The sequence below is a fragment of the Alcanivorax sp. HI0007 genome (assembly GCF_001635525.1).
Lineage (GTDB): Bacteria > Pseudomonadota > Gammaproteobacteria > Pseudomonadales > Alcanivoracaceae > Alcanivorax.
Map to the genome: position 1 here is coordinate 1 of NZ_LWEJ01000013.1, position 49,043 is coordinate 49,043.

Consider the following 49,043-nt stretch of genomic DNA (forward strand, 5'->3'; position numbering starts at 1 on the left):
AGCTCACGTCCGAAGGGGTCATATCGTGCGGCGCCTGCGTGCGGAAGCCCCGCACGTGGTGCTGGACTTCCTGACCCCTTCGGACGTGAGCTACCAGGACATGGAGCAGGGTCGGGTGGACATGGCGGTGAACCGGTTTAACGAGATTCCCGGTTCCTTTCACCAGGTGAGTCTGTGGAAGGATTCCTTTTCCTGTCTGCTGAACCGGGATAACCCCATTGCCGGTGATTTCAATCTGGACAGTTACCTGTCTGCGCAACATATCTGGGTCTCGAAGACCGGTTTCGGGGTGGGGTTCGGCATGAATCCGGAAAAACTCGGTGGCCTGGGCTGGATTGATCATGCCCTGGAGCAGTTGGGCAAGAGCCGCAAGATCAGCATCTTTACCCGTCACTACCAGATGCCCGCCTTGCTGGCCATGAACAACGACCTGGTCGCCACTCTCCCCAGCCGGGTGGCGCGGATGCAGGCTCAGAACGAACGCTTGCTGATCAAGGAGCCGCCTTTTGATATTCCCCAGTTCGAACTGAAGATGGCCTGGTCATCGTTACTGCACCACAACGTGGCCCATCGCTGGTTGAGACGGCTGATTCAGGAAGAGGCGGAAAGTATTCTGGCGGAGGAGTAGCTACGAGCGACGCTCCCGGGATAGGGCAAGCCTGAAAAGCTCCTCATGCGCTGAGATATCTACGAAGCCGCTTGTAGGAGCAGCTATGATTGCATAGCGAACCGCGCTTGCGCGGAAATCGCCCGTAGGGCGATCAGGCATTTCAGCGCGCGTCAGATTGCAGAAAGAACGGCTGACGACAATCCTCTGTTGCCTCGCTACGCTCGGTTCGCACCTGCAAGAGGTGCTCCTACATTCAATCGCGCCGCCAGCGACGCTCCTACAGCCTCTGGGGCGCGGGTACGGGTGCAGTCTTTCCCGCGTTACAGCTTGAAGCCCATACCTAGCCGTTGCTTCTCAAATCACCGCCGCCCCACTTAGCCAACCACTGTGGGCCTTGCCGGGCAGGTTTTCCCCGGCTTCGGCGATGGCGCCTTTGCCCACGCCCTCAAAGGCCCGCACGCGAAAGTGTTTGCCGGGGGCTTCAGTGGCGAGTTGCTCGGCAATGTGGGCGGCCAGCTGTTCCACGGTGGTGTCGGTGTCCACCAGATAGCAGTGGTCCTCAGGGATGACCAGCTCGAAATGCCCCTGGGGCGCATCGTAGCGAAAGCGGTGGTGGGGGATTTCGTCGATGTAGTAGGTGCCTTCCAGGTCCTCTTCGGTACCCAGGTAGATATCTTCCCAGCGGTCCGCCCAGAGTTTTTCCCAGTAGCGGCTGCGGCGGCCATTTTCGAAAATGTGGATGCCGGAGCGATGGCCATGGGCAATACGCTGGCAGTTGCCGTCGTGTTTCTTCAGGCCATGGGAATAGTGATAGAAGGGGGCCGTGCCGGTATCTTCCTCGCGCAACACGATGTGCACTTCCGCCACATTTTCCGGTACCACCTGCTGCACCAGGTCCATCAGGAACAGGGTCAGGTTGGCCTTGGAAATTTCCGGGCCGTTCATCAGCAGCAGGCTTTCGCTGGGCGCCACCATGCGGATGGTGCCACCCCGGTAAAGCCACTCCAGGCTGGTGTTGTTGTCCCGTTCACTCACGGTAGCGTGTTCACTATCCACCGGCACCAGTAGGCGATGATCCACGCTGTCGTCGATGATCTGCTTGATGCGTTTTTTGATATGGCCGAAGTCGAACACCATGCCCTGATGATCCAGGTCGCCGGTGAGTTCCAGATCGACCAGCCAGGATTCACCGACCATGCCGCGTTTGGGATGCAGATAGGAGAAATCGGCGACGGTTAAATTTTCGACAAAAAGTGTGGCCATGCGGTTCCGGTGGAATCAGGTTGGGTTTCGACAGACTGTCTCCTGAGTCCATGACGTCATCATGGCGCGTCATGCGACCCTGACGTCATGGATTCAGGTGCTATAATGCCATTATTCTGGTCTGCCGCTAAGGTGCACGTCACTCGCAGCGAGCATTTTACGAGCAGTTAGCGTGCGAGCTGTGAACCGGGGCACACCTTGTGCCGGAGAAACCGTTCATTCCTGCCTATCCGGAGCGTTACCCACCATGGCTGAAACCCTCTTTTCCAAGATCATCGACCGGGAGATTCCCGCCGATATCATTTTCGAAGACGACCAGTGTCTGGCTTTCCGGGATATCAATCCCCAGGCGCCCACCCACTTCCTGGTGATCCCCAAGAAACCGATTGCCAAGCTGTCCGATGCAGAAGCAGAGGATCAGGCGTTGCTGGGCCACCTGCTGCTGGTGGCCAGCCAGGTAGCCGGGCAGGAGGGGCTGGAAGATTTTCGCCTGAACGTGAACAACGGGGCCGGTGCCAGCCAGACCGTATTTCACCTGCATGTGCATGTGTTGGGGGGGCGTCCGTTCAGCTGGCCTCCCGGTTGAGGGGCGCCTGGACGGGTTGCTGATGGTGCAAGGATTTCAGGACAGATCATGAACTACCTGGCGCATCTCTCCCTGGCCCAGCCCTCGGTGCCCTCCAAAGTCGGCAATGTGCTGGGGGATTTCATGCATGGCGTGGAACGCTCCCGGCTCAGTGCGCCGGTGCGTCGGGGCCTGGACAACCATCGTCTGGTGGACCGGTTTACTGATCACCATCCCTGGGTGCAGGCCCAGCGTCGCACTTTTTCACCGGACCGTCGCCGCTTTGCCGGCGTGGCCCTGGATGTGCTGTTTGATCATTTTCTCTGGCAGCACTGGGCGGCGTTTTATCGCCATGATCGGGAGGCCGCCATTCGCCGTCACTATGCGCATCTGCAATCCGGCTTGCCGCTGATGCATGCGGCCATGCGTGAAAGGGTGGAGCGGCTGATCGAACACGATCTGCTTAATCAATACCGGGATCTGGCGCGGGTGGGGCAGGCACTGGATGTGATTGCCGGGCGCATCCGTTTTGCCAACCGCTTCGCTGGCATCATTGAGGAAATCGCGCCCCGCTATGCGGCGCTGGAGCAGGGATTCCTGGATTTCTACCCCGAGCTTCAGGAAGAGGTCAAGGCCGCACGGGTGGAGGAATCGCTCTCTTTGTAGGAGCTATGCTTGCATGGCGAAAAGGATCCTCTGCTTGCAAGGTTCTTCCTGCGAACCTGAAGCCCCTTCCGCCATGCCGGCATGGCTCCTGCGGGAAAGGCGTTATCTCAGTGGTGGGATTCTCACAGCGTCGGCAGGTCCAGCTCGGCCATGGTGTCGAAATACAACTCTTCCGCCAGCTTCTGGTTGCGTGCCCGTGGCGAACGCAGGGCCGGTTTGTGGTTGGCGAAGTATTCCCCGGTGATGTCAGCGTACTGCGGGTCCAGCGCCAGGCTCACCGGCAGGGTCGCCGCCTTTTCCGGAGTGGTAAGGGTGGGGCGGATCAGGGCCATGGCCGCTTTGGGCACATGACGGAAGATCGGCGTGTCCACGCCGCCGGGGTGCAGCGCATTACTGGTAATGCCGATATCCCGCAGGCGCTCGGCAAGCACATTGCTGAACAGGATGTTGCCCAGCTTGGACTGGCCATAGGCATCCATCACCAGATAGGGCTTGCGGCCGCGCCAGGTGTTCTTGTTGATCCGTCCCAGCCAATGCGCCACGGAGGCGACGTGCAGGATGCGTGGCTGATTTCCTTTCTTCAGCAGCGGCAACATCAGGTGGGTGAACAGCACCGGCGCCAGATAATTGACCCCGAACTGCATTTCATAACCCTCGCGGGTGAATTCCTGCTGAGTGGGCACGACGCCGGCGTTATTGATCAGCACGTCCAGCTCGCCCAGCTCGCGGTAGATCATCGCGGCATTGTCGCGGACATTCTCCAGATCGGAAAGATCCAGCGGGAACAGCCGGACCTTGGCGTCAGGATGGCGATTCTTGATGCGAGCAATAGCAGCCTGGCCCTTGGTCTGGTCCCGACAGGCCAGTGACACTTCTGCGCCATGGCCGACCAGTTGCTCGGCGGTACAGTAGCCGATGCCGGAATTGCCGCCAGTAATCAGGACACGCTTGCTCATGATTTGCTCCGCTGTGGTTTGCGCCAGCTTACCAGTATGAGTGCGTCCTGTGAGGCCAATCTAATGCGGGGTGCGATCAATCCAGTCGAGGATGTCATCAGCCACCTGCTGCCACCGGGGACCCTGGAGCAGCAGGTGAGGCCCTTCGGGATAGAAGCGGTATTCGCCCTGGTCTGCCAGGTGGTCGTGAAGATGGCTGATCCCGGCCGCAGGCACGGAGTTGTCCTTGCCGCCGTAGAGCAACAGTGACGGTGTCTGGATCGAGGGCGCCCGGTCGCTGGCGCTGTCAGCCAGCTTGATCAGACCCCAATAGGCATCCATGCGCACATTACGGATCACCCGGGGATCCGTTGCCAGCCGCTGGGCACTATGGTCTGCCAGGTGCGGATCATCGGGGCGGCGGTCCACGGTCAGACGATATCCCGGGGCCAGGAAGGCGGCGCTGGCGATGGCCGCATTCCAGCCATAACGCAGGCGAATGCCTTCACGTACGGCGGGCCCGGCCAGCACCATGCCGGCGACTTTGTCTGGCACCTCCAGGGCTGCCAGGATCGCCACGGCGCCCCCCAGGCTTTCCCCGACAAGGAACACCGGACGTTGATAGCGTTCATAGAGTTGCTCGATCTGGAAGATGGCTTCCGAGACCAGTTGTTCCTCCCCGGCCCATTGGCCCTGCTGGATTCGGTCGCCGAATCCGGCCTGGTCATAGCTGACCAGCAGGTGTCCATGATCCGCAAGGTAAGGGCCCAGCGCCTCGAAGGCGGCGCCGTAGTCACCGAAGCTGTGCAACCCCAGTATCACCGCATCGGGCTCCCCGGCGGGTTGCCATTGGCGCAGGGTATCGGTGAGGGGCGCAGGGGCAGCCGTATCCTCCGCCCTTTTGTCGGAAACCAGGTTGCAGGCCGACAGCAGACCGTGAAGCATAACAAGTGTGACCAGACGGAGAATCATCGAATGAGTCTAGCAATCCGCCCGCAACGGCGAGTGAATGCCTGCGCCTTTACCCTGGCATTGCTGGCGGTGACCTGGCTGGTGGCGCGTTGCGAGGCGGATACTGCAACCCCCGCTGCAGCGGACACGGTGACCATGACAGTGACTGCCACGGCGTACAATTCCCTTCACGGTCAGGGCGCCGGTGCGGACCATGCCCTGGCCGCCTGGGGCGATCGCCTCACGCCGGGCATGAAGGCCATTGCGGTGTCACGGGATCTGATCCCCCTGGGGCTGGACTACAATGCCGAGGTGCAGATTGAGGGCTTGCCCGGGACCTGGCAGGTGAAGGACAAGATGCACTGGCGCTGGAAAAAGAAGATCGATATTTACATGGGTGAGGACATACAGGCGGCCAGGCAGTGGGGGCGCAGAAAGGTGACGATTACCTTCCTGGCACCTCAGGACGAGCCCTAGCTTGACCCCCCCCCCGGCTGTAGGAGCGTCGCTGGCGGCGCGATTCTGACTTCCTTTATCGCGCCGCCAGCGACGCTCCTACGGAGAAGCTGCGTCAATCCCGGCTCAGGAACTGCAGCAACAGACGTGTCGAGCCGCTGGGCAACGCCTTGTCCAACAGCTTCAGCAGCTTGAAGCTGAGCCCCACCGGGTTGTGCACCGGGACTTTTTCGTTGGCGGCCTGCCAGACCTTTGCCACCACGTCGTCGGCACTCAGATTGACGCCCATGCGGTCCAGTATCGGCGGACGGAAGCTGGCTTGCTCCACCATGGGGGTTTTCACGAACGGGGGCATGATGTCCACCACACGAATACCCTGTCGACCCCATTCGATGTTCAGCGCTTCGGTGAGTGAGCGCACGGCGAACTTGCTGGCGGAGTAAGAGGCGAAATGTGGCACACCATAAAGGGCTGAGGCGGAACTCATATTGATGATCGCCGCCGCCCGGCTTTCCTGAAGGAAAGGGTGGGCGGCCAGGCTCATGTTGATCAGCCCGGTCACGTTGATATCGATGATCTGCTTGTGCTGCTCTGCGCTGATGGACTCGAAGGGTCCCATGCGCAGGATGCCGGCACAGTTGAACAGCACATCGATGCAGCCGTCTTCGGCAAAGTCCCTGCAGGCGTGTTGACAGGCAATGCTGTCGGTCACATCCAGTCGCCGGTACCAGCTGTCGTTCAATGTGGCCGCCAGCTCGGCCAGCGCAGTGTCGTTCACATCCGTGAGGCCCACCCGCCAACCGCTGTCATGGAAATGTCTGGCGGTGGCCAGGCCGATGCCGCTGGCGGCACCGGTGATCAGGATACGTTTCATGCGCTGACATCCTTCCAGTGTTTATGGATAAAGCGGGCGCAGGTCATCAGCGCCTGATCCGCATCGGCCAGGACGCCAGCGTGGAGCTGGAAATCATGCCAGCGTTGTGGGTGGACCTGAAGACGAGCCGGGGTGCCGGCGTCGTTCAGGGCGGCGCACAGGCGATGGCTGTCGTTGAGAAGGATCTCGTCGCTGCCGGCCTGGATCAGTACCGGGGGCAGCCCGGTCAGGTCGCCATTGAGGGGGGAGCAGGCCGGCCGAGTGGGATCTTCGCCGCCGTAGGCGTCAGCGGCGCTGGCCAGCCAGGCTGGGCTGAGCATGATGTCCCGGTCGGTGTCGAACAGGTCGTTGAGGCTCAGGTCCACCCAGGGTGAAATCAGGATGGTGCTGCAGGGCAAGGCGGTTTTTTTCGCCTTCAGTGCTTGCAGGGTTGCCAGAGCGAGGCCGCCGCCGGCGGAATCACCGGCAATCACCAGAGTGGCAGGGTCCACCCCTTCTGCCAGCAGGGCATCGTACACGGCCACGGCATCCTCGATGGCGGCGGGGCAGGCATGCTCCGGTGCCAGCCGGTAGTCCGGAACCACCACTCGGGCATTGGCGAATTTCGCCAGGTGTGAGGTAACGGACCGGTGACTTTCCGGGCTGCCGGCCACATAGCCACCGCCGTGCAGGTAGAGCACGGTCCCCTGGGCATTCAATGGCGCATAGTGGCGACAAGGCACGTCGCCCAGCGGCGCGTCATGGCTGGGCACATCTCGGGCGACCAGGGTGGTCTTGGCCATGATGTCCATCCAGCGGCGCTGAGTCTTGACGCTGAAGCGCGGGTTGGCCACTGGTTTGAACAGCATGGCCAGGGACTGGCGCAGGGCGCCGGCCAGCAATTGCTGGGTGCCGGACTGGGCCCGGCTGATTCGATCAACGAAGGAGGTCATAGTCACTCAGGTCCAGGGTCCGTGTCTGGCGGCGGTAGTCGAAGGTAAAGCCGGGCCAGTTGTTGGTGTTCTTGCCGCTTTCGGTCTTGTACCAGCTGTGGCAGCCCTTGTCCCAGACGGTATTGCTGATCTTGTCCTGCACCGTCTTGTTGAATTCGTCCTGTACCCGGTCACGCACTTCCAGTGCCTTGATGTCCTGTTCGTCCATCTGCGCCACACATTGCAGGATGTAATGAATCTGGCTTTCCAGCATGTAGATGATGGAGTTGTGGCCCAGGTTGGTGTTGGGGCCATAGAGCATGAACAGGTTGGGAAAGCCGCGCACGGTGATCCCCAGGTAGGCCTCGGCGCCGTCTTTCCATACTGCATTCAGGTCGGCCCCGTCACGGCCGGTAATGGTCATGGGGGTGAGGAAGTCGGTGGCCTTGAAGCCGGTACCGTAGATGATCACATCGGCGTCGTGGTGGGTGCCGGTGCTGTCGGTCAGGCCGCTCTGGTCCACCGAGCTGATTCCGTGGTTGATCACTTCCACATGCTCCTGGGCCAGGGCCGGGTAATAATCGTTGGACATGAGGATGCGCTTGCAGCCCATGGGGTAATCCGGGGTCAGCTTCTCGCGCAGGGCGGGATCCTTGATCTGTTGCTTCAGGTGGCGGCGGAATAGCCACTCATACACCTTCATGGCTTTCTGGAAGGTGGTGAAGCCCAGAGCGCGGGATTCATTGGTGGCATAGATGCGCAGCCGGTCCAGGGTCTGGGTAATGGGGGCCTTGCTCAGCACCTGGTGTTCCAGTTTGCTGTAGGCGCGATCCGGTTTGGCAATCACATGGGCAGCGGAGCGCTGGAACAGCTTTACCTTGCCGGCCACCTTGGCCACTTCCGGCACGAACTGGATGGCGCTGGCACCGGTACCCACCACGGCCACGGTCTTGCCGGTCAGGTCCACGTTGTGGTCCCAGCGGGCGCTGTGGAAGTGCGCCCCAGCAAAATCCTCGATACCGGATAGTGGCGGGTAAGCGGGCTGGTTGAGCTGGCCGGTGGCGGTGATCAGCACCCGGGTGGTCAGGGTGTCGCCGTTGGTGAGCGTCAGTTCCCAGGTGCCGTTGTCATCCTGGTAGCGTGCTTCGGCCACTTCGGTGTTGAAGCGGATGTGCCGATACAAGTCGTACTTGCGCGCGCAGTATTGCTGGTAGGAAAAGATTTCCTGCTGCGGCGCGAAGCGGCGGCTCCAGGGGTAATGGCGCTCGAAGGAAAAGGAATACAGGTGCGAAGGTACATCGCAGGCGGCGCCCGGGTAGGTATTGTCACGCCAGCAGCCACCCACATCGTGGCCCTTCTCAATCATCAAAATATTCTCTTCGCCCTGGGCTTTCAGGCGAATGGCCATACCGAGTCCGCCGAAGCCGGCACCGATAATCACCACGTTGTGGGTTACTTGCATGGTAAACATCCCAGTAATCTTTTATTGATGGTTACTCTAACGGGGCGGATACGTCTTGTTTATGGCATTCTGGGACAGAAAATTGTGGGAAACGGACATTTCATGGATGTACGTCGAGCTATCACCAGTGTGCGTTTGCAAATGGCCTACGCCGCCGAACAGGGGCTGGACGCGGGGGCCTGTCTGGCCGGCAGCGATATTGACCCGGCCATGCTGCACCGGCCGGAAGCGACCATCGAGCGGGCCCAGGAGCGCCGGGTGGTGGAGAACCTCTGTGCGCAGCTGGACGATCCGGTCAGACATGGCCTGGCCATGGGGCAGCGTTACCACCTGAGCAGTTACGGGGTGTGGGGCTTTGCCCTGCTCAGCAGCCCTACCTTCCGGCAGGCGGTGGAGCTGGGGGTGCGCTATCTGGATCTGACTTTTGCCTTTCTGGATATCCGTCTTGAGGAGGAGCGGGGGGAGGCGGTGTTGATGCTGGACGACAGCGGGCTGCCGGAAACCATTCGCCCCTACCTGCTGGCTCGGGATGCCAGCGCGGTGATGATGGTCCAGGAAGAATTGTTCGCCAGCCGTATTCCGCTGTCCTCCCTGGTGCTGCGCCTGCCCGAGCAGGACCCGGGGCCGTTTACCGCTATCTTCGGGTTGCCGCCCCGTTTCGATCAGTCGCACAACCAGGCCCGGTTTGTGGCAGGTCTGCTGGATATGCCTTTGCCGCAAGCTAACCCGGTCACCGCCCGACTCTGCGAAGAGCAGTGTCAGCAACTACTGGTGCAGCGCTATCGACAGGGTGGGGTGGCGTTGCAGGTTCGTCGGCGCCTGCTCAGCCAACCGGGCAGCTTTCCTGATATGGAGGCCATGGCCTCAGAGCTGGGTGTGACCAGTCGCACACTGCGTCGGCAGCTGCGCACTGAGGGCACCGGTTACCGGGAGCTGTTGGATGAAGTGCGACGGATGCTGGCGGAACAGTGGTTACTCCTGGGGGGGCTGGGCATGGAAGAGATCAGCGATCGGCTGGGATTTTCCGAGCTGTCCAACTTCAATCACGCTTTCCGCCGCTGGACCGGCCAGACCCCGGCCCGGTTTCGGCGCGAGCGGCAGAGGAAGTGACGTGTTATCACAGAGGTTTCTTGAATAGGCTGTAGGAGCGTCGCTGGCGGCGCGATTCTGGCCTCCTTCATCGCGCCGCGAGCGACGCTCCTACAGCAAGGGTTGTTAACGAAATCAGGCTGCTATGCGCTCAGGCACTTCAAGGCATCGCTGGCAGCGTCATTTCGCCTTCCTTGTCGAAAGACAGCGGCAGCGGTACGCCGGCAACGCGGGCCTTGCCCACCAGCCGATACTGCAGGGGCTTGTCCTGTTGCTGCTGGATGTTCTGTAACTGCTTCAGGCTACTCAGCAGGCTGGTGGTAATGGTGGTGTTGACCTTGGCATCGCCCATGGCGGGCAGGGTCACGCTCTCACCGGTGAGGCCGCGGGCAAACTTTTCCCCGTTGATGAAGATCTCGTAGTCGAGACTCTTGAGGGTCAGCTCCCGATCATTGGGGTTGCGGGCCCGCAGGGTCAATCCCCATTCCTGCTCGAACAGGCTGATGCTATTGAGCGCAATGCCCGTAACGCTGACTTCCGGGGCTTCCAGTGATCCCAGTGTCTGGCAGCCGCTTGTGATCATGGCAGCCATGATCAGCCAGATGGCAGCAATCTTTCTCATTCCCTAACTCCTTTGCATGGGCCCGGTTAGAGGCAAGCATAGCGGGAAAGTTGCATCAATGAAGCAGGCGGATGAGTTGTCGCGGAGAGACAGGATAGGTGCATGCCGAACGGCCCGGTCTCCCGCCACGCCACCGCGCCCCTGGCGGGGCGCGCATGGCGCGGCATCCTGATCGGGCCGCCGGCATGGATGCCAATACACGAGGTGTATCGACCTTTTGATAGTGGCGCGGATCGGCGGGGTGTGGCAAGCGATAAGTGTGACAATTTTGTATCTGTTACCAGGGGAGCGTGTCCCCCTGCCAATTGATAAAGCGGCCACTCTGTTCCGGGGTCGCCCTGTCCAGCTGCTGGGTCAGTTGTTCGGCTACCCATGGTGGCGAGAACAGCTTTCCTTCCGGTACCCGGGATTGAAAAGGCGCCGACAGGGGGGTATCCGTTGTTCCGGGGTGCAGGGCAAGCACCGTCAGTTTAGGGGCCCGACGGCGGGCTTCCACCGCGAAGGTGCGCAATAGCTGGTTCAGTGCCGCTTTGCTGCTGCGATAGCTGTACCATCCGCCCAGATGATTATCGGTGATGCTGCCCACCCGGGCGGAAATGGCGGCAAAGACTGCCGGTTGCTGACGAAGCAGTGGCAGCAGCCCCTGGGCCAGCAATATGGGGGCCCAGGCGTTCAGACGGAAGCTGTATTCCAGGTTTTCTGCGCAAAGATCTTCCAGGCGCTTTTCCGGGGAACGATTGTGACCGGAGTCGTGCAAGACACCGGCGCAGTGGATGACACGGGACAGATGGTCGGTGTATCCGGCGGTGGCCGCAGCCAGTGAGGCCGGCCCCTGGGCGGTTGCCAGATCTGACGGGATCAACCTCAGGCGGTCATTGTGGTCGTTCAATGTTGCCAGTGGAGAGTGGTCAGGGTGTCGGCTGCTGGCAATGACGTGATCTCCCCGCGACAGATGCAGGTGAGTGAGCGCCAGACCGATACCGGAACTGGCGCCGGTAATCAGTACCGGGTAGGGAAGGGATTCGCTGGTCATGGCGGAAGAATCGCCGTTAGTCGGACAAGCTGACGTGAAGAGGGGATCAGTTGTGACAATCACAACAGTCAAAGGGACATGGCTATGGTAGATTCACAAAAAACCATCAGGATTGGGGGAGCGCAATGCGCCGTGTAGTAGTGTTGCTGTTGATGTTGTTTGCCAGCCAGCTTCATGCCGCCGAGCTGGACAAGGAACTGGCGGATTTCAAACGCGACGTGCTGGAAGTCAATAAACGCCTGTTGCTTCTGGAAGAGGAGTTGCTGTTCCCGGCGGATACCCAGGTGGGCATTTATGTGTCGCTGGATGTGGGCCATTACTTCCAGCCGGACAGTGTGACCCTGGAGCTGGATGGTGAAGTGCTGGCCAGCCACCTTTATACCGAGCGGGAATTGCGTGCCCTGAAAAACGGGGCGGTGCAGCGGCTGGCACTGGCCAACGTAAAGAACGGCGAGCATGAGATCGTTGCTTTCGTGACCGGTATGGGGCCAGAGGGCCGCGAGATCCGCCGGGGTGTGACCGGTCGATTCGACAAGCGCCATGGTCGCCATTTCGTGCAGCTGCATATCGAGGACGATAAGGCCAAACAGCAGCCCCGTCTCCTGTTCCGTGACTGGCGCTGAGGCGAGCATGCTGAAGTGGTCTGCCATGGTGTTGATGCTGGTCAGCTCACTGGCCTGGGGACGGCTGGATAAGCCGCATCAGGTACAGGAACTGGCCTATGGGGAAGTGGCCTATCTCTACCTGCAAGGCGACTATTTTGCCGCCTTGACCCGGGCGCAAATGGCCCTGGAGCGAGGTGAGGTGGATGTGCACCGGGCCGACCTGGAGGTGCTGCTGGGAGCCATGTACAGCGCCTACGGTATGCCGGAGGATGCTGAGCGTGTCTTCAGTGCCCTGCTGGATCAGCAGGTCAGTGGCGAGGTGGCCCAGCGAGCCTGGATTCATCTGGCCGGTCTTTTCTACCGCCAGCAAAAATACCAGCGAGCCCTGGAGACCCTGGAACAGCAGGTGGGTACCCCTCCTGAAGGCTTGCAAGAGGTCTACCTCAGTCTGCGGGCACGGGTCTTGATGCGCCTGGGTCGCTATGAGAAGGCGGCGGAATCCCTGGATGCCTTTGCTGAAAATCACCCGCTCAATGCCTATCTGCGATACAACCTGGCGATCAGCTGGATCAATGGCAAGCACCCGGGGCTGGGCCAGGAATGGTTGTGGGAGCTGGCCAATCTGCCGCCCGGCGCACCGGAAGTGAATGCCATCAAGGACAAGGCCATGCTGGCCCTGGCCATTTACATGCTGCGCAGCGACCAGGAAGACCGTGCCCTGCAACTGCTTCGTGACGCGCGCCTGGAAGGGCCCTTTGCCGATGTATCCCTGTTGCTTTATGCCCGTGCCCTGCTGATCGAGAACCAGCCGGCCCGGGCCCTGCCGGTGCTGCAGAAACTGGACCGGCAATCAATTCAGCGCTCCACGGTGCAGGAAGCGCAGCTGGCCATCCCTTACCTTTACGAGCAGATGGGCGATCAGCGCTCCGCGCGTCAGGCTTTCCAGACCGCATTGGAACGTTTTGACGGGCTGGAGCAATACCTGCTGGAGGTGGAGGCACGCATTGCCAGCGGCGCCTGGTTTGAGGAAATGGTGGGTGAGCCCCGCTGGTCCACCGCCATGGACCCGGTGCCGCCGTTTCTGCCGAAACGGGTAAAGAGCTTCCCCACGTTTTATGAATGGTTTGCCACCACGGAATTCCAGCATGGTTGGCACAATTATCACGAGCTGATGCGTCAGCGGAATCTGCTCACCCAATGGCAGAATACCCTGCCTGCCATGCAGACCATGCTCGCCGCCCATGAGCGAAAGCATCAGCAGGTCAGACCCCAGGCGAAGGCCCTGCTTCGGGAGTTGTCCCAGCAGGATTTTCAGGAGCGCCTGACCCGATTGCAGCGAGACTATGACACGGCGGTATCCGAGCAGGACCCCCTGCCGTTTGCCACCGACAAGGAGCAACGCCTTTGGGAGGCCCAGCAGGAAGCGGAGCGCAAGACCCGTGGCTGGGGCAAGCGCAAACGGCCGGATATGACCGCCAAGCTGGATTTCTACAAAGGCATTCTGCTTTGGGAAATGCAGGAGGATATCGTACCGCGGCAATGGCAACGAAAGCAGGAGCTCAGTGAGATCAGCACCCTGCTGGATCAGACCCGGGTGTTACGCAGCCGGGTCATGGTGGCCAGCAACCGGGTACAGCGGCTGGAATACTTCCGCCAGGAACTGCCCGCCCTGGAGCGGGAGCTGGCCAGCTTGCAACAGCGTGGTGAGCGACTCATGCGCCGTCAGCAGTACTCGCTGCAAGCCTCGGCGTTTGAACAGGTCACGGTAACCCGCAAAAGACTGAAACGGTTCAGTGCGGCGGCCCATGAGGGGCTGGCGGATCTGTATAACAAGGCGTTGCGCAATCGCCGGGAGCCGGCGGCGGCTGCCAGTGGTGTCGAGGCGCCGGTAGAGTAGGCGCTGACACTCTTGTCGCCTGGCGCTCAGGGTGCCGAGGACAACCGGGGTAGCGGCTTTATGGCTGCCTTGCTGATGGACAACAGATTGATGGCAGGGCATGGCCATGGATGGATACGGGGTACTGTTACTGATACCGGTAATGATGCTGCTGGCGGCGCTGCCCAGTACCAGTGTGGCGCTGGTGGTGGTGCGTTCTGCCCGACTGGGCGTGGGGCACGGCCTCTGGGTCGCTGCCGGTATTGTGGTGGCAGATCTGCTGTTTGCCGGCCTTGCCCTGTGGGGCATGACCGAATTGGCGCGGCAGCTGGGTGGTTTTTTTTCGCTGGTCCGAATTCTCGCCGGGCTCTGGCTGGTGTGGTTCGGCATCACGCTTATCCGCAGTCGTGACACAACCGTCAGCGGCGCGTCCATCAGGGGGAGTAGCAAGGTGGCCAGCTTTCTGGCCGGGCTGGCGGTCACCCTGGGCGATATCAAGGCGATGGTGTTCTACGCGAGCCTGTTTCCCCTGTTTGTGGATATGCACACCCCGGCTGTCGGGTATCTTGTTACGGTATTGCTGATTACGGTTTTCAGTGTGGGTGGAGTTAAGGCCATCTATGCGTTGCTGGCCGAGCGGATTGCCCGTCACCGTCATCCCCAATGGCGAAAGCCCCTGAACATGGTCGCCGGCTGCACCATGATTGGCGCCGGCACCTGGCTGGTAGTCCGCCCCTAGGAGCGAAACGGGAATAGCGGGGAGGGGGAGTGCCGCCTATTCCGGTGCGGTGAGATCATTGGAATAAACCACGTTACCGCGGCGATCGATGATGATGGCGGAGGTGTTCGCCAGCTGATTGATCAGCGCCAGACCTTTTTCCACTCCCAGCACAAAGACACTGGTCGAGAGAGCATCTGCGTCCAGGCTGTTGCCGGCCAGTACGGTAACGCTGGCCAGGCCATCAACGCTCTTGCCGGTTTGCGGCGACAGGATATGGTGGATGCGGCGGCCATCACGGATAAAGTAGCGCTGGTAGTCGCCGGAGGTGGACATGGCCAGGTCGGCGATGGGCAGTCGCATGGCCACCTTTTCCCGATTACGGGGATGCTGGATGCCGACTTCCCAGGGTCGCCCCCGGTGGTCGCCAAGCACATAGCTGTCGCCGCCCAGTGACAACCAGGCATGGGCAATGCCTGCTTCTTTCAAAAGCGCGATGCCCCGATCAATCGCATACCCCTTGGCGATGCCGCCCAGGTCGATGCGGGTGCCGGGAGAACGAAAATGCACGCGATGATCCGGTAGCAAGGCAATACGCTCGGCGCCGATGTGACGTGTGGCATCGGCCAGCGCTGTCTCATCCGGTGCCTTGCCTTGCCGATAGTCATAGAGATGACCGGCACTGGCAAAGGTGATATCGAAGGCGCCGTCGGTGAGCTGATAGAAATAGAGAGACCGTTCCAGTAGCTGGTAAAACTCCGGGCTGATGGTTTGCGGTGCCTTGTGCCCCAGCCGGTTGAGCCGGGCAAGCTCGCTATCGTCCACCCAGGGAGAGAGCAACTGGTTGAGCCGTTCCATCTCCGTTTCCAGTTGCTGGAACAGGTCGGTGGCATCGTCTTCGGACCACAGGGAGACGCTTGCGCGGGTGCCCATCACATCCCAGTGGTGCTGTTGCCAGTTGGCGTACACGGGGAGTGACAATAGCAGCACAAGGCAGGCAAACAGTGCGCGCAGCGGGTGGGGGCGAAGCATCAGCGTATCCGGGACCAGTGTGTGGATGTTGGCGCTTTGCCAGCAAAGCGCCAACGGTGACGGTCAGGTAATGGTACCACTGACGATGGGCTCGAAGGCGGTGAGCCGGTCCATGGAAGCGCTGTTGCCCAGACTGTGATTGGGGAACTTCTCCGAGAACAAGCCCTGCTCACCATGAAGCGCCATGTAGTTAAGCCACACGGTCTCTGCCAGCAAGTTCACGTTGTTGGCGGCCGGGGTGCCGGCGGTCTCCACCGAGGCATCCGGGCGCATCCAGCCCAGCTGCTGATGCTGTTCGGCGGTGCCGCCTACGGTATTCAGGGTGGGACGTCCGTTGGGGTTGTAGACTAGGAAGAAGGATGCCGCGGTGGAAGAATTATCGCCGGTCCATTCGCCCTTGCCACGGCCCTCCGCGGAATCATCAATGCGCCCGTTGCTGGCCACGGAGCCATCACTGAACACATAAATCATCAGTGGCACCCCTTTGCGGCGGGCGTATTCCAGACAGGCGCCCATGCAGCGTCCGGCACGGCGGTCACGGATTTCGCCTGTGCCCCGTTCGCCGGTGTGATAGTCAAAGCCGCCCATGCTGATACAGCCGGCACCGGCGTAACCGTTGACGACCAGTTTCATTACCGAAGCGGTTTTTTCAAATTCCCGATCGTTGAGTTCGGCGTCCGAGAAGATGCTGAGGATGTCCATGTCCTCACGGATATCCAGGGTGGAAGGATCACCGTAGCGGTCGGTGATATCGGCCGCTTCCACATAACCACAGCGCAGCAGGTTGCGCAGGTTGTCGCGGCGGTTGGCATCGGTCAGGCCGCTGTCGATACGGTCGATGCGCTTGTGGCTGATGCGGGCGATGGATTCCATCACCGACACCGCATCCGCCTGATCAAGCAGGCCGACCAGTTTGCCGGTGTCTACCAGGCCGGTCACATCCGAGCGGCGATCGATTTTGGTGGGGCGGGCCGAGGCAATGATGGAGCGGTCCGGCGCCATGGAGTTGCCGCCGGAGACCGAGCTGCGCGAACCAATCAACGACAGCAGTTCGCCGTCGGCGCCCGCGTTGAAGATACCGTACATGGGGTTGTGAGGATTGTTGGCGGTATCGTTTTCCGAGCGCGCCGGAATCACGCAACCATTCACGTTGCCGACGGCATTCTGTGCCTTGTCCAGGATGCCCAGCAGGAAAGGCGAATCGCTGTGAAAAGCCAGCCCAAGATCCGTGTTGATGGTGGTCGGATCATTGTTGGGTGCCATGTTGCCGGGCAGGCCCAGCTTGGAGTAGCCAGCACTGCTGAGAAAATCCTGTTGTCCGCCCTGGCCCCCCACCAGCACGTTGGAGCCGGCGATGTTGGCGCCGCCAGCCAGATCGAAACAGATAAAGGGAATCTTGCCGGCGCCGGCGGCAGCGATACCGCAATCGGTTTTCATCCCTTCCAGGTCGCCGGACAGGGCGGCCATGGCCTCGCGGGGATCACTGAACAGCCCGAACAGGCCCACGCTGCCGAAGGCGGCCCCGGTGATCAGGCCGCGCCCCAGCATGTCCCGGCGGCTGACCGGCTTGCCATGTCCCAGGTTCAACAGCGGTGCATCCGGGTGCAGGGGCTGTCGACGTTTTCTGAAAAAGTTACGTTTCATGATTCTGTCCCCAAACAGGCTCTATTGCATCAGCATGGTGGCGCTGCCCAGCATGGCCGCACAGGCCGCCTTGGCGGCAGTGGCGGTGCGTTCCACGCAGTCGCTGCTGCACTGGGTCAGGTTGGTATCAAACAGCAGCTGTTCCAGTTCTCCTTCCACATCGGCGCGGGCCGGCTGGTCGGCCTGACCATTGCCGACCATGCGTTCGAATAGCGGTGAAATCACCCAGTCACGCCATTGCTGAGGGGTGATGGTGTTGGCGCCGGCGTTGTAGTTGAGCCCCACGAACAGGGGGGGAATGGCGGCATCATTGGTGCGTTCGGCCTCCACCAGCGCGTTGCAGTATTCGATGGCTAACTGGGCGACGCCCACCTGGTGAGCAGTGAGGAACGCCTCGATGTTTTCCTCGCTGGGCAGTTGGGTGCGCAGGCGCTGGTAGGTGTCGGGCACATCGCCGTAGCCTTCCGGGACCCGGGTAAGGGTGCTCATGGTGGCGTTGATTTCCGCAAAATTGCGGAGCCCGGCAAGAGGTTGCTCGCCGTATTCATTGGGTGTCAGCGGCAGGGGCTGTGGCTCGGTGTGAACATGAGTATGGCTGCCCAGGCGTTCGAAAGTCAGGAAGAATTCGTCATTGTCCTGACCCTGTTCCACCGGTAGCAGGGTGCCCAGGCGTGACAGGGTTTCCCCCTGTTCGCTGTAGCCGTCACCACCGATCTGCGTATCCAGGGTGGCGAAGGCTTGCGCCACGTCCGGCACCTGGCCGTTGATGCCCAGCCGCAGGCCGGCCAGGGGAACTTCATCACTGACAATGTCCTGTTCCAGGTTGATGAAGTAGGGGGCGGCGAACAGATAGCTGAAGTTATCAAAGCGGGACACTTCAAACACCACATAGGCACCGGGTTGATCGATCAGGTGGCCAATATAGAACGGCAGGAAGTAACGCTCGCCCACGCCGGCGTCAAAGTTGGTGCGAATCTGTGCTTCGGTGAGGGCGCGGTTGTGGATGGCAGCAAAGCGGATCACGCCTTCCCAGGGCCGGTCACTGGAGGCTTCATTACCCAGCACCAGGGCAAAGGTGTCATCCCAGGTGTTGAGCAGGGCAGGAGTGACCGGGTCAGTGGCGCCATTACGCACGCCATTGATGTAGATCTGCCGGCCGTTTACCGGATCAAAGGTCACTGCCACATGCTGCAGGCTGGCCTGCAGCGGGTCATCGGCGGTGTCCAGTGCCGGTTCGCCGTTGCCGTCGGTGGCTTCGCCGATTCGCTGAAGTACCTGGTAGTTGCTGCCGCTTTGCGCCAGAGTCAGGTTGCGGGCGTCCGGGCCGGCGGAGTAGCTGATGATGTGCGCATCATCCTGGCCGGTGCTGGCGGGTACCAGCCAGGCTTCCAGTGTCAGCTCGCCGGTGGCACGGATCATGTCGCTGAGTTTCTTGCTGGTGGCCGTGCTGCCCTGGGCCTTGCCGTTGTTGAGGCGGATGCCCCAGCCGCCTTCCCAGGTCACGTCGCCGCTGAACTGGAGGTGAATGGCCGGGTCCACGCCGGAGCTGTCAAAGGCGGTCAGGCCTTCGCCGGTCTTGAATTCATAGCGGGCGATGATGTTGCTTTCGTAGCGGCCGCCACCGGCAGCCAGGGTGCCGTCGTCCACATTCAGTGACTTGCTCAGCACCAGGTCGCTGTCCGGCGCGGTGGGGATGATGGCATCCGCCATGGCACGAATGGCATTTTCCATGGCCTGGGCATCACTGTCGCAGTCGTCGCTCCAGCAGTTGTGGCTGTCTTCGCCCAGGCGCTCGACCAGTCGGCTTAACTCCGGGCTGTTCAGGTCTATTTTGCTGCGCGCGGCAATGTAGGCCTCGTTCACGTCATCCGCGGCCAGGTAGGGGCCCTGCGGAGTGTTGGCGTCACTCTGGTGGCAGTCGCTGCAATGGTCATCCAGAAGCGGGTAGACATGGGTCTGGAAGAGACTGGGATCCTGGGGGAAGTTCTTGCTGTTTCCCGGGTCCTTGATTGGCGGTTCTTCCAATTCCGTGGTGCCGCCGCCCAGTCCCAGGCTTTCGCCTGCCCAGGCGCTGATCCAGGTGCTGATCTGGTCGGCACAGAACTGCGGGTCGGATTCCCAGCAGTTATGCCCGCCGGCCACTTTCTGAACCATCTGCGAGGACGCAGGCTGGTTGAGGTTGATCAACGGGTTTGCCGCTGAATAGGCCTGGTTGATATCGCCGGTCTGCAGGAAAGCCGGTTGCTGGTCACGGTGACAGGCGCCGCAACGCTGTTCACTGACCAGGTTATTCCAGATGTAGATCTTGAACGCGGAGACGTCGGCGTTGCGCGGCGCCGGGCCATCATAATTGACGTTGTTGTTGCCGCCACCATTGTTGCGATTCGGGGTGGTGTCGGAGCCGCTGCCGCTGCCGCCGCAGCCGCTGATCAGTGCGGCACAAAGTACGCTGACAAGTGGAAGATATCGCATCGCCTCAGTCCCCCATGCAGTAGGTGGCCGCATCGGCAAACAGCGTCTTCATGCGGTAGTTATCATTCTTGAACTGACTGGTCATGCTGGCCAGTTGGGCGGTGTCGTTCCCGTCTGCGGGCTTGCGCAGGCAGACGGCCTCAAACACTTTTTCTGCCTGGCAGGTAGCAAATACCTCGCTGTGGGCCAGCTCCCGCCCCAGGCTGGCGGCGCCACTGCCACTGCCGTTCAGGTTCGGGTCCCAGCCCAGGTTGGCATTGGGGCCTTCACGCCAGTAATTGTCCCAGCTGTCGTCGGGGGTGATGTAGCCCCAGGGAAAGTTGTTGCTGTTGATCAGATATTTGCCTTGCACCCGGGTGCCGGTGTCCGGGTCGGCACTGGTGTTGTAGACCATGCGGCCACCATCCCCTTCCTGGGGGCCTTCCCAGTCGTAGTAGGCAAATCCCTGGGCCAGTGGGTCCATGCCACTGTGACAGCTGATGCAGTTGTTACGGAAAATTCGGCTGTCGCCGCCCGGGCTGCGGCTCACATCCTGGCGGATGCGGTCGGAGGGGCGGGTGGTGTCCTGGACCTGTTCCAGGTCTCGGCAGAGATGGTTCATCAGGGTAAAGCGCAGCATGGCCCGATTGGTGCCGGCATAGAAAAAGGCATTGGCGGCGGCACGGGTGGTCAACACACCGGCCACAGCCTGGGAGGGGGTGCCGTACTGGCTGGCCTGGCTGCTGGCAGAAAGCACCTGGGCCAGGTTGGCGTGCTGGCTCTCCAGGTTGCGGTAATGGGCATTGCTGTCCGCAGAGGCTGCCGGACTGACGTTGCCCACATAAAGCAGGTCATCGTAGAGAATGCGGCGAAAGTCCAGATCGTCGCGAATCGCGCCAATCACCGTGGCGGTGTAATCATTCAGGGGAGCGAACACATCCTGGGCTTCATTGGTCCAGGGTGTGGCGAATTGCTTGAGTGTGACGTTATAGAACGCCGGGTGTTCCATGGCCAATTCGGCGGCATCACGGGGGCCGCTGGAGGCATTGCCCTCGATCAGGTTCACCATGGTGTTCAATGTGGCGGCATCCGCCGGCACGCCGGCAAGACGGTTGTGTATGCGTTGCGCCTGGTCGCGACTGTTGGCCATGCCTGTTACAGGCAGGCTCAAAGCCAGCGCCACCAGAAAGATCCCCCGATAGCCTTTCATGGCTGTATCCTTTTTCTTTGTTACGGTGTCGGTTGGTTGCCATTGGTTGGCAGCCCAAAGCGACCGTTTAACAGATTTCCCGTTTCCCGCAGTTATTGTCCATGACATTCTGCATCAGGCTCTGTGAATTGGGGCCCAGAAAATCAAGATCGGATTCGCGATACTGACACAAACCAGAAAAAAACGGACGAACGGTGGAAATAATGAGGGTACCTGTCCTGCTGGGCTTGCTCATGGGGATGAGTGGCTGTGGTGGCATGGACGGGGGGGATCAGCAAAAAGACCCCACGGTAACCGATATCCCGGTGGCGTATGTGCAGCGAGATCTGCCCAGGGATGAAGACGGTGGCATCGTGATGGAGTCTCTGGAGGAGCCGGTTTCATTCCAGGCCGGTGCCAGGCTGATGGTGCGCGATAGCGCTTCCTCCCGTGCTGTGGCTCGCGATATCACCACGGCGATTCTGGGCGATGGCCATGATATTCGTGACCTCACTGTCAGCTACGACGGAAGCCGCCTGCTGTTTTCTGCCCGGGCGCCGGAGATTGAGGACGCGGATGAGGACGAACAACCGACCTGGAATCTCTGGGAGTACGACTTTCAATCAGGCGCGGCCCGGCGGCTGATCAGCAGCGACCTGCGTGCCGAAGAAGGGCAGGATCGCTATCCGGCCTATTTGCCGGATGGCCGTATCGTGTTTGCATCTACCCGTCAGCGCCAGGCCCGGGCCCGCTTGCTGGACGAGGGAAAACCCCAGTTCACCCCGTTGGAGGAGGGTCGCGATAACGCCGCCTTTGCCTTGCACCTAATGAGTGCCGATGGCGTGGAGATCGAGCAGATCACCTTCAACATGAGCCATGATGTGGCGCCACTGGTAGGGCGTGATGGCCGAATCCTGTTTCTGCGCTGGGACAACAAGGACAACGAAAATCGCTTTGATCTGTACCGGGTGAATCCGGATGGCAGTGGTTTGTCGCCGCTCTATGGCGCTGATAGTCATGACGCCGGCGATGATCGCACCCGGGAATTCCTGCCCCTGTCCCTGATGGGGGATGGGCGCCTGCTGACCGCCGCCCGTTTGCGTGAAGCCGGAGCCGGGCAAATGCAGCCGCTGGCCATCGATATCGATAACTTCGTCAATCGAGACGGTCCGCTCCATGGGCGGGTGGCCAGTCAACCGGAGCAGGTCCTGCCCGGTCCGGCTGCCACCCTGGATGACACAGTGGCCGTGGAAGGCCGATTGGCGGATTTGGTGAGCATGGATGATGGTTCAGGCCGGTTTCTGATGGCCTGGTCTCCCTGTCGTTTGCTGGAGGGCGATACGCTGCGCCCCTGCACCGCGGATTACCTGGGTCAGGGGCTGCCGGAAGCGCCGCCGGCTTTCGGTCTGTGGATCCTGGATCCCGCTGAGGGTACCCAGCGCCCTGTGGTCTCCCCCCGGGATAATCTCTGGGTAACCGAGCTGGCGGTGGCCACGCCGCGCAGCTTGCCGTCCCAGGCCCTGGATAGTGTCCGGGATGAGGCGCTTGCCGAGGAAAATCTGGCACGGCTGGATATCCGCAGTGTCTACGACATGGACAGCCGTTTCGTCACCTTCAACACGCCTGGCTTGCCGGGGATTGCCTCCCTGGAACAGTACCGGGATCCCTCCCTGGTGACGTCTTCACAACGGCGGGTTCGGTTCCTGCGTATTACCAAGGGGGTGCTGATTCCCGATGAGGATGTGCGGGATATCGCCGGTGCCCAATTCGGGCGGGCGGCGAATTTCGGCATGCGTGAGATCGTTGGCTATGTTCCCGTGGAGCCGGATGGCTCGGTGCGGGTGCAGGTCCCGGCGGATGCGCCGTTGGGTTTGCAGCTGGTGGATGCGGACGGCAAGTCGGTCTATAGCCGGCATGGTGCCTGGATCAACGTACGGCCCGGAGAAACCCTGCAGTGCCAGGGGTGTCATGCCAACAATTCGCCGCTGCCCCATGGCCGTACCGATGGCATGGCGCCCTCCATCAATACCGGCGCGCCATCTACCGGTCAGCCGTTCCCGAACACTCGCACGGATGTGGTGGGCTTCGCCGATGCTGGCGAAACCATGGCACAGGCCCTGACCCGGCTCTACCCGGAACGGGAAATTCCCAGTATCGATATGCGTGATTTCGATGCCTGGAGCGACCCGGCACCGAGTGAAGACTGGCTGTTGGCCTATGCGGACCTGGAGACGCTGGCGCCGGCTACCGTGCAGTGTCAGCAGCAATGGCAAGCGGAATGCCGCACGGTGATTCACTACGAGGATCATATCCAGCCGCTTTGGGATTTGCCCCGCCAGGCGGATGTGGATGGCAATCTGCAGGACGTGACCTGTTCTTCCTGTCACAACCGTCGCGATGCCATGAATGCGCTGCAGGTACCCCCTGCCCAGCTGGAGCTCACCGGTGAAGCTTCAGCGGACCAGCCATTACAACCTACCAGTTACCGGGAATTACTGTTCAACGACAACGAGCAGATCCTGGAAGACGGGGCGTTGGTGGATCGCCTGGTGATCGTCACGGATGGGGAAGGCAATGTCGTTTACCAAACTGATGAAGACGGCGAGCTGATTCTGGATAACATGGGTAATCCTGTTCCGGTGACAGAAACAGTACCGGTAGCCTCGGTGATTCGTGCCGGGCAGGCGCGCAATTCGGCGGCATTCTTTGATACCTTTACCGGCGGGGGAGTCCACGACGGCTGGTTGACGGCAGAAGAACTGCGATTGCTGGCAGAATGGATCGACCTGGGGGCGCAACTGTATAACGATCCGTTCAGGGTCCCCGAAAACTGAGAAGGCGATCTGTCGGCTTAGTTAGCCTGACAGGGGTCGATGACATCTTTTCCACTGGACCGATGGCATCTGAAGACAAGCCCAGGATTGTGACGCCGGGCTTATTGACTGTTTGATTGAAAGGGGAGACGCACCCGTTGCGCCTTGTAGTTGTCCTGTTATCCATGTTGGTGCTGTTCCCGGCCCAGGCGGTCTCATCCGAACCGGCGCCAGCCTTGCAAGTCAAGGTTGCCGAGCCCTATGTGGAGGTTCATACCGGGCCGGGCCGCGGCTATCCGGTATTCCATGTGGTGGAGCGCCATGCTCCGTTGACCCTGTTGTTTCAGCGCGCGGGCTGGATCAAGGTGGAAACACCGCGCGGACGCATTGGCTGGGTGCCCCGCAAGGCCCTGCTGAAAACCCTGGATGGCGCCGGTGAGACTCCGGAATTGCAACACCTGGGCTATGAGGACTTCACGGGGGGGCACTGGCAGGCATCGGTGCTGGCGGGGGAGCTGGACGGGGTGACCTCACTGGCCGTCGGAATGGGTTACCGGTTCACCGAAAATTTCACAGCAGAAGCCATGTTTACCCAGGCCAGCGGTAATTTTTCCAACAACAAGCTGCTTGAGTTGAACCTTCAGCATCAGCTTTTCCCGCGCTGGCGAGTCTCCCCCTACGTGATGCTGGGAACCGGCCGTGCCAGTATTGAACCCCGGGCCACCCTGGTGCGCCCGGAAAACCGCGACGAGACACTGGCCTTTGCCGGTGGCGGCCTGAAAGTCTATCTCGCCCGCGGCTTTGTATTACGGGGTGAATACCGGAGCTATGTGCTGTTCACCGAAGAAAACGACAACCGGAATCTGGAAGAATGGAAACTCGGTTTCTCCCTGCTGTTTTAACGTTGTGCCTGTTACCGCTCACAGGGTATGGGCAAGAGACGAACGATCAACAAGCCTCCATCCAGGATGCAGACCCGGGATCAGTGCTGGATCCTGAAATCGAACGCCGCCGTATCAAGGAAGCGGACATTGATACGGAAAATTTTGAGGCGGGTATCTACGCGGGCATTCTTTCCATCGAGGATTTCGGTGCCGAGCCGGTAGTCGGGGTGAGGCTGGATTACCACTTGTCCGAGGATGTGTTCTTCGAGGCGGTATTGGGCCGGGCGGAGGCAGGCGAAACCAGTTTCGAAACCCTCAATGCCGGTGTGCGACTGCTCAATGATGACGAGCGCGAGTTTACCTATTACCAGGCGTCAGTAGGCTACAACCTGCTGCCAGGCGAAGCCTTCCTGTCGGGGGGGCGTACCTTTAACAATGCCCTCTACTTGCTGGGCGGGGCGGGCATTACGGATTTTGCCGGCGATGAGCATTTCACTCTGGGTGTTGGTGTGGGGTATCGGCTGCTGGTCAATGACCTGATCGCCGTGCGTGTGGATATGAAAGATCACATCTTCAATCTGGATGTGCTGGGGGAAGACAAGACCACTCACAATCTTGAACTGACCGCCGGGGTCAGCCTGTTTTTCTGAAAAGGGTAGGGGGAGCAATAATGAAAAAAACACTGACAATGATACTGGGCGCGTTGGCTTTGCTGTTGGCAAGCAATGCGTACTCTGCGGAGGGGGAGCCCGCGCCGGACTTCACGCTGAAGACTCTTGATGGCACCAACCTGAAACTCAGTGAGCAGCGGGGCACTGTGATCTTGCTGAATTTCTGGGCTTCCTGGTGCGGACCCTGCCGGACGGAAATGCCTCTTCTGGACGCGCTCTATGAGGAATATCGGGATTACGGATTTACCGTGCTGGGTGTCAATCTGGATGAAAACCGTGACCAGGCAGATCGTCTTCTGGACAAGATTCCGGTGACCTTTCCGGTACTGTTTGATCCGCAAAACAGCACCAGTGAAACCTATGGCGTGGATGCCATGCCCACGACCGTACTGATTGATCGCAATGGCGTGGTTCGTCATCACCACCGGGGTTACAAGGATGGCTACATGGATAAATACGAAGAGCAGGTGAAGGCGCTGGTGCTGGAATGAAAAAAGTGGGAACGATACGTATTGCCGGACTGATTCTGCTCCTGGCGTTTGCCGCCAGCGGTTGCGCCGTCAAACCCTGGCTCAAGCCCTATGACCGCGCCAGGCTGGCGGACCCGGTGATGAATGTATCGGCACACCCGATCGCGGAAAGCTACATGGGCCATGTGCATCAGGCCCGGGAAAGCATGCGTGGAGCGGAAGGTAGTGCGGGTGGAGGTTGCGGATGCAACTGATGCGTACGCTTTCGATGGCCTTGCTGCTGGGGGCCAGTACCCTGCTGCAGGCCTCGGTGTTGCCTGAGGACCGGCTGGATGTGCTCTACCATCAGTACGAAGGGGGCGGCATGAAAATCAACGGCCCCTCCGTGCTGGTAAGAAAATCCTTTGCCGACAAGGTGGCAGTGCATGCCAACTATTATGTGGATGAGGTTTCCGCCGCCTCCATTGATGTGCTGGTCAGCGCCAGCCCCTACTCGGAAGAACGTACCGAAAAAAGCGTGGGCGTCGACTACCTGCATGGCAAGGCTATCTACTCGTTAAGCTACGCCAACAGCGAGGAAAATGATTTCGAGGCCAACTCGGTGCACTTTGACATGAGTCAGGATTTTTTCGGTGACCTGACGACGCTGAGCCTGGGGTACTCCAAAGGCTGGGATGAAGTCTTCCGCACCGGTGACAACAGCTTTGCGGAAGAGGCGGATCGACAGCATTTTCGTATCAACCTGTCACAAATCCTGACCCGGAACCTGATGGCCAGCCTGGGTCATGAGCTGATCACCGACGAAGGCTATCTGAACAATCCCTACCGTTCGGTGCGCTATCTGACCTCCGGCGGCAGCTACAGTTTTGAGCCGGAACGTTATCCGGAAACACGCACCAGTGAAGCCACCTCCTTGCGGCTGTCCTACTATCTACCCTGGCGAGCGGGCCTGCATGGGGAATACCGGATCTATGATGACTCCTGGGGCATTGATGCCAGTAGCTGGCAGGTCAAGCTGATACAACCCCTGGGCAGCAACTGGACACTGGAAGGACGTTATCGGGCCTACCAGCAGGGTGATGCGGATTTTTATGCGGACCTGTTTCCTTTCCAGAACGCGCAGAATTTTCTGGCCCGGGACAAGGAGCTTAGCGAGTTCAGTTCCACCGTTGTGGGGCTGGGCATCGGTTTCGAGTTCAGCAAGCCGAATTGGGGAACCATCGACCGGGCAGGGCTGAATCTGTGGGTCGATCGCTTCAGTTTCGATTACGACAACTACCGCGATATCCGTGTCGATACGACCCCGGGCACGGAACCCCTGTACAGCTTTGATGCCACCGTAACCCGGCTGCTGTTTACGCTGTGGTATTAAAGGAGAGTTGCAAGTTGAAAGTTCAAAGTTGAAACGCGGACAAATGTGGTGATTCAAACACAATCACTTGCTCCTGATTCCGGCTCTTTTTATAAAGGCTTGGAGACGCGGTAAAAATGCAAATCGGCTTCCTCCGGGTTCAAACCCGCGTTCAACTTTGAACTTTCAACTCGTAACTGCTTTATCACAACGAATCTGTCAGCAAAATGCCGAAGCTGAAACGGTTTTCGTAATCGTCGTAGTTGATCAGCGAATCGCCATAACCGCTGAATACCTGTACCAGTCCCTTGAAACGCTTGCTTAACGGGAAGGAGTAGTTGATCCGCCCGGCCCCTTTGTTGTCCGAGCGCAGGTTGTTGCGCACCATCAGCTCAAGCACGTGGTTGCGGAAGGGGTAGGCCACTTCCAGTTCGAAATTGCCCATGAATTTTTCGATGTCCGGGTTGTCGTCGCCGGACGTGTCTAGTGGGTCATCTTTCTTCTCTTCGGGAATCCGGTACCAGGGTTTCACGGACCAGTAATAGTCACCGGTCTTGAAGATATAGTTCATGAATACCCGGTTCCAGCTCCGGGACACGGGGACATCCCGACCATTGGACTGGTGGTTGAAACCGGCCACCAGCAGCTCGGAGTCCAGCGGTCCAATCTGCCAGTCGACAGGCTTGGAAATGAAGATCTCCGGCTCGTAGTTCGTTTCCCGAAATGGTGCAGAGATCTCGCTGTTGTAAGCCTGCCAGAAGAAGGTGCCAGTGAAGGCCATCCACAGAGTGACATCATCGACGATGTTTTCCTTCAAGGGGGCCTTGAGCGATAGCTGGAATTTCACCTCGTTGGGTTGCAGATCCCGGTCATCCTTCTCCGGATCATTCCATTGCCGGTTGGACCAGTAGCTATAGGGCAGCAAGTAATTACGGCGGTGAGGGGTAATCACAAAGGGATTGCCGCGGGTGGTGTTCTCCAACGCCAGGCGGGCGCGCAGGGCGTCCTCGTTGGTCCGTTCGCCGGGCAGCTCTTCACCGTTCTGGCACCAGCCTCGCAGCTCTTTCAGGGTAACCTGCTCATTGGCCGTCTGGGCACTGCGCAGCAGGCAATCGTTCTCCTGCTGGGTTTGACTCATCTCCGCAGGGGGCGCATCGGGAACCGGCGTCTCTTTCTCCGGCGTTGGTGCCGTCTGCTCTTTTTCGCGTTCGGTTGCTTTCGGAGCGTCTTCGGCGAGGACAGGGGAGGCACAGATAGAGGCACTTACCAGTGTCAGGGCCAGCGCCAGAGATTTGCACATGGGGGGATCCTTTTGCGTTGCCGGGCGTTCTGTTTAGCTCATCCAGCTGCCTGTTACAGGTTGCTGACTTCCTCGTCGCTCATTGAGCGAGCCTGATCCTCCAGCATGACAGGAATGCCATCGCGTACCGGGTAGGCCAGGCCACTGGCCTTGCACTTGAGTTCACCGGCCTTGTCGTCATAGATGAGCGGCGCCTTGCTGACCGGGCAAACCAGAATGTCGAGCAGGTTGGTATCAATCATTTTTACCGTCCTTTGCAGTGATTCCGGGAGTATACCCAATGTCCACCGCGGGGGAGAGAATCCTCCCGCAATCCCTACCGGTTTTTGCAAAAAACCTGTTAAAACAGTTGCCTATGCAGGCAAACGCAAGTTTCAAACGCTTGTTTGACTCGCGGGTCACAAATAGGGGTAGAGGGGGGATTGAGGCCTGACCTAAGATTAGCGTCCCAAATAGCTGGCGAGCCCACGGCCCGCCTCATTGTCACCGATGATTTTAGGGAGATTTGAGATGCCGGATTACAAGGCTCCCCTGCGCGATATGCGCTTTGTGCTGAATGAAGTCCTGGACATTGATGGCCATTACCAGGGCCTCGGTCTGGAAGAGGTTAACAGCGAACTGCTGAACGCCTTCCTGGAAGAGGGCGCCAAGTTTGCCGAGAACGAGCTGGCTCCCCTGAACCGTTCCGGTGATGAGGAAGGCTGTGGTTTCGACAACGGTGTGGTGACTACGCCGAAAGGCTTCAAGGAAGCCTACGCCAAGTACGTGGAAGGCGGCTGGCCGGCCATGGGCGGCGACCCGGAATTCGGCGGCCAGGGCCTGCCCGGTTCCGCCGGTATCGCCATCAGCGAAATGACCGGTACCGCCAACTGGTCCTGGAGCATGTACCCGGGTCTGTCCCACGGTGCCGTAGCGACCATCGAAGAGCACGGTACCGACGAGCAGAAACAGGCCTACCTGCCGAAACTGACCAGCGGTGAGTGGACGGGCACCATGTGTCTGACCGAGCCCCATTGTGGTTCAGACCTGGGCATCCTGAAGACCAAGGCCGAGCCCAACGCGGACGGCTCCTTCAATATTACCGGTACCAAGATTTTTATTTCCGCCGGTGAGCACGACATGGCCGAGAACATCGTCCATATCGTGCTGGCCCGTCTGCCTGACGCGCCCAAGGGCACCAAGGGTATCTCCCTGTTCATCGTGCCCAAGTTCATGACCGACGGTAACGGTGGCGTTGGCGAGCGCAACACCGTGACCTGTGGTTCCATCGAACACAAGATGGGCATCAAGGCCTCCGCCACCTGTGTGATGAACTTTGACGGTGCAAAAGGCTACCTGATCGGCCCGGAGAACAAGGGTCTGAACTGCATGTTCACCTTCATGAACTTCGCCCGTCTGGGTACCGCTATCCAGGGTGTGGCTCACGCCGAGCTGGGTTTCCAGGGTGGTCTGACCTACGCCAAGGATCGTCTGGCCATGCGCAGCCTGTCCGGCCCGAAAAACCCGGAAGGTCCGGCAGATCCGATTATCGTTCACCCGGACGTGCGTCGCATGCTGCTCACCTCCAAGGCGTTCGCCGAGGGTGGTCGTGCCCTGGTTTACCTGTGTGCCCAGCTGGGCGACAAGGTGAAGCTGGAGAAAGACGAAGCCGCCCGTAAGGAAGCGGATGAACTGATGGCGCTGCTGACCCCGATCGCCAAGGCGTTCGTGACCGAAGCGGGTCTGGAAGCGGCCAACCACGGTGTGCAGATCTACGGTGGTCACGGCTTTATCCGTGAGTGGGGCATGGAGCAAAACGTGCGTGATGCCCGTATCTCCACCCTGTACGAAGGCACCACCGGTATCCAGGCGCTGGATCTGCTGGGCCGTAAGGTGATGATGACCCAGGGTCAGGCCCTGCGTAACTTCACCAAGATCGTGCACAAGTTCTGCGAGAGCAATGCCGACAATGCCGACCTGAAGGAACTGCTGGAGCCCCTGGCTGGCTACAACAAGGAATGGGGCGAGCTGACCCAGGCCATTGGCATGCAGGCCATGCAGAACCCGGATTATGTTGGTGCCGCGTCCGTGGACTACCTGATGTACTCCGGCTACGTGACCCTGGCGTACCTGTGGGCGCGCATGGCAGCCGTGGCGCACGCCGCACTGGAATCCGGTGCCGGTGACGAGGACTTCTACAAGGCCAAGATCAGCACGGCCAAGTTCTACTTCAAGCGCATCCTGCCGAGAGCGGCGGGTCACAAGGGATCCATCGAAGGCGGCCTGGACTGCCTGATGGAACTGGACGCGGAACACTTCGCGTTCTGATCCGGCGTTGATGCCAGTAAAAAAACCCGCCCTCATCCGGCGGGTTTTTTTTTGACGGTAGGGGAGCGGACACCATAGCGGGCATTTTTCGCTATAGTGTCGGCACAAAAATATGACAGGGATGGGGGATATCCATGAAGAAGTTGATTGCACTGGTTCTGGTGTTGGTTGTGGCGTGGCTGGGGGCCACGTTCTATGTGGGCATGCGTGCGGAGACACTGTTTCGCGAGGAGGTCGCAGGTCTGGAAGTGATTCCGGGGCAGCGGGATATCATCGTTGATGTGTTCAGTTATGAGCGCGGGCTATTCCGCGCTAGGGCGGTGACTTGCCTGATCATTCAGGGTGAGATGGCGTCAACGGCCAACCTGGGTGCCATGTCGGGAAAAATCTGTTCTCTCAGCACGATTCACCACGGCCCCTTCGCCTGGACCGATGACGGTCTGTTTGTGGGCATTGCCGCCAGCGAGGAAGTGCTGGATTTGAGCGAGTTGCCTGCGGAAATGACGGCCATGGTGAGCGAGATTTTCCAGGGCAAGCCCCCGGTGACGGGTTATAGCCGCTATGGCTTTGACGGCAGCCTGACCATGAAAGTGGCGGTGGCGCCGGTAAACCTGGATTCGCCCATGGGTAAGGTGGTCCTTGAAGAGCTGCAGCTGGACGTGTTGCGGCCGACGGCGGGGGACTACCCGGTCAATGCCTACCTGTCACTGCAGGGGCTGGATGTGTCGTCACCGAAAATGGGGTTTGCAGTGGATTCGCTGACCGGGTCGGTGGATGTGATTGCCATGTTGGGCGGAGAATTGCCGCTGGCAAATATCAATTTTACCGGCAAGCAGCTGCGCTGGTCCCAGGGTCAGCAGCCGATGCTGGCGTTTGATCTGACCCTGCAGGGCACCACCAAGGACCACGGTGACACCCTGAGTGGCGACAGTCGGCTGTGGCTGGACCAGGTGGCCGGTCCCATGGTGCCGCTGCCCATGGACAGCGCCTATCTGGGCATGGAGTATGCCGGCCTGGACAAGCAGGCCCTGGTCAGGGTGCATGCCCTCAATCGGGAAATGGATGAAATCCAGACCCGGGCCCTGATGGGCGCCCTGTCCGGAAACGGAGAGCAGGCTGACATGGAGCAGCAGATGATGCGTATGCAGAGTCTGCTGGAGGAGATGACGCAGGTAGCCGCTGAGCAACTGCTGCGCCCCGGGGATAGTGAACTGGCATTGCAGATGCTGGTGGATGACCAGGGGGAGCGGCAGCTCACCCTGGACAGCAAGGCCCGTTACCTGGGAGTCGAGGGTGGCAACCTGCCCACCCTGGAACTGATGGCCCTGAGTGAAGAGCAGTTCCAGCAGATGCTGGATATTCAGGTGCACCTGGACATGCACCAGGGGATGGTGCCGCCGCCCTATGCCGACCGCCTGGTGGCCCTTGCCGAGCAGGGCGTTGTGGAGCGACAAGGCGAGCGCTGGCGTAGTGTGATCAATGTCGGTAACGGGGTCCTGAGTCTCAACGGTCAGCCCGTGAGCCGGACCCAACTGCAGGCACGGGTGCAGGCCATCTCCGCTCCTGACAGTGACCCGCAGGCCGAGGAAACCGAGACCCTCCAGGTCGATTGACCCGCAAAACCCGCCGTCTGGCGGGTTTTTTATTCCCCGTAAAATCGGGCATGCTGTAATTATTCTCTCGCGGGTCCATTGCCTTCTAGGAGGGGAGACATGGGGACAGTCAGAGTGCTGTGCTGGCGCTCACTAGCGATGCTGTTTGTGCTACTGGGAATGATCGGTGTGGTCGTTCCGGGCATGCCCACCGTGGTCTTCCTGCTGCTGGCGGCATGGGCCGGGAGTCACGGCTGGCCACAGCTCGAGCGCTGGCTGGTACAGCATCCCCGTCACGGGGGGCATATCCGTCAATGGCGCGAACACGGTGCCATTCCCCGCCGCGCCAAGTGTGCAGCGTCCACCATGATGCTCATCAGCATAGCGCTGATCAGTCTGTCATCGGCGCCTGATTACGTGAAAATCGGCGTGCCACTGCTGCTTTGCGGGGTGTTGCTGTGGATGTGGCGCCGGCCGGAGCCGATTGAATAGGCCAGGGGTATCGCCGATACCGAACAACGCTGTCCGATGCTCGCAAACCGTGTCTTCTCCCTCTTCCCTCCACTCGCTGCGTGATTGAAGCGTGAGGCCATGAACGGCGGGTCACAAATAACCCTGTTACCCGGCGCCCTGGCTGCCTAAAATTTGCGCCCTGCCAACTTTCAGGAGATGTGCAAATGGCGACCTATAAAGCGCCCCTCGAGGACATGCGTTTTGTTCTCAACGATGTGTTCAAAGCGGATCAGCTGTGGGCTTCCATGCCTGCCACCGCCGAGGTAACCCGCGACCTGTCCGACGCCATTCTGGAAGAAGCGGGCAAGATGACCGAAGGCCTGTTGTTTCCGTTGAACCGTAATGGTGATGAGCAGGGTTGTACCTGGAATGACGGGGATGTGACCACCCCGGACGGGTTCAAGGACGCGTTCAAAACCTTTGCCGAAAATGGCTGGAGTGCGTTCTCCGGTAATCCGGAATTCGGTGGCCAGGGCATGCCCAAATCCTTGGCGGTGCTGTTCGAGGAAATGATGCACAGCGCCTGCTCGTCTTTCGCCCTGTATCCCGCGCTGACCAGCGGTGCCTGCCTGGCCATCGATGCCCACGCCAGCCAGGAACTGAAAGAGCAGTATCTGCCCAAGCTGTACAGCGGTGAGTGGAGCGGCACCATGTGCCTCACCGAGCCTCATTCCGGCACGGATCTGGGGATCCTGCGTACCAAGGCTGAGCCCAACGACGACGGTTCCTTCAACATCACCGGTACCAAGATCTTCATCACCGGTGGTGAGCACGACATGACCAGCAATCATATTCACCTGGTGCTGGCGAAACTGCCGGATGCCCCGGCCGGTTCCAAGGGCATTTCCCTGTTCCTGGTGCCCAAGTTCCTGCCCGACGCGGACAACAATGCGGGCGAGCGTAATGGTGCTACCTGTGGCTCCATTGAGCACAAGATGGGCATCAAGGGTTCCGCTACCTGTGTCATGAACTTCGACAGCGCCAAGGGCTGGATCATTGGCGAGCCCAATCAGGGTCTGGCGTGCATGTTCACCATGATGAACTACGAGCGTCTGTCCATCGGCCTGCAGGGTCTGGGCCTGGGTGAAGTGAGCTACCAGAGCGCCGTGGACTACGCCCGCGAGCGCCTGCAGGGCCGCAGCGCCACCGGCGCAAAAAATCCCAACGGCCCGGCGGACCCGATCATCGTTCACGGTGACGTACGGCGCATGCTGATGAACATGCGTGCCATCAATGAGGGTGGCCGTGCCCTGGCTGCCTACGTGGGCATGCAGTTGGACACCGCCAAGTTCAGCGACGATGCGGACGCCAAGAAAAAGGCGGAAGACCGGGTTGCGCTGCTGACTCCGGTAGCCAAGGCTTTCTTCACCGATCGCGGTCTGGATACCACCATCACCGGTCAGCAGGTTTTCGGTGGCCACGGTTATATCCGTGAGTGGGGCATGGAGCAGTTCGTGCGCGACTGCCGTATTTCCCAGATCTACGAAGGCACCAACGGCATCCAGGCGCTGGACCTGGCGGGCCGGAAAGTGGCCCGTAATGGCGGCAAATCCGTGGAAGCCTTCCTGGCGGATGCCCAGGCCTGGGTTGAAGAAAACAGCGGTAACGGCCAGCTGGCTGCGATCAGCAACGAGCTGCAGGCGGCACTGACCCTGCTCAAGGAGGCCACCGACGAGCTGCTGTCCCAGGCGGGTAACAACCCGGACGCGATCAGCGCTGCCGCCGTGGAGTATCTGGACCTGTTCGGTTACGTGCTCTACGCCTGGCTGTGGGCACAGATGCTGGCGGCCACCGACGGTCGGGATGACGACTTCGCCAAGGCCAAGCGTATTACCTGCCAGTACTACTTCCAGCGCATCCTGCCCAAGGCCCATGCCCTGTTCGCCCAGATCAAGAGTGGCGCGGATACCATGATGGGTCTGGACGGCGAGTGGTTCTGAGTGAAAAGTTGAAAGTGCAACGTTAAAACGCGGGAGAGGTTATCCCGTACTGAAAACCAAGAGGCCGCGCCCAGTCCCTGGGCGCGGCCTCTTGTGTTTAGTGAAACCAGTGCGTTTTTCCGCGGTTCAACTTTACACCGTTGACGTTCAACGGCCTCTACGGAAACTGCATATTCAATGGAGAGCTTGCTTCCAGTGATTCCGCCCGGTTCGGTTCATCGATAAAGGGGTTGCGGTTGCCCTGAACCTGTTCGATCACGTTGTTGCGGCGACGTTCCTCGTCATCCACCGGGTCATCCCGATTCCAGCGCTGGTACATTTCCAGCGTTCCCAGCAAGGGGATGTCGTAGCGGTCGTACAGATAGAGCATGGCCCTGGCCACATCGCCCTTGGCGGACCGGGGTGGCTCGAAAACCTGAAAGGCCTGTTTATAGCCGCATTGGGAGTCGGTTGCTGTGGTGGCAGGCAGATCACCCAGCAGGGTTCGGCGCCGGTCCAGTTCGGCGCGGCGGGTTACCGGGAACAGGCTGTGGCGATCCCGTGTTGCATTGGCGAACTGCTGGTTGCTCTGGCAAAGGCGGCTGGTGCGGCAGCCAAAGTGTTGAGCCAGTCGGCGTTCATCATAGATATGTTCAACAGAGACCCGATCCCCGGGCTGAAACGCTTCCTGGCAATAAAGCGTCTTGCCGCCATTGGCATACACCTGTTGCAGGAATTGTTGTTCAGGTGGATCGCCATAGCTGGCGGCTACTGGCAAGAAAAATGCCAATAGGACCAGTGAAAACTTGTTCATATTGTGAGTCCCGTCACATGTCTTCTCTTGCCATCTTAGCCCCCAAAGGCAGAGTGACAGCTAACTACAATGTATACCGGGGAGATGGAAGGTGCCAATGGTCGGACTAGCGGTTGTCTAACAAGAGCGCCACGCAATCGCCAATATGTGCGTCAATCGCACTGTCTGGCGGCATTCGCTCCGGGGATAAAAGCGCGCACAGCTGGAACTCGGCTTTCACCATACCCAGGAACTGACGGGCAGTGTGCGGGGTGGGCAGTGAGGCGGGTAATTGCCCCTGTCGTTGCAGGTGATCCAGATATTTCTCCAGCTCATTGAGCAACAACGCCGGGCCCGCCAGATACGCGCTGCGAGCCAGTTCCGGAAAGGCCGGTGCCTGGGTGATCAACAGTCGGTACAACTCCAGGTTGACCGGTTCCAGCAACGCAAACACGAAGTTGCGGGCAAGCACGGTCAGCCCTTCCCGCGCCGGCATCCCGGTGACATCGATGGCGCGGACGTCCTCAACCAGCTTGTCGGTGTGATAGCGAATCACCGCACCGAACAGCCCCTGTTTGTCACCAAAATAGTCATAGAGGCTGCGCCTGGAGCCGCCGGCCCGGGCAATGATCATGTTCAGAGTCGTGCCTTCGTAGCCATGCTGCAGGAACGTTTCCGTGGCGGCTTCGAGAATGGCTTGCTGACGCTTCTGGCCGCGCTGGCTAAGGGGTTGTTGCATGAAAGGGCCGACAAGTGAACAGGAAAAAAGGGTCCGGGCACCGGGTTTTCGTCAAACGGGTCACCCTATTGTGCCCTGCGGGAGCAGGCAGGTCAGCAGTGGGTACCGGTATGTCCATGATAGCCGTCACATCCGGGCAAAGGGTCATCATTTTATGGTTGATATATAAATAAGAATCAATATCATTGCGATTCGTTTTTGTATCAGCCATGGAGGCGGACCACTGTCATGACCTTGCCGGGTTTGCTGTTTTCCGGTCGCAAAGCAACCTTTGTGGCTGTCGTTGTGCTCAGTGTGCTCAGTGCCTTGCTGAGTGTGGCCGTGCTGGCATTCATCAGTCAGCGATTACTGGCCGGAGGGGCGGAGCTGGGCATGGTGTTGGTGCAGTTTGCCCTGCTGCTGCTGGCGTTGTTGGCCACAGCCACCGGCGCCCAGGTCACTCTCCACCGGCTGGGGCATCGCATGGTCTATGGCCTGCGGCGCGATCTGGTGCGCCGTGTGTTGGCCACGGATATTGAGCAACTGGAAAAGGTGGGGGGGCCGCCTCTGCTGGCGGCACTCAGTACCGATACCCGTAATCTCACTATCGCTTTTGTGCATCTGCCCGAGCTGGTTTACGGCGCCGCGCTCAGTGTGGCGGCTCTGAGCTGGCTGGCCTGGCTGTCGCCGGCCCTGTTTGCAGTCACCGTGGTATGGCTGGTGGCGACCGCAGGGATGGGCATCTGGCTGGTGGGGCGGATCAACTTTCATGTGGGCAAGGTACGGGAGGGTGATGATCACCTGTACCAGGATTACCAGGCCATGATTGATGGGCGCAAGGAGCTGGCTCTGAACCGCGCCCGGGCGGCGCGTTTCTACCAGGAAGAGTTTGACGATCACGCCCGTGCCTACCGTGACCACGTCACCCGCGCGGATATTTTCAATGGCGTGGCCGGCAATATGGCCAATGTGCTGATGCTGGCCCTGATCGGCGTGCTGTTCTATCTGGCGTCCGGGCTGGGCTGGGCCAGCGCCAATACCGCTTCGGTTTTTGCGCTCACCATTCTGCTGTTGCGCACCCCCCTGATTGGCGCTGTGGCCGCATTGCCCACCCTGCTGGCGGCGCGAGTGTCCCTGAAAAAGCTTGCCGGGTTGCAGTTGGCAGAAGGGAATACCGACTTTGCGCCGAAGGGGGAGTCACTGGCCGGTTTCAAGCAGTTGTCACTGAAGGGCGCCTGCTACCGTTATCCGGATCAGGATGGCGTGGCCGGATTTGAGGTCGGTCCGCTGGACCTGACCGTAAAGCGGGGTGAGCTGATTTTTGTCCAGGGGGGCAACGGCAGTGGCAAGAGCACCTTTGCGCGGCTGCTGACCGGTCTCTATCGCCCCCTGCAGGGTACCTTGAGCGTGGATGGCCAGCCCATTACCGAAGACAACCGGGTCGCTTATCGACAGCTTTTTTCCTCGGTCTTTACTGACTTCTACCTGTTCAATCGCCTGTTGCAGGGTGACGGCGCCGAGGTGCGCGTCGACGAGGTGGACGACTGGCTGAAGACCCTGGGTATGCAGCACAAGGTGCGTCAGGCGGATGGGCGGCTCAGTGACATCCGGTTCTCCCAGGGGCAGCGCAAGCGGCTGGCGTTGCTGATGGCGGTCATGGAGCAGCGCGACTGTCTGTTACTGGATGAATGGGCGGCGGATCAGGACCCGCAGTTCCGGCAGTTTTTCTACCACGCGTTATTGCCGCGTCTGCAGGCACAGGGCAAAACCATTATTGCCATCACCCACGACGATCATTACTTCGACCGGGCGGATCGGCTGTTGAAAATGGACGCCGGCCAGCTCATCGAGCTGGACGGTCAGTCCGCCAGACACAGCGTGCACGCCCTCCGTGAAGCCGGGGCCTGACTCCCGGCGCAACGGACCGTGCCGACAAGGCGAGGAAACCATGAGTATTGATAACTCCGATACCGAATTTCACGTGGTCATTAACGACCAGGAACAGTACAGCATCTGGCCTACCTACCGTCCCGTTCCTGCTGGCTGGCAGCCCGTGGGGATCAGTGGCAACAAGGCTCACTGCCTGGAGCATATCAATCAGGTATGGACCGACCAGCGCCCCAGGCGTCTGCGCGACGCTCAGGCCTGATTCTCTGTCACGCAATTTTGTAAAGGAGCTGACATGACCGGGTCTGCTTCCCTGTCTGCCCGTCCCGGGCCGCATTGGGCGCCGCTCTCCTACTCCCAGCAACGCTTGTGGGTGTTCAGTCGGTTATCCCCAGACAGCACCGCGTACAATCTGGGAGGTCTTTTCTGGCTGGAAGGGGAGCTGGATATTTCGGCGCTTCAGGCCACCATGAATGTGGTCTTAGCCCGTCACGATATCCTCCGTGTCAGGTTCGCGGAATTTGACGGCCAGGCCTGGCAGACCATTGACGCCCACCAGGACAGGGCGCTGGTCATCGATGATGTCAGTGATCAGCCAGACCCGGTAGCGGCCACCTATTCACTGGCTAGCCAACAGAATGCCATGCCTTTTGATCTGGCGGTGGGTGGGCTGTTGCGCTATCGCCTGGCCAGTCTGGGCGATATCAATGGCAAGCCGGTCCACGCCTTGATGGTCTCCCTGCATCATATTGCCGGCGATGCCTGGTCTCTGGGTGTCTTTATGCAGGAGTTTTTCCTTGTCTATAACTCTCTGCGTGATGGTCGTGAGATGCCGCTTCCTCCGCTGGAAAGACAGTACCCGGCTTTTGCCGAGGAGCAGCAACAGTGGCTGACCGGTGAGACGGCAGCGCAGCAACTCGCATACTGGCAAGAGACCTTGCAGCATGAAGGCGAGCCACTGGCATTGCCTTCGCTGAAAAATACCGCAGCAGCGCAGAAAGCCTGTTTTCGTGATTTTTCCCTTTCTGTTCAACAAAACCAGGCGTTGAAAGCGCTGGCCTCCCGGCAGGGTGTCAGCCGCTTCACCGTGTTGCTGGCCGTTCTGGAATACCTGCTTGCCCGCATCACGGGACAGGATAACGTGCGGGTGGGTGTGCCCAGCGCGAACCGCAATGGATCCAACAATGGGTTGATCGGTTTTTTTGTGAATAACCTGGTGGTGCAGGGGACGCCTCGTCCCGGTGACATCGTCAGTGAATGGATTACCCGCATTCACCAATCCCTGGAAGGCGCCAAGCAGCACAAGGAGCTGCCGTTCGAAAAAGTGGTGGATCGACTTTGTCCGTCGCGAAGTCAGGGGCGCCATCCTTTATTCCAGGTGGCGTTCAATTATCGCCAGCAGGGCGCGGGCATGAGTCTGAATCTGGGCAACCTCGTCGTCCGGGTAGAGGATCTGCCGGTGACGGAAACGCCGTTCGATCTGGTGCTGGATGTATGGCCGGATCAGCAAGGCGGCCTGGGTCTGCGCCTGGTGTATGGTGACGGAGCGCTGGATGAGCGTATTGCCGATTGCCTGCAGGCCGGGTTCGAGAGCCTGCTGGAACAGTTTCTGGAAGATGCCTCCCGAACCTTGTCCGCACTGACGATCCTTTCCGATGGGGATCAGAAATGGCTGTCTGCCCGGGAACAGGGCCAGGGTGAATGGCAGGCAACCAGTATGGTGTCCCTGTTTTCCCGGCAGGCCGCCGAGCAGGGAAATGCCATTGCCCTGGTGCATGGCGATACCCGGGTTTCCTTTGCCGAGCTGGAAGCCCGCTCCAACCAGCTAGCCCGTTATCTGATCGAACAGGGCGTCGCCGCCGATGAGGTGGTGGGTGTTTCCTTCGAGCGCGGCGTCACCATGATCGAAGCCTTCCTGGCGGTGATGAAAGCCGGCGGCGCCTTCCTGCCGCTGGACCCGGGGTACCCTGCGGATCGTTTGCGTTACATGCTGGAAGACAGTGGCGCCAAAAGGATGCTGACTTCCTCGAGCCTGATTGAGGTCTTGCCGAGGGTCGATGCGGTGACACCGGTGGCAGTGGATGAGTTGTCCCTGGATAGGTATGCCTATGGGCCGGTCCGCAACCAACCGCATCCCGACCAGCTTGCCTACGTGATCTACACCTCCGGTTCCACCGGCAAACCCAAGGGAGTGGCACTGACCCATGGTGGCCTGTCCATGCATGTGCAGACCATCGGGCAGCGCTACGGCATGACGCCGGAGGATGTGGAACTGCAGTTTGCCTCCATCAGTTTCGACGGCGCCGTGGAGCGCTGGACGGTGCCGCTGGCCTTCGGCTCCCGGGTGGTGATTCGCGATCAGGAACTATGGAGTGCGGAAAAATGTTGCGAGGTGCTGGAAAAAGAAAACGTCACCATCGCCTGTTTCCCTCCCAGCTATGTGGGGCCGTTACTGGATTGGATCGAGCAGGAAAAGCCTGAACTAAAGGTCCGCTCCTGGACCCTGGGGGGCGAAGCCTTTACCCGGGAAACCTTCGAGCGCATGCAGCAGGTGCTCAAGCCGCAGCGGATTCTTAACGGCTATGGGCCTACGGAAACCGTGGTCACGCCCATGCTGTGGGCGGCCTATCCGGGGGATACGCTCACCAGTGCTTACGCCCCTATCGGAACCGCCGTCGGCCCTCGAAAACTCTATGTGCTGGATCAGGATCTTAATCGTGTTCCTGTTGGTGTGGCCGGTGAACTCTATATCGGTAATGAAGTGGGGCTGGCCCGTGGCTACCATGACCGCCCGGATCTGACCGCCGAACGCTTTCTCCCCGATCCTTTTGGTGAACCGGGAGAGCGCATGTATCGCACCGGGGACCTGGTGCAATTCCGCGACGACGGCGTCATGGAATACCTGGGTCGGGTGGACCAGCAGGTGAAGATTCGCGGCTTCCGCATTGAGTTGGGGGAAATCGAAAGCCGCCTGCTGGCCTTCGACACAATTCGCGACGCAGCGGTGGTAGCCCAACCATCCCCCACCGGTGATCGCCTGGTCGCCTACATCGTCCCACGCCCCCCTGTAGGAGCGGCGCTCGAGCCGCGAATCGACACTGATGCGATCCTGACAGAGCTGTCCCGCACTCTGCCGGACTACATGGTGCCCAGCCAGTTGCTGACCCTGGAGCAACTGCCCCTGACCCCGGCGGGCAAGGTTGACCGCAAAGCCTTGCCGGAACCGCAATGGCAAACCACTAGCCAGGGCGAGCCCCCACAAACCGACAACGAAAAAATTCTCGCCGATATCTGGCAGCCATTACTGGGCGTGGAAACCGTCAGCCGTGACGATCATTTCTTTGCCCTGGGCGGCGATTCCATTCTGGCGTTGCAGATCGTCAGCAAGGCCCGCCAACAGGGGCTGGCGCTGACACCCAAAGACCTGTTTGAGCAACCCACTCTGCGTGCATTGGCAGCGGCCGCCCAGGTCGTGACGGGCAATGCGGCCAGTCAGGAACCGTTGTCGGGTCTGGTTGGTTTGCTGCCCATCCAGCAGCGTTTTATCGAACAGCGAGGCCTGTCCCTCTGCAATCAGTACATCCATTTTTCCGTCCAGGACGCGTTTGATCCCGAGCGGTTGGAGATGGCATTGCAGATGCTGGTGGCCCAGCACGATGCCTTGCGCCTGCGCTTTTCCGCCACCGATCCGCAACAGGCGGAGTGTGTGGCAGAAAGCACGCGCCCCTTGCTGCAGGTGGTTGAAGCCCGCAGTGAGTCCGACATTTCTCATGCCATGGCGGCGGCGCAGGGTGGGCTTGGCCCTGCCGACGGCAAGGTGCTGCAGTCGCTCTATATTGTTGGGGATGCACCGCAACTGCTGTTGACCCTTCACCATCTGGCCGTGGACGGGGTGTCCTGGCGAATCCTGCTGGAAGATCTGTTCAGTGCTTACCAGCAACTGCAGCAAGGAGGCGACGCCAGTCTGCCGCGCAAGACCCATAACCTGCAGGACTGGCGCCAGGCACTGAACCAGCATTTCGTTCCCGAGGCCGAGAAAGAACTGCCGTACTGGCAGCAGGCTACACAAACCCTGGCGCCCCTGTTTCCGGTGCATCAAGACTCGGCGCCTGCCCGGTTCGAGTGTCAGACCCATGCGAAGACATTGCGTCGTTGGGTAAAAAGTGCGGACCGTTATGCGTCACTGAATCTGGAAGAATTTCTGTTGATCGCGCTGGCCGGGACGCTGGCGGATTATTGTGGCCGCGACACGGTACGTATCCATCGGGAAAGCCATGGCCGTGCCGACAGTCATGCCGGTCTGGATCTGAGCCGCACGGTGGGCTGGTTCACCAGCCTCTACCCCCAGCGACTGGATTGTCAGGGGGATCTGGCTGCATCCATCAAATGGCAGAAAGAACAACTGCGCCAACCTGCCCATGGCGGCCTGGGTTATGGCCTGCTGTGTCAGCAGGGCAAGCTGGCGGACGCGGATCACCACCTGGACGTGCTGTTCAACTATCTGGGCCAGTTTCGCCATGACTCCCTGCCGGGTGTCAGCGTCAGGGAGATGGGCCTGTGGCAGGCGCCGGATGCCCCGGCGGATGCGCCACTGACCATCAACGCGGATCAGCAGGAGGGCGCGCTGCGTCTGCGTATCGACGTGGATGGCAAGGGTGTGTCCCGGGAGCAGGGTGAAGTGCTGGTCGCCCAATGGCTGGAACAATGCGAACGGCTGGCCTGCCATTGCGAGCAGGCGCCGCCGATCCTGACCCCGGCGGATATGCCGCTGGCATCCCTGAGCCAGTCGCAACTGGATGCGTTACCGTCACGGCCGGAGCAGATTCTGCCCCTGTCACCCTTGCAGTCCGGCTTGCTGTTCCATTCCCGTTTGAGTGACCGCAATAGCACCTATGTGAACCAGTTGATACTGCCACTGACGGGACTGTCGCCGCAGCGGATGAAACAGGCCTGGCAGCAATTGCTGCAACGCCATGCGGTGTTGCGCACTGCGCTGCTGCCGGATTACCTGACGGAACAGCGCCATCAGGCAATCTGGCCAGGGGATCAGGTTGTTCTGCCGTGGCAGCAGGTAGACCTGCGGTCGCAAGGTGATGCGGATCGCTACTGCCAGCAATTGCTGGAGCAGGGGTTCGATCTGGAAAACCCGCCGCTGTGGCGGGTGGACTTGCTGCGGACCGACGACGAAACCTGGCAGTGTGTCTTTACCCTGCACCATATTCTTATGGACGGCTGGAGCACCGGGGTGTTGCTCACCGAGCTGATGGCCCTGTATCACGGCCATTCCCTGCCTGCTGCCCCGAAAGAGTATGGCGTGTACCTGCGTTGGCTGCAGCAGCAGGACCGGGATGCGACACGGGCGTTCTGGCAGGACTATCTCGCCCCCCTGCAGGCGCCCACTCGTCTGGTGGAGTCGGTAGGGTCGAAAGAGAAAGGTGCCTTCCGTCGTCATCCCATTACCTTCGACGAGGCCACCAGTCGGGCCCTGCGTCAGGCGGCTCGCGACAAGGGGCTGACCATCAACACCCTGGTACAGGGAGCCTGGGCCCGGGTGCTGGGACAATTTACCGGACAACGTCGGGTAGTGTTCGGTAATACCGTGGCCGGTCGCCCGGCGGAACTGGCCGGCAGCGACAGCATGCTGGGGCTGTTCATCAATACCCTGCCGATGACCGTACCGCTGGATGGCGACCAGCCCGTGGATCAGTGGCTGGAGGCATTGCAGGCGGACAATGCTTCCCTGCGCGAATACGGTCATGCGCCGCTGTTCGAGGTGCAACAGGAGGCCGGCTGGGGTGGGGAAAGCCTGTTCGATACCTTGCTGGTCTTCGAAAACTATCCGCTGGATGAAACCCTGCTGGGTGGCGATCACAGCGGCCTGCAACTGGGCACGCCGACCAGTCATGAGTTTACCCACTATCCGCTGACCGTGGCGGTGTTGCCCGGTGAACATCTGGAGATGCTGTTTGCCCATGACACGGGCGCCTTGCCGGTGGCATTGGTGGACCGTATGGCGACCGCATTCAGGCAGACACTGTTGTCACTGGCAGAAAGTCAGGATGGCCCGCTTGCCGAACTGGATAGCCTCGGTGATGACCTGTTTCGTCTGCAAACCTGGGGAGAGGGCTGCGGTGAATGGGCCCCCGACAGTTTCGTGTCCCTGTTTGCCCAGCAGGCGTCAGCAAGGGGGGATGCCATTGCCCTGGTGCATGGTGACACCCGTGTCTCCTTTGCCGAGCTGGAAGCCCGCTCCAATCAGTTGGCCCGTTATCTCATCAAACAGGGTGTCAAAGCCGATCAGGTGGTGGGTGTTTCCTTCGAGCGCGGCGTCACCATGATCGAAGCCTTCCTGGCGGTAATGAAAGCCGGCGGGGCTTTCCTGCCGCTGGACCCGGGGTACCCTGCGGATCGCTTGCGTTACATGCTGGAAGACAGTGGCGCGAGTCTGTTGCTGACCTCGTCGAACCTGATGGATGTCCTGCCGTCGGTTGCGGCCGTGCAACCTGTGGCGGTGGACCGGTTGTTGCTGGATGGGTACGCCTATGGCCGAGTGAATAACGGTCCCCATCCGGATCAGCTTGCCTACGTGATCTACACCTCCGGTTCCACCGGCAAACCCAAGGGAGTGGCTCTGACCCACGGCGGCCTGTCCATGCACGTGCAGACCATCGGTGAGCGCTACGGCATGACCCCGGAGGATGTGGAACTGCAATTCGCGTCCATCAGTTTCGATGGGGCTGTGGAGCGCTGGACGGTGCCGCTGGCCTTTGGCTCCCGCGTGGTCATCCGTGACCAGGAACTATGGAGTGCGGAAAAATGTTGCGAGGTGCTGCAAAAAGAAAACGTCACCATCGCCTGTTTTCCACCCAGCTATGTGGGGCCGTTACTGGATTGGATCGAACAGGAACAGCCGGAACTAAAGGTCCGCTCCTGGACCCTGGGGGGCGAAGCCTTTACCCGGGAAACCTTCGAACGCATCCAACAGGTGCTGAAACCGCAGCGCATTCTGAACGGCTATGGCCCCACGGAAACCGTGGTCACGCCGATGCTGTGGGCGGCCTATCCGGGGGATACGCTGACCAGTGCCTACGCCCCCATCGGTACCGCCGTCGGCCCTCGAAAACTCTATGTGCTGGACCAGGATCTCAAACGGGTTCCGGTTGGTGTGGCCGGTGAACTCTATATCGGTAACGAAGTGGGCCTGGCCCGCGGTTACCACGGCCGCTCGGACCTGACCGCCGAACGCTTTCTTCCTGATCCGTTCGGTGAACCCGGCGAGCGCATGTACCGCACCGGCGACCTGGTGCAATTCCGCGACGACGGCGTCATGGAATATCTGGGCCGGGTGGATCAGCAGGTGAAGATCCGTGGCTTCCGCATCGAGCTGGGGGAAATCGAAAGCCGGCTATTGGCGTTTGATCAAATTCGCGAGGCAGCGGTGGTGGCCCAGCCCTCACCGGCGGGTGACAGGTTGGTTGGCTATATCGTGCTACGCGATCCGGCAGGAGCTGCGCTCGAGCCGCGAACCGAGATCGAGACCATTCTGGCTTCTCTGTCCCAATCCCTGCCGGACTATATGGTCCCCAGCCAGTTAATGACGCTGGAGCAACTGCCGCTGACCCCGGCGGGCAAGGTGGATCGCAAGGCGCTGCCGGAACCGCAATGGCAGGGCAGCAGTGAGGGTGACGTACCGGAAACCGATAACGAGAAAATTCTCGCGGAAATCTGGCAGCCATTGCTGGGCGTGGAAACCGTCAGCCGTGATGACCATTTCTTCAACCTCGGGGGTCATTCACTGCTGGCCGTACAGATGGTCAACCGTCTGCGCCATCAGTATCAATTGGACCTGCCGCTGAACCGCATCTTCGAGCAACCGGTTCTGAAGCACTGTGCCGCGTTGTGTCAGTCCGTTGCTGCCATGCCGGCAATCCGGCCGGTGCCGCGCAGTGGTGATCTTCCCTGTTCCGCAGCGCAGCGACGGTTGTGGTTTGTGCAGCAACTGGAGCCGGGTAACGGGGCGTACCATATGCCGCTGGGCCTGGAGGTGCGTGGTGAACTGCATCGCGATGCCCTGCAACAGGCGCTGAATATTCTGGTGGCCAACCACGAAAGTTTACGCACCCGTTTTGTGGATGCGGGTGGGGCTCCACGTCAGCGCATCCTTGATGACGCGGTTATCAAGATTCAGTGGCAGGATCTGTCGCAGGAAAATGCCCCGGAATCCGCTGCAGAAAAAGTGCAACATCAGGTGCTGAATCAGCCGTTCGATCTGGCCTGTGACAACCTGTTGCGGGTGCTGGCCATCAAGCTGGCCGATCAACGCTACCACCTGTTGCTGGTGCAGCATCACATCATCGGCGACGGGGTTTCCATGCAGTTGCTGCTGGCGGAGCTGAGCGAGCTGTATCGGCAAGCCCATCAGGGCGATGCCCTAACGGCATCGCCCGCAAAAATTCAGTACGCGGATTATGCCGCCTGGCAGCAACAATGGTTGGACAGCGATGAGGCCCGCGCCCAGACCCGATGGTGGGTGGAGCAGTTGGGTGATGGGGGCGAGCCCCTGGCCCTGCCCACGGATTTTCCACGAAGCGACAGGGCAGACGGCGCCCGCCAGCCGATTCGGTTTACCGATGAACAATTGGCCGGGTTGAAACTGCGTGCCGGGGAACTGGGCTCCACCGTATCCACTTTGTTGCTCAGTGTCTGGCAGACATTGCTGCACCGTTACAGTGGGCAGTCACAGGTGCGTGTGGGTGTACCGGTGGCCGGTCGACTGCAGGCGGAAACCGAAACCCTGCAGGGCTGCTTTATCAATACGCTGGTGATTCCGGCGGACTTTGATCAGCCGCAATCCTTTGCCGAACAGGTGGCGGCGATTCAGCAATTTATCGGTGAGGCCCAGGGCCGCCAGGCGCTGCCCTTTGAAGGTCTGGTGGACGCCCTGGCTGTGGACCGAAATCTGGATCGCCATCCGCTGTTCCAGGTGGTGTTCAACCACCAGCGACTCAGCCAGAACTTTGCTCCGCAGTGGCCGGAAGCGTTGGTGACGCCCTTTGATCCCGGTGCGGCGGGGGCGCAGTTTGAACTGGCCCTGGATATTCTTGAAGACGAGCAGCAGCTACAGGGCTTTGTCGGCTACGACACCGGCCTGTTCAAACCGGAAACCATTGCCCGTTTGCGTGAACATTTTGGTCTTCTATTGGAGGCATTGCTGCACGATCCACAGCAATTGCTGGCGGATATCGATCTGCTTACCGATGAAGAAATCCGCGCGCAGCAGACCTTCAATTACACCCGGAAACGCTGGGGTGATTTTACTGCGGTTCCCAAACGGTTAAGCCTGCAGGCACAGAAAACACCGGATGCCATTGCGCTGACCATGGGCGAGCAACAGCTGTCCTATGCGCAATTGGATCGCCGGGTAAACCAGCTCGCCAATCGTCTGCGCCGCGCCGGCGTGAAAGAGGAGGCGCGGGTGGCCATCGGGCTGCCCCGTTCTCTGGAACTGGTGATCGGCATCCTTGCCATCACCCGTGCCGGTGGAGCCTATGTGCCGCTGGACCCGTCCTATCCACAGGATCGTCTGGCCTACATTCTGGATGCTTCTGCGCCGGCCTTGCTGCTGACCCATAGCAGTCTGCTGGCAAGCTGGCCGCAGGCGGTGCCCATGTGGTGTCTGGACGAGCTGGATGTGAGCGACCAGCCGACCACACCCCCGGTGGTGCAATGGCACCCGGACCAGGCGATCTATGTGATCTATACCTCCGGGTCCACTGGCAAACCCAAGGGCGTGCTCAATACCCAGGCGGCCCTGGAAAATCGTTTGCTGTGGATGCAGAGCGAATATCCCCTGAATGATCGCGACTGCGTGTTACAGAAGACGCCGTTCAGTTTCGATGTGTCCGTGTGGGAATTTTTCTGGCCATTGATGGTGGGGGCGCGACTTGCCGTAGCCCCGCCGGAGGCCCATGCGGATCCGGTGTGGTTGCAACAGGTGATGGCGGATGAAGGCGTCACCACGCTGCACTTTGTGCCCTCCATGCTCAACGCCTTCGTGAGTGCCACCGGCCTGCAGGACCTGCCGCATCTGAAGCGACTGATCTGCAGCGGCGAGGCGCTGGATAGCGAGCTGCAGAAGACGGTCTTTGCGGCACGGGATGATGTGCAGCTGCACAACCTGTATGGCCCCACGGAAGCGGCCATCGATGTGAGCTACTGGCGATGCCGCTCTGAAGCGGGTCACACCGTGCCCATCGGTGCGCCGATCAGCAATATCCAGCTGCATGTGCTGGACACCGATCTCAATCCGGTGCCGAGGGGGATTCCCGGTGAACTGTACCTTGCCGGGGTGGGCCTGGCCCGGGGCTACTTCGGCCGCCCGGACCTGACGGCGGAACGATTTCTCCCCAATCCCTTCGGGAAGCCGGGAAGCAGAATGTATCGCACCGGCGATCAGGTGGTGCAGCGGGCCGACGGCATTCTCGAATATTTGGGCCGCCTGGATCATCAGGTGAAGATTCGTGGCCTGCGCATCGAGCTGGCAGAAATCGAGCAACAGCTCAAGCAGCAGCCGGATGTGGACGACGCCGTGGTGGTGGCCCATCCCGGCGAGGCGGGGGATCAGCTGGTGGCCTATGTGGCCGGCGAATCCGATAACCGGGAGGGTTGGCAGCAGGCCCTGGCCGGTGCCTTGCCCGAGTACATGGTGCCGTCCCTGTTCATGGTGCTCGAAAAGATGCCCCTGTCACCCAACGGCAAGCTGGACCGCAAGGCCCTGCCGGCCCCGCAATGGCAGGCCCGGGAATATCGTGCGCCGCAAACGGAGACGGAACAGCAACTGGCGGGCCTGTGGGAGGAACTGCTCGGCCAGTCT

At 60.2% G+C, this 49,043-nt stretch carries 37 protein-coding genes; 21 read left to right on the forward strand and 16 right to left on the reverse strand.

What is annotated here, in order from left to right; translation table 11 throughout:
* Positions 1 to 628: LysR substrate-binding domain-containing protein (locus A3714_RS00975; protein WP_231867807.1), on the forward strand; the 628-nt coding region annotated here is incomplete at its 5' end.
* Between the two features lie 336 nt (positions 629 to 964).
* On the opposite strand, the gene A3714_RS00980 is transcribed toward A3714_RS00975, so the two are convergent.
* The gene (locus A3714_RS00980; RefSeq protein ID WP_062815831.1) at positions 965 to 1,873 is read right to left on the reverse strand and encodes a 6-carboxytetrahydropterin synthase; all 909 of its coding nucleotides are present in this window, start codon (positions 1,871 to 1,873) and stop codon (positions 965 to 967) included.
* Between the two features lie 247 nt (positions 1,874 to 2,120).
* On the opposite strand from A3714_RS00980, the gene A3714_RS00985 reads away from it, so the two are divergent.
* Positions 2,121 to 2,459 carry a histidine triad nucleotide-binding protein gene (locus A3714_RS00985; protein ID WP_062815832.1) on the forward strand — a complete coding sequence of 113 codons (339 nt, stop codon included), beginning with the start codon at positions 2,121 to 2,123 and terminating at the stop codon, positions 2,457 to 2,459.
* Positions 2,460 to 2,507: 48 nt separating this feature from the next.
* Positions 2,508 to 3,104 carry an ACP phosphodiesterase gene (locus A3714_RS00990; RefSeq protein ID WP_063508605.1) on the forward strand — a complete coding sequence of 199 codons (597 nt, stop codon included), beginning with the start codon at positions 2,508 to 2,510 and terminating at the stop codon, positions 3,102 to 3,104.
* A gap of 122 nt (positions 3,105 to 3,226) precedes the next feature.
* Here A3714_RS00990 and A3714_RS00995 read toward each other — a convergent pair whose 3' ends face one another.
* Complete coding sequence (locus A3714_RS00995) at positions 3,227 to 4,060, reverse strand: SDR family oxidoreductase (RefSeq protein WP_062815834.1); 834 nt, start codon at positions 4,058 to 4,060, stop codon at positions 3,227 to 3,229.
* A 60-nt stretch (positions 4,061 to 4,120) separates the two neighbouring features.
* A complete protein-coding gene (locus tag A3714_RS01000; protein WP_231866012.1) occupies positions 4,121 to 4,984 on the reverse strand; it encodes an alpha/beta fold hydrolase in 864 nt (287 codons plus the stop codon).
* Positions 4,985 to 5,014: 30 nt separating this feature from the next.
* Here A3714_RS01000 and A3714_RS01005 point away from each other — a divergent pair, with 30 nt between their 5' ends.
* On the forward strand, positions 5,015 to 5,467 hold the full coding sequence (locus A3714_RS01005; RefSeq protein ID WP_062815835.1) for a 3D domain-containing protein: 453 nt from the start codon (positions 5,015 to 5,017) through the stop codon (positions 5,465 to 5,467).
* A gap of 94 nt (positions 5,468 to 5,561) precedes the next feature.
* Here A3714_RS01005 and A3714_RS01010 read toward each other — a convergent pair whose 3' ends face one another.
* The 3 genes from A3714_RS01010 to A3714_RS01020 are packed head-to-tail and all read right to left on the reverse strand — an operon-like array spanning position 5,562 to position 8,693.
* Positions 5,562 to 6,320, reverse strand: a complete 759-nt coding sequence (locus A3714_RS01010; protein ID WP_063508604.1) for an SDR family oxidoreductase — start codon at positions 6,318 to 6,320, stop codon at positions 5,562 to 5,564.
* Complete coding sequence (locus A3714_RS01015; RefSeq protein ID WP_063508603.1) at positions 6,317 to 7,252, reverse strand: alpha/beta hydrolase; 936 nt, start codon at positions 7,250 to 7,252, stop codon at positions 6,317 to 6,319. The genes A3714_RS01010 and A3714_RS01015 overlap by 4 nt, the downstream gene beginning before the upstream one ends.
* Positions 7,236 to 8,693 carry an NAD(P)/FAD-dependent oxidoreductase gene (locus A3714_RS01020; RefSeq protein WP_063508609.1) on the reverse strand — a complete coding sequence of 486 codons (1,458 nt, stop codon included), beginning with the start codon at positions 8,691 to 8,693 and terminating at the stop codon, positions 7,236 to 7,238. The genes A3714_RS01015 and A3714_RS01020 overlap by 17 nt, the downstream gene beginning before the upstream one ends.
* Before the next feature lie 102 nt (positions 8,694 to 8,795).
* Here A3714_RS01020 and A3714_RS01025 point away from each other — a divergent pair, with 102 nt between their 5' ends.
* A complete protein-coding gene (locus A3714_RS01025) occupies positions 8,796 to 9,803 on the forward strand; it encodes an AraC family transcriptional regulator (protein WP_063508602.1) in 1,008 nt (335 codons plus the stop codon).
* Positions 9,804 to 9,942: 139 nt separating this feature from the next.
* Here A3714_RS01025 and A3714_RS01030 read toward each other — a convergent pair whose 3' ends face one another.
* Both A3714_RS01030 and A3714_RS01035 read right to left on the reverse strand, forming a co-directional pair.
* On the reverse strand, positions 9,943 to 10,404 hold the full coding sequence (locus tag A3714_RS01030; protein ID WP_063508601.1) for an LEA type 2 family protein: 462 nt from the start codon (positions 10,402 to 10,404) through the stop codon (positions 9,943 to 9,945).
* 277 nt (positions 10,405 to 10,681) lie between these two features.
* Positions 10,682 to 11,437, reverse strand: coding sequence for an SDR family NAD(P)-dependent oxidoreductase (locus tag A3714_RS01035; RefSeq protein WP_062815841.1), 756 nt, complete (start codon positions 11,435 to 11,437; stop codon positions 10,682 to 10,684).
* Positions 11,438 to 11,562: 125 nt separating this feature from the next.
* Between A3714_RS01035 and A3714_RS01040 the strand changes: the two genes are divergently transcribed.
* The 3 genes from A3714_RS01040 to A3714_RS01050 all read left to right on the forward strand — a co-directional run bounded on the left by A3714_RS01040 (position 11,563) and on the right by A3714_RS01050 (position 14,657).
* Positions 11,563 to 12,060, forward strand: a complete 498-nt coding sequence (locus A3714_RS01040; RefSeq protein WP_062815842.1) for a hypothetical protein — start codon at positions 11,563 to 11,565, stop codon at positions 12,058 to 12,060.
* Positions 12,061 to 12,067: 7 nt separating this feature from the next.
* Positions 12,068 to 13,939 carry a lipopolysaccharide assembly protein LapB gene (locus A3714_RS01045; RefSeq protein ID WP_063508600.1) on the forward strand — a complete coding sequence of 624 codons (1,872 nt, stop codon included), beginning with the start codon at positions 12,068 to 12,070 and terminating at the stop codon, positions 13,937 to 13,939.
* 100 nt (positions 13,940 to 14,039) lie between these two features.
* The gene (locus A3714_RS01050) at positions 14,040 to 14,657 is read left to right on the forward strand and encodes a LysE family translocator (RefSeq protein WP_082844662.1); all 618 of its coding nucleotides are present in this window, start codon (positions 14,040 to 14,042) and stop codon (positions 14,655 to 14,657) included.
* A 36-nt stretch (positions 14,658 to 14,693) separates the two neighbouring features.
* Here A3714_RS01050 and A3714_RS01055 read toward each other — a convergent pair whose 3' ends face one another.
* From A3714_RS01055 to A3714_RS01070, 4 genes are all read right to left on the reverse strand, one after another.
* Complete coding sequence (locus A3714_RS01055) at positions 14,694 to 15,668, reverse strand: FAD:protein FMN transferase (protein ID WP_082844661.1); 975 nt, start codon at positions 15,666 to 15,668, stop codon at positions 14,694 to 14,696.
* Positions 15,669 to 15,731: 63 nt separating this feature from the next.
* Positions 15,732 to 17,312 carry a hypothetical protein gene (locus A3714_RS01060; protein WP_063508599.1) on the reverse strand — a complete coding sequence of 527 codons (1,581 nt, stop codon included), beginning with the start codon at positions 17,310 to 17,312 and terminating at the stop codon, positions 15,732 to 15,734.
* Positions 17,313 to 17,333: 21 nt separating this feature from the next.
* The gene (locus A3714_RS01065) at positions 17,334 to 19,784 is read right to left on the reverse strand and encodes a LamG domain-containing protein (RefSeq protein ID WP_062815847.1); all 2,451 of its coding nucleotides are present in this window, start codon (positions 19,782 to 19,784) and stop codon (positions 17,334 to 17,336) included.
* 4 nt (positions 19,785 to 19,788) lie between these two features.
* A complete protein-coding gene (locus tag A3714_RS01070; RefSeq protein WP_063509217.1) occupies positions 19,789 to 20,973 on the reverse strand; it encodes a hypothetical protein in 1,185 nt (394 codons plus the stop codon).
* Between the two features lie 203 nt (positions 20,974 to 21,176).
* On the opposite strand from A3714_RS01070, the gene A3714_RS01075 reads away from it, so the two are divergent.
* The 6 genes from A3714_RS01075 to A3714_RS01100 all read left to right on the forward strand — a co-directional run bounded on the left by A3714_RS01075 (position 21,177) and on the right by A3714_RS01100 (position 27,162).
* Entirely contained in the window at positions 21,177 to 23,786 is a 2,610-nt protein-coding gene (locus A3714_RS01075; RefSeq protein ID WP_063509216.1) for a hypothetical protein, read from the forward strand.
* Positions 23,787 to 23,923: 137 nt separating this feature from the next.
* Positions 23,924 to 24,667: an outer membrane beta-barrel protein gene (locus A3714_RS01080; RefSeq protein WP_103917496.1), complete on the forward strand. Its 744-nt coding sequence runs from the start codon at positions 23,924 to 23,926 to the stop codon at positions 24,665 to 24,667.
* A gap of 83 nt (positions 24,668 to 24,750) precedes the next feature.
* Complete coding sequence (locus A3714_RS01085; protein ID WP_231866032.1) at positions 24,751 to 25,299, forward strand: outer membrane beta-barrel domain-containing protein; 549 nt, start codon at positions 24,751 to 24,753, stop codon at positions 25,297 to 25,299.
* A 20-nt stretch (positions 25,300 to 25,319) separates the two neighbouring features.
* Positions 25,320 to 25,811 carry a TlpA disulfide reductase family protein gene (locus tag A3714_RS01090; protein ID WP_062815851.1) on the forward strand — a complete coding sequence of 164 codons (492 nt, stop codon included), beginning with the start codon at positions 25,320 to 25,322 and terminating at the stop codon, positions 25,809 to 25,811.
* Entirely contained in the window at positions 25,808 to 26,044 is a 237-nt protein-coding gene (locus A3714_RS01095) for a DUF4266 domain-containing protein (protein WP_063509215.1), read from the forward strand. Before A3714_RS01090 ends, A3714_RS01095 begins: the two co-directional genes overlap by 4 nt.
* Positions 26,044 to 27,162 (forward strand): DUF3570 domain-containing protein, encoded by a 1,119-nt coding sequence (locus tag A3714_RS01100; RefSeq protein ID WP_231866033.1) that lies wholly within the window; start codon positions 26,044 to 26,046, stop codon positions 27,160 to 27,162. The genes A3714_RS01095 and A3714_RS01100 overlap by 1 nt, the downstream gene beginning before the upstream one ends.
* 184 nt (positions 27,163 to 27,346) lie before the next feature.
* On the opposite strand, the gene A3714_RS01105 is transcribed toward A3714_RS01100, so the two are convergent.
* Positions 27,347 to 28,441, reverse strand: coding sequence for a phospholipase A (locus A3714_RS01105; protein ID WP_082844731.1), 1,095 nt, complete (start codon positions 28,439 to 28,441; stop codon positions 27,347 to 27,349).
* Positions 28,442 to 28,494: 53 nt separating this feature from the next.
* Positions 28,495 to 28,683, reverse strand: coding sequence for a Trm112 family protein (locus tag A3714_RS01110; protein ID WP_062815854.1), 189 nt, complete (start codon positions 28,681 to 28,683; stop codon positions 28,495 to 28,497).
* Between the two features lie 268 nt (positions 28,684 to 28,951).
* On the opposite strand from A3714_RS01110, the gene A3714_RS01115 reads away from it, so the two are divergent.
* The 4 genes from A3714_RS01115 to A3714_RS01130 all read left to right on the forward strand — a co-directional run bounded on the left by A3714_RS01115 (position 28,952) and on the right by A3714_RS01130 (position 34,793).
* The gene (locus A3714_RS01115; protein ID WP_062815855.1) at positions 28,952 to 30,748 is read left to right on the forward strand and encodes an acyl-CoA dehydrogenase C-terminal domain-containing protein; all 1,797 of its coding nucleotides are present in this window, start codon (positions 28,952 to 28,954) and stop codon (positions 30,746 to 30,748) included.
* Between the two features lie 134 nt (positions 30,749 to 30,882).
* Entirely contained in the window at positions 30,883 to 32,361 is a 1,479-nt protein-coding gene (locus A3714_RS01120; RefSeq protein WP_063509213.1) for a DUF945 family protein, read from the forward strand.
* Positions 32,362 to 32,460: 99 nt separating this feature from the next.
* Positions 32,461 to 32,832, forward strand: a complete 372-nt coding sequence (locus tag A3714_RS01125; protein WP_063509212.1) for a YbaN family protein — start codon at positions 32,461 to 32,463, stop codon at positions 32,830 to 32,832.
* Positions 32,833 to 33,017: 185 nt separating this feature from the next.
* Positions 33,018 to 34,793, forward strand: coding sequence for an acyl-CoA dehydrogenase C-terminal domain-containing protein (locus A3714_RS01130; RefSeq protein ID WP_063509211.1), 1,776 nt, complete (start codon positions 33,018 to 33,020; stop codon positions 34,791 to 34,793).
* A 157-nt stretch (positions 34,794 to 34,950) separates the two neighbouring features.
* On the opposite strand, the gene A3714_RS01135 is transcribed toward A3714_RS01130, so the two are convergent.
* Both A3714_RS01135 and A3714_RS01140 read right to left on the reverse strand, forming a co-directional pair.
* Positions 34,951 to 35,586, reverse strand: coding sequence for an endonuclease (locus A3714_RS01135; RefSeq protein ID WP_063509210.1), 636 nt, complete (start codon positions 35,584 to 35,586; stop codon positions 34,951 to 34,953).
* Between the two features lie 106 nt (positions 35,587 to 35,692).
* Entirely contained in the window at positions 35,693 to 36,304 is a 612-nt protein-coding gene (locus A3714_RS01140; RefSeq protein ID WP_063509209.1) for a TetR/AcrR family transcriptional regulator, read from the reverse strand.
* A gap of 228 nt (positions 36,305 to 36,532) precedes the next feature.
* Between A3714_RS01140 and A3714_RS01145 the strand changes: the two genes are divergently transcribed.
* The 3 genes from A3714_RS01145 to A3714_RS01155 form a co-directional block, all read left to right on the forward strand.
* A complete protein-coding gene (locus A3714_RS01145; protein ID WP_063509208.1) occupies positions 36,533 to 38,191 on the forward strand; it encodes a multidrug ABC transporter permease/ATP-binding protein in 1,659 nt (552 codons plus the stop codon).
* A 40-nt stretch (positions 38,192 to 38,231) separates the two neighbouring features.
* Entirely contained in the window at positions 38,232 to 38,432 is a 201-nt protein-coding gene (locus tag A3714_RS01150; RefSeq protein WP_063509207.1) for an MbtH family protein, read from the forward strand.
* Between the two features lie 33 nt (positions 38,433 to 38,465).
* The coding region (locus A3714_RS01155) for a non-ribosomal peptide synthetase (protein ID WP_063527144.1) at positions 38,466 to 49,043 on the forward strand (10,578 nt) is incomplete at its 3' end.

Bases quoted from the DNA above. Each gene is read 5' to 3' on its own strand.
- A3714_RS01000 (WP_231866012.1), bottom strand. From the start codon at position 4,984: ATGCTTCACGGTCTGCTGTCGGCCTGCAACCTGGTTTCCGACAAAAGG.
- A3714_RS01075 (WP_063509216.1), top strand. From the start codon at position 21,177: ATGAGGGTACCTGTCCTGCTGGGCTTGCTCATGGGGATGAGTGGCTGT.
- A3714_RS01150 (WP_063509207.1), top strand. From the start codon at position 38,232: ATGAGTATTGATAACTCCGATACCGAATTTCACGTGGTCATTAACGAC.
- A3714_RS00995 (WP_062815834.1), bottom strand. From the start codon at position 4,060: ATGAGCAAGCGTGTCCTGATTACTGGCGGCAATTCCGGCATCGGCTAC.
- A3714_RS01070 (WP_063509217.1), bottom strand. From the start codon at position 20,973: ATGAAAGGCTATCGGGGGATCTTTCTGGTGGCGCTGGCTTTGAGCCTG.
- A3714_RS01065 (WP_062815847.1), bottom strand. From the start codon at position 19,784: ATGCGATATCTTCCACTTGTCAGCGTACTTTGTGCCGCACTGATCAGC.
- A3714_RS00985 (WP_062815832.1), top strand. From the start codon at position 2,121: ATGGCTGAAACCCTCTTTTCCAAGATCATCGACCGGGAGATTCCCGCC.
- A3714_RS01105 (WP_082844731.1), bottom strand. From the start codon at position 28,441: ATGTGCAAATCTCTGGCGCTGGCCCTGACACTGGTAAGTGCCTCTATC.
- A3714_RS01015 (WP_063508603.1), bottom strand. From the start codon at position 7,252: ATGACCTCCTTCGTTGATCGAATCAGCCGGGCCCAGTCCGGCACCCAG.
- A3714_RS01010 (WP_063508604.1), bottom strand. From the start codon at position 6,320: ATGAAACGTATCCTGATCACCGGTGCCGCCAGCGGCATCGGCCTGGCC.
- A3714_RS01055 (WP_082844661.1), bottom strand. From the start codon at position 15,668: ATGCTTCGCCCCCACCCGCTGCGCGCACTGTTTGCCTGCCTTGTGCTG.
- A3714_RS01135 (WP_063509210.1), bottom strand. From the start codon at position 35,586: ATGAACAAGTTTTCACTGGTCCTATTGGCATTTTTCTTGCCAGTAGCC.
- A3714_RS01025 (WP_063508602.1), top strand. From the start codon at position 8,796: ATGGATGTACGTCGAGCTATCACCAGTGTGCGTTTGCAAATGGCCTAC.
- A3714_RS01045 (WP_063508600.1), top strand. From the start codon at position 12,068: ATGCTGAAGTGGTCTGCCATGGTGTTGATGCTGGTCAGCTCACTGGCC.
- A3714_RS01040 (WP_062815842.1), top strand. From the start codon at position 11,563: ATGCGCCGTGTAGTAGTGTTGCTGTTGATGTTGTTTGCCAGCCAGCTT.
- A3714_RS01115 (WP_062815855.1), top strand. From the start codon at position 28,952: ATGCCGGATTACAAGGCTCCCCTGCGCGATATGCGCTTTGTGCTGAAT.
- A3714_RS01140 (WP_063509209.1), bottom strand. From the start codon at position 36,304: ATGCAACAACCCCTTAGCCAGCGCGGCCAGAAGCGTCAGCAAGCCATT.
- A3714_RS01095 (WP_063509215.1), top strand. From the start codon at position 25,808: ATGAAAAAAGTGGGAACGATACGTATTGCCGGACTGATTCTGCTCCTG.
- A3714_RS01035 (WP_062815841.1), bottom strand. From the start codon at position 11,437: ATGACCAGCGAATCCCTTCCCTACCCGGTACTGATTACCGGCGCCAGT.
- A3714_RS01020 (WP_063508609.1), bottom strand. From the start codon at position 8,693: ATGCAAGTAACCCACAACGTGGTGATTATCGGTGCCGGCTTCGGCGGA.
- A3714_RS01060 (WP_063508599.1), bottom strand. From the start codon at position 17,312: ATGAAACGTAACTTTTTCAGAAAACGTCGACAGCCCCTGCACCCGGAT.
- A3714_RS00980 (WP_062815831.1), bottom strand. From the start codon at position 1,873: ATGGCCACACTTTTTGTCGAAAATTTAACCGTCGCCGATTTCTCCTAT.
- A3714_RS01050 (WP_082844662.1), top strand. From the start codon at position 14,040: ATGGCCATGGATGGATACGGGGTACTGTTACTGATACCGGTAATGATG.
- A3714_RS01005 (WP_062815835.1), top strand. From the start codon at position 5,015: ATGAGTCTAGCAATCCGCCCGCAACGGCGAGTGAATGCCTGCGCCTTT.
- A3714_RS01145 (WP_063509208.1), top strand. From the start codon at position 36,533: ATGACCTTGCCGGGTTTGCTGTTTTCCGGTCGCAAAGCAACCTTTGTG.
- A3714_RS01125 (WP_063509212.1), top strand. From the start codon at position 32,461: ATGGGGACAGTCAGAGTGCTGTGCTGGCGCTCACTAGCGATGCTGTTT.
- A3714_RS01110 (WP_062815854.1), bottom strand. From the start codon at position 28,683: ATGATTGATACCAACCTGCTCGACATTCTGGTTTGCCCGGTCAGCAAG.
- A3714_RS01090 (WP_062815851.1), top strand. From the start codon at position 25,320: ATGAAAAAAACACTGACAATGATACTGGGCGCGTTGGCTTTGCTGTTG.
- A3714_RS00990 (WP_063508605.1), top strand. From the start codon at position 2,508: ATGAACTACCTGGCGCATCTCTCCCTGGCCCAGCCCTCGGTGCCCTCC.
- A3714_RS01030 (WP_063508601.1), bottom strand. From the start codon at position 10,404: ATGAGAAAGATTGCTGCCATCTGGCTGATCATGGCTGCCATGATCACA.
- A3714_RS01100 (WP_231866033.1), top strand. From the start codon at position 26,044: ATGCGTACGCTTTCGATGGCCTTGCTGCTGGGGGCCAGTACCCTGCTG.
- A3714_RS01130 (WP_063509211.1), top strand. From the start codon at position 33,018: ATGGCGACCTATAAAGCGCCCCTCGAGGACATGCGTTTTGTTCTCAAC.
- A3714_RS01120 (WP_063509213.1), top strand. From the start codon at position 30,883: ATGAAGAAGTTGATTGCACTGGTTCTGGTGTTGGTTGTGGCGTGGCTG.